The 56,213-nt window shown below is 68.9% G+C and carries 54 protein-coding genes (1 of these 54 running past the window's edge); 29 read left to right on the top strand and 25 right to left on the bottom strand.

Annotated features, from left to right (window positions below):
* Positions 1-494 carry the 3' portion of a flagellar basal body L-ring protein FlgH gene (gene flgH / locus RIC31_RS03330; protein ID WP_350103155.1) on the top strand. 265 nt of this gene lie to the left of the window's left edge, so 494 of the gene's 759 nt are visible here — the last part of the coding sequence; its start codon lies off the left edge, out of view; its stop codon occupies positions 492-494.
* A gap of 144 nt (positions 495-638) precedes the next feature.
* Here the strand turns inward: flgH and dksA are convergent, their stop codons facing one another.
* Together dksA and RIC31_RS03320 are read right to left on the bottom strand one after the other, a co-directional pair.
* Positions 639-1,055, bottom strand: coding sequence for an RNA polymerase-binding protein DksA (gene dksA, locus RIC31_RS03325; RefSeq protein ID WP_350103154.1), 417 nt, complete (start codon positions 1,053-1,055; stop codon positions 639-641).
* A 131-nt stretch (positions 1,056-1,186) separates the two neighbouring features.
* Positions 1,187-1,603, bottom strand: coding sequence for a flagellar assembly protein FliX (locus RIC31_RS03320; RefSeq protein WP_350103153.1), 417 nt, complete (start codon positions 1,601-1,603; stop codon positions 1,187-1,189).
* A gap of 194 nt (positions 1,604-1,797) precedes the next feature.
* On the opposite strand from RIC31_RS03320, the gene RIC31_RS03315 reads away from it, so the two are divergent.
* Genes RIC31_RS03315 through RIC31_RS03305 form a run of 3 tightly spaced genes read left to right on the top strand, consistent with a single transcriptional unit; the run spans position 1,798 to position 3,739 of the window.
* Positions 1,798-2,928, top strand: a complete 1,131-nt coding sequence (locus RIC31_RS03315; protein WP_350103152.1) for a flagellar basal body P-ring protein FlgI — start codon at positions 1,798-1,800, stop codon at positions 2,926-2,928.
* A gap of 14 nt (positions 2,929-2,942) precedes the next feature.
* The gene (locus RIC31_RS03310) at positions 2,943-3,296 is read left to right on the top strand and encodes a rod-binding protein (protein ID WP_350103151.1); all 354 of its coding nucleotides are present in this window, start codon (positions 2,943-2,945) and stop codon (positions 3,294-3,296) included.
* Complete coding sequence (locus RIC31_RS03305) at positions 3,293-3,739, top strand: hypothetical protein (RefSeq protein WP_350103150.1); 447 nt, start codon at positions 3,293-3,295, stop codon at positions 3,737-3,739. Before RIC31_RS03310 ends, RIC31_RS03305 begins: the two co-directional genes overlap by 4 nt.
* 25 nt (positions 3,740-3,764) lie before the next feature.
* On the opposite strand, the gene RIC31_RS03300 is transcribed toward RIC31_RS03305, so the two are convergent.
* The 6 genes from RIC31_RS03300 to RIC31_RS03275 all read right to left on the bottom strand — a co-directional run bounded on the left by RIC31_RS03300 (position 3,765) and on the right by RIC31_RS03275 (position 9,288).
* Positions 3,765-4,730 carry a tetratricopeptide repeat protein gene (locus RIC31_RS03300; protein WP_350103149.1) on the bottom strand — a complete coding sequence of 322 codons (966 nt, stop codon included), beginning with the start codon at positions 4,728-4,730 and terminating at the stop codon, positions 3,765-3,767.
* A gap of 117 nt (positions 4,731-4,847) precedes the next feature.
* Complete coding sequence (locus RIC31_RS03295; RefSeq protein WP_350103148.1) at positions 4,848-5,291, bottom strand: hypothetical protein; 444 nt, start codon at positions 5,289-5,291, stop codon at positions 4,848-4,850.
* A gap of 174 nt (positions 5,292-5,465) precedes the next feature.
* Positions 5,466-6,449, bottom strand: a complete 984-nt coding sequence (locus RIC31_RS03290; RefSeq protein ID WP_350103147.1) for a flagellin — start codon at positions 6,447-6,449, stop codon at positions 5,466-5,468.
* Positions 6,450-6,470: 21 nt separating this feature from the next.
* The gene (gene flgK, locus RIC31_RS03285) at positions 6,471-7,901 is read right to left on the bottom strand and encodes a flagellar hook-associated protein FlgK (RefSeq protein WP_350103146.1); all 1,431 of its coding nucleotides are present in this window, start codon (positions 7,899-7,901) and stop codon (positions 6,471-6,473) included.
* Positions 7,902-8,010: 109 nt separating this feature from the next.
* Positions 8,011-8,385, bottom strand: a complete 375-nt coding sequence (flaF, locus tag RIC31_RS03280; protein WP_350103145.1) for a flagellar biosynthesis regulator FlaF — start codon at positions 8,383-8,385, stop codon at positions 8,011-8,013.
* Between the two features lie 75 nt (positions 8,386-8,460).
* Entirely contained in the window at positions 8,461-9,288 is an 828-nt protein-coding gene (locus tag RIC31_RS03275) for a flagellin (protein ID WP_350103144.1), read from the bottom strand.
* Positions 9,289-9,601: 313 nt separating this feature from the next.
* Here RIC31_RS03275 and RIC31_RS03270 point away from each other — a divergent pair, with 313 nt between their 5' ends.
* The 6 genes from RIC31_RS03270 (at position 9,602) to RIC31_RS03245 (ending at position 16,582) form a co-directional block, all read left to right on the top strand.
* Positions 9,602-11,572 carry a tetratricopeptide repeat protein gene (locus tag RIC31_RS03270; protein ID WP_350103143.1) on the top strand — a complete coding sequence of 657 codons (1,971 nt, stop codon included), beginning with the start codon at positions 9,602-9,604 and terminating at the stop codon, positions 11,570-11,572.
* 190 nt (positions 11,573-11,762) lie between these two features.
* The gene (pseB, locus tag RIC31_RS03265; RefSeq protein ID WP_350103142.1) at positions 11,763-12,785 is read left to right on the top strand and encodes a UDP-N-acetylglucosamine 4,6-dehydratase (inverting); all 1,023 of its coding nucleotides are present in this window, start codon (positions 11,763-11,765) and stop codon (positions 12,783-12,785) included.
* Positions 12,786-12,915: 130 nt separating this feature from the next.
* Positions 12,916-14,292, top strand: coding sequence for an FAD-dependent oxidoreductase (locus RIC31_RS03260; RefSeq protein WP_350103141.1), 1,377 nt, complete (start codon positions 12,916-12,918; stop codon positions 14,290-14,292).
* Between the two features lie 10 nt (positions 14,293-14,302).
* Positions 14,303-15,208, top strand: coding sequence for a class I SAM-dependent methyltransferase (locus RIC31_RS03255; protein WP_350103140.1), 906 nt, complete (start codon positions 14,303-14,305; stop codon positions 15,206-15,208).
* On the top strand, positions 15,205-15,978 hold the full coding sequence (locus RIC31_RS03250) for a WbqC family protein (RefSeq protein WP_350103139.1): 774 nt from the start codon (positions 15,205-15,207) through the stop codon (positions 15,976-15,978). Before RIC31_RS03255 ends, RIC31_RS03250 begins: the two co-directional genes overlap by 4 nt.
* On the top strand, positions 15,953-16,582 hold the full coding sequence (locus tag RIC31_RS03245) for a pseudaminic acid biosynthesis-associated methylase (protein WP_350103138.1): 630 nt from the start codon (positions 15,953-15,955) through the stop codon (positions 16,580-16,582). Before RIC31_RS03250 ends, RIC31_RS03245 begins: the two co-directional genes overlap by 26 nt.
* Before the next feature lie 8 nt (positions 16,583-16,590).
* On the opposite strand, the gene RIC31_RS03240 is transcribed toward RIC31_RS03245, so the two are convergent.
* From RIC31_RS03240 to flbT, 5 genes are read right to left on the bottom strand one after another with little or no spacing between them, the layout of a single operon-like run.
* On the bottom strand, positions 16,591-17,331 hold the full coding sequence (locus tag RIC31_RS03240) for a cytidylyltransferase domain-containing protein (RefSeq protein ID WP_350103137.1): 741 nt from the start codon (positions 17,329-17,331) through the stop codon (positions 16,591-16,593).
* A gap of 49 nt (positions 17,332-17,380) precedes the next feature.
* On the bottom strand, positions 17,381-18,424 hold the full coding sequence (gene pseG / locus RIC31_RS03235; protein WP_350103136.1) for a UDP-2,4-diacetamido-2,4,6-trideoxy-beta-L-altropyranose hydrolase: 1,044 nt from the start codon (positions 18,422-18,424) through the stop codon (positions 17,381-17,383).
* A 37-nt stretch (positions 18,425-18,461) separates the two neighbouring features.
* Entirely contained in the window at positions 18,462-20,402 is a 1,941-nt protein-coding gene (locus RIC31_RS03230) for a tetratricopeptide repeat protein (protein WP_350103135.1), read from the bottom strand.
* A 14-nt stretch (positions 20,403-20,416) separates the two neighbouring features.
* Entirely contained in the window at positions 20,417-20,848 is a 432-nt protein-coding gene (gene flaF / locus RIC31_RS03225) for a flagellar biosynthesis regulator FlaF (RefSeq protein ID WP_350103134.1), read from the bottom strand.
* Positions 20,849-20,855: 7 nt separating this feature from the next.
* Complete coding sequence (flbT, locus tag RIC31_RS03220) at positions 20,856-21,305, bottom strand: flagellar biosynthesis repressor FlbT (RefSeq protein ID WP_350103133.1); 450 nt, start codon at positions 21,303-21,305, stop codon at positions 20,856-20,858.
* 73 nt (positions 21,306-21,378) lie between these two features.
* Between flbT and RIC31_RS03215 the strand changes: the two genes are divergently transcribed.
* Positions 21,379-23,208 (top strand): tetratricopeptide repeat protein, encoded by a 1,830-nt coding sequence (locus RIC31_RS03215; RefSeq protein ID WP_350103130.1) that lies wholly within the window; start codon positions 21,379-21,381, stop codon positions 23,206-23,208.
* Between the two features lie 75 nt (positions 23,209-23,283).
* Here RIC31_RS03215 and RIC31_RS03210 read toward each other — a convergent pair whose 3' ends face one another.
* Both RIC31_RS03210 and RIC31_RS03205 read right to left on the bottom strand, forming a co-directional pair.
* Positions 23,284-24,114 (bottom strand): flagellin, encoded by an 831-nt coding sequence (locus tag RIC31_RS03210; protein WP_350103126.1) that lies wholly within the window; start codon positions 24,112-24,114, stop codon positions 23,284-23,286.
* 280 nt (positions 24,115-24,394) lie between these two features.
* Positions 24,395-25,225 (bottom strand): flagellin, encoded by an 831-nt coding sequence (locus RIC31_RS03205; RefSeq protein WP_350103121.1) that lies wholly within the window; start codon positions 25,223-25,225, stop codon positions 24,395-24,397.
* Between the two features lie 437 nt (positions 25,226-25,662).
* Here RIC31_RS03205 and RIC31_RS03200 point away from each other — a divergent pair, with 437 nt between their 5' ends.
* The 4 genes from RIC31_RS03200 (at position 25,663) to sciP (ending at position 30,274) form a co-directional block, all read left to right on the top strand.
* Complete coding sequence (locus tag RIC31_RS03200; RefSeq protein WP_350103118.1) at positions 25,663-27,711, top strand: flagellar hook-length control protein FliK; 2,049 nt, start codon at positions 25,663-25,665, stop codon at positions 27,709-27,711.
* An 11-nt stretch (positions 27,712-27,722) separates the two neighbouring features.
* Positions 27,723-28,388 carry a flagellar hook assembly protein FlgD gene (locus RIC31_RS03195; RefSeq protein WP_350103114.1) on the top strand — a complete coding sequence of 222 codons (666 nt, stop codon included), beginning with the start codon at positions 27,723-27,725 and terminating at the stop codon, positions 28,386-28,388.
* A gap of 87 nt (positions 28,389-28,475) precedes the next feature.
* Entirely contained in the window at positions 28,476-29,789 is a 1,314-nt protein-coding gene (locus tag RIC31_RS03190; RefSeq protein ID WP_350103108.1) for a flagellar hook protein FlgE, read from the top strand.
* Between the two features lie 161 nt (positions 29,790-29,950).
* A complete protein-coding gene (gene sciP / locus RIC31_RS03185; RefSeq protein ID WP_350103105.1) occupies positions 29,951-30,274 on the top strand; it encodes a CtrA inhibitor SciP in 324 nt (107 codons plus the stop codon).
* A 16-nt stretch (positions 30,275-30,290) separates the two neighbouring features.
* Here the strand turns inward: sciP and RIC31_RS03180 are convergent, their stop codons facing one another.
* Positions 30,291-31,871 (bottom strand): tetratricopeptide repeat protein, encoded by a 1,581-nt coding sequence (locus RIC31_RS03180; protein ID WP_350103103.1) that lies wholly within the window; start codon positions 31,869-31,871, stop codon positions 30,291-30,293.
* Positions 31,872-32,091: 220 nt separating this feature from the next.
* Here RIC31_RS03180 and fliF point away from each other — a divergent pair, with 220 nt between their 5' ends.
* The 10 genes from fliF to RIC31_RS03130 all read left to right on the top strand — a co-directional run bounded on the left by fliF (position 32,092) and on the right by RIC31_RS03130 (position 44,370).
* Positions 32,092-33,768, top strand: coding sequence for a flagellar basal-body MS-ring/collar protein FliF (gene fliF, locus RIC31_RS03175; protein ID WP_350103099.1), 1,677 nt, complete (start codon positions 32,092-32,094; stop codon positions 33,766-33,768).
* A gap of 46 nt (positions 33,769-33,814) precedes the next feature.
* Positions 33,815-34,606 (top strand): FliH/SctL family protein, encoded by a 792-nt coding sequence (locus RIC31_RS03170; RefSeq protein ID WP_350103097.1) that lies wholly within the window; start codon positions 33,815-33,817, stop codon positions 34,604-34,606.
* Positions 34,607-34,620: 14 nt separating this feature from the next.
* On the top strand, positions 34,621-34,986 hold the full coding sequence (gene fliN / locus RIC31_RS03165) for a flagellar motor switch protein FliN (RefSeq protein ID WP_502989885.1): 366 nt from the start codon (positions 34,621-34,623) through the stop codon (positions 34,984-34,986).
* 16 nt (positions 34,987-35,002) lie between these two features.
* The gene (locus RIC31_RS03160) at positions 35,003-35,848 is read left to right on the top strand and encodes a motility protein A (RefSeq protein WP_350103094.1); all 846 of its coding nucleotides are present in this window, start codon (positions 35,003-35,005) and stop codon (positions 35,846-35,848) included.
* Positions 35,849-35,864: 16 nt separating this feature from the next.
* On the top strand, positions 35,865-37,304 hold the full coding sequence (gene flbD / locus RIC31_RS03155; protein ID WP_350103091.1) for a sigma-54-dependent transcriptional regulator FlbD: 1,440 nt from the start codon (positions 35,865-35,867) through the stop codon (positions 37,302-37,304).
* 34 nt (positions 37,305-37,338) lie between these two features.
* Positions 37,339-39,465: a flagellar biosynthesis protein FlhA gene (gene flhA, locus RIC31_RS03150; RefSeq protein ID WP_350103088.1), complete on the top strand. Its 2,127-nt coding sequence runs from the start codon at positions 37,339-37,341 to the stop codon at positions 39,463-39,465.
* Between the two features lie 145 nt (positions 39,466-39,610).
* Positions 39,611-40,570, top strand: a complete 960-nt coding sequence (locus RIC31_RS03145) for a flagellar biosynthesis protein FlhF (protein ID WP_350103085.1) — start codon at positions 39,611-39,613, stop codon at positions 40,568-40,570.
* A gap of 20 nt (positions 40,571-40,590) precedes the next feature.
* Entirely contained in the window at positions 40,591-41,388 is a 798-nt protein-coding gene (locus RIC31_RS03140; RefSeq protein WP_350103082.1) for a MinD/ParA family protein, read from the top strand.
* A gap of 1,301 nt (positions 41,389-42,689) precedes the next feature.
* Entirely contained in the window at positions 42,690-43,613 is a 924-nt protein-coding gene (locus tag RIC31_RS03135; RefSeq protein ID WP_350103080.1) for a hypothetical protein, read from the top strand.
* Between the two features lie 31 nt (positions 43,614-43,644).
* Positions 43,645-44,370 carry an HAD family hydrolase gene (locus tag RIC31_RS03130; protein WP_350103077.1) on the top strand — a complete coding sequence of 242 codons (726 nt, stop codon included), beginning with the start codon at positions 43,645-43,647 and terminating at the stop codon, positions 44,368-44,370.
* A gap of 18 nt (positions 44,371-44,388) precedes the next feature.
* Here RIC31_RS03130 and RIC31_RS03125 read toward each other — a convergent pair whose 3' ends face one another.
* Positions 44,389-45,339 carry a quinone oxidoreductase family protein gene (locus RIC31_RS03125; RefSeq protein ID WP_350103075.1) on the bottom strand — a complete coding sequence of 317 codons (951 nt, stop codon included), beginning with the start codon at positions 45,337-45,339 and terminating at the stop codon, positions 44,389-44,391.
* A gap of 125 nt (positions 45,340-45,464) precedes the next feature.
* Here RIC31_RS03125 and RIC31_RS03120 point away from each other — a divergent pair, with 125 nt between their 5' ends.
* Entirely contained in the window at positions 45,465-46,397 is a 933-nt protein-coding gene (locus RIC31_RS03120; RefSeq protein WP_350103072.1) for an AraC family transcriptional regulator, read from the top strand.
* A gap of 11 nt (positions 46,398-46,408) precedes the next feature.
* On the opposite strand, the gene RIC31_RS03115 is transcribed toward RIC31_RS03120, so the two are convergent.
* Both RIC31_RS03115 and fliI read right to left on the bottom strand, forming a co-directional pair.
* Entirely contained in the window at positions 46,409-46,831 is a 423-nt protein-coding gene (locus tag RIC31_RS03115; protein ID WP_350103068.1) for a flagellar FliJ family protein, read from the bottom strand.
* 10 nt (positions 46,832-46,841) lie between these two features.
* Entirely contained in the window at positions 46,842-48,191 is a 1,350-nt protein-coding gene (gene fliI, locus RIC31_RS03110) for a flagellar protein export ATPase FliI (RefSeq protein WP_350103065.1), read from the bottom strand.
* A 140-nt stretch (positions 48,192-48,331) separates the two neighbouring features.
* On the opposite strand from fliI, the gene ctrA reads away from it, so the two are divergent.
* A complete protein-coding gene (gene ctrA, locus RIC31_RS03105) occupies positions 48,332-49,030 on the top strand; it encodes a response regulator transcription factor CtrA (RefSeq protein WP_350103061.1) in 699 nt (232 codons plus the stop codon).
* Positions 49,031-49,163: 133 nt separating this feature from the next.
* Here ctrA and RIC31_RS03100 read toward each other — a convergent pair whose 3' ends face one another.
* The 6 genes from RIC31_RS03100 to RIC31_RS03075 all read right to left on the bottom strand — a co-directional run bounded on the left by RIC31_RS03100 (position 49,164) and on the right by RIC31_RS03075 (position 55,549).
* Positions 49,164-50,006, bottom strand: a complete 843-nt coding sequence (locus RIC31_RS03100) for a CheR family methyltransferase (RefSeq protein ID WP_350103058.1) — start codon at positions 50,004-50,006, stop codon at positions 49,164-49,166.
* Positions 50,003-51,157 carry a protein-glutamate methylesterase/protein-glutamine glutaminase gene (locus RIC31_RS03095; protein WP_502989939.1) on the bottom strand — a complete coding sequence of 385 codons (1,155 nt, stop codon included), beginning with the start codon at positions 51,155-51,157 and terminating at the stop codon, positions 50,003-50,005. The genes RIC31_RS03100 and RIC31_RS03095 overlap by 4 nt, the downstream gene beginning before the upstream one ends.
* 5 nt (positions 51,158-51,162) lie before the next feature.
* Positions 51,163-51,528 carry a response regulator gene (locus tag RIC31_RS03090; protein WP_350103049.1) on the bottom strand — a complete coding sequence of 122 codons (366 nt, stop codon included), beginning with the start codon at positions 51,526-51,528 and terminating at the stop codon, positions 51,163-51,165.
* A gap of 50 nt (positions 51,529-51,578) precedes the next feature.
* A complete protein-coding gene (locus RIC31_RS03085) occupies positions 51,579-52,070 on the bottom strand; it encodes a chemotaxis protein CheW (protein ID WP_350103047.1) in 492 nt (163 codons plus the stop codon).
* Positions 52,071-52,085: 15 nt separating this feature from the next.
* Positions 52,086-54,803 carry a hybrid sensor histidine kinase/response regulator gene (locus RIC31_RS03080; RefSeq protein ID WP_350103044.1) on the bottom strand — a complete coding sequence of 906 codons (2,718 nt, stop codon included), beginning with the start codon at positions 54,801-54,803 and terminating at the stop codon, positions 52,086-52,088.
* 125 nt (positions 54,804-54,928) lie between these two features.
* Positions 54,929-55,549, bottom strand: a complete 621-nt coding sequence (locus RIC31_RS03075; protein ID WP_350103041.1) for a histidine phosphotransferase family protein — start codon at positions 55,547-55,549, stop codon at positions 54,929-54,931.
* Positions 55,550-55,792: 243 nt separating this feature from the next.
* Between RIC31_RS03075 and RIC31_RS03070 the strand changes: the two genes are divergently transcribed.
* Complete coding sequence (locus tag RIC31_RS03070) at positions 55,793-55,978, top strand: DUF3553 domain-containing protein (protein WP_350103038.1); 186 nt, start codon at positions 55,793-55,795, stop codon at positions 55,976-55,978.
* 52 nt (positions 55,979-56,030) lie between these two features.
* Positions 56,031-56,213: hypothetical protein (locus tag RIC31_RS03065; protein ID WP_350103035.1), on the top strand; the 183-nt coding region annotated here is incomplete at its 3' end.

Here is a 56,213-nt window from a genome sequence, read left to right as displayed (position 1 = left end):
GCGACATCATCACGGTGGTGGTCACGATCGACGACAGCGCCGCGGTCGACAACAGCACTTCGCGCAGCCGGGCCAACACCGACGCCGCCCAGCTCAACGGGCTGTTCGGCTACGAAGGCAGCCTGACCAGCGTGTTCCCGGAGGCGGTGACCGGCGGCAACCTGCTGAACCTCGGCTCCAACACCAGCAATGTCGGGTCCGGCACGGTCGACCGGACCGAGGCCGTCAACCTCCGGGTCGCCGGCGTGATCACGCAGAAATTGCCGAACGGCAACATGGTCGTCTACGGCCGGCAGGAAGTGCGCGTGAACTTCGAGGTTCGCGAGGTCGTGGTCGGCGGCGTGATCCGCGCGGCCGACATCACCTCGTCCAACACCATCAGCTACGACCAGATGGCCGAGGCGCGGATCTCCTACGGCGGCCGCGGTCAGATCACCGACGTGCAGCAGCCGCGCTACGGCAGCCAGGTGCTCGACGTGATCATGCCGTTCTGATCGGAAACGGGTTCGCCGGCCCCCAAATCTCCCGCGTCTCCCCCCGAGAGGGGCCGGAAACGGGAAGGCCGCCCCTAGGGGCGGCCTTCTTCGTATTCAGTCGAAGCTGCCGGGTCGGCAAAATCCGCCGCCCCGGCCCCCCGCTCAATCGTCGCGGTGGGTACGTTCCATCCGCTCGTGCCGCTCCTGCGCCTCAAGGCTCAGAGTGGCGATCGGACGGGCCTCCAGGCGTTTCAGCCCGATCGGCTCGTCGGTCTCCTCGCAATAGCCATAGGTGCCGTCCTCGATTCGCTTGAGAGCGGCGTTGATCTTGCTGATCAGCTTACGCTCCCGGTCCCTGGTCCGGAGTTCGATCGAATGTTCGGTCTCCAGTGAGGCCCGGTCGGCCATATCGGGTTGCTGCAAGTTCTGTTCGGTGAGATTGCTCAGGGTTTCGTTGGCTTCCCGCACCAGCTCGGCCTTCCAGCGGAGCAGCTTCTGCCGGAAATACTCCAACTGCTGCGGGTTCATGAACTCTTCGTCGTCCGACGGCTTATAGTCCGGCGGCAGGGTCACGCTCATCCCCTTCCTCCACGCGGGCTCGACGGCATTCGGCACGGGAGGGACCTGCACCGAACGGGCGCGGAGTGTAGAGAGCATCCAAGACCGCTTCTACGGGATGAAACCCAAGGAGTTCCGCGCCGCGCGACGGGTTACACGCTTCGCTCAAATTTCGCAAGCTCGACCCGTGCCCGGAGCTCGATCTCGTCGAGAATCTCCTTCAGCTGCGGATCGTCGATTGTCTCGCGTTGCTGACGCATCGCGGTCGCAAGCTCTTGCAGGCGGTCGTGCGGGATGGCGCCGATCAGCAGGCCGTGGCGGATGTCCTCGAGCCGGTCGAGCAACAGGTCGGCCCGCTCCCGAGCCCGCCGTCGCCCTCCCTCGCGGTCCCCGACCTCCTGGACGGACAGCACCGAATCGACCGGCTGCACGCCGCTCGGACCGGCCGCCTGGCCGGCCTCGGCGGTCTCGTCCAGCAGCTTCGAGAACTCGGACCCGCCGGTCTTGCCGGATTTTCCGCTCCGGCGGATACCGCCGATCCCGGTACCTTTGGTAGACTCGACCTTCATGGCGATGAGCGACCTCGGTCGGACGGACTTGGGGCTTGAGCGATGCGAACGCGCATCGGTCTCTTATAGCATGCGTCGCTTCCGGATTCGACGCCACCTTGGGAATCCGTCCCGCGCCGCGGCTGGCACGCTTCTCGCATAAGATCCGACGAGACCGGGGCCACCCGGCAACATCGACCGCGGGGACCACGATCATGACGACGGGACGCTGGATGCGAAGACTGGCTACGGCAACGGCCTTTCTGATCGCGCTGGCCTTCGGGGCCGGCACCGCCGGCGCGCAGACCCGGATCAAGGACATCGTCGACTTCGAAGGCGTGCGCGAGAACCTGCTGATCGGATACGGCCTGGTCGTCGGCCTGAACGGCACCGGCGACGACATCGGCAGCGCGATCTTCACCCGAGAGAGCCTGGTCGGCATGCTGGAGCGGCTCGGCGTCAACGCCCGCGACGACGATCTGGAAACCGACAACGTGGCGGCGGTGATGGTAACCGCGATCCTGCCCGCCTTCCCGACCCAGGGCACCCGCATCGACGTTACCGTCTCGGCCATCGGCGACGCCGACAGCCTGCTCGGCGGCCAGTTGCTGGTCACCCCCCTGGTCGGTGCCGACGGCGAGGTGTACGCGGTCGCCCAGGGCCCGGTGGCGGTCAGCGGCTTCTCGGCCCAGGGCGCCGCCGCCAGCGTCACCCGCGGGGTCCCGACCGCCGGACGGATCGCCAACGGCGCCATCGTCGAGCGCGAGATCAACTTCTCGCTGAATCAGATGGAGACCGTGCGGATCGCCCTGCGCAACCCGGACTTCACGACCTCGCGCCGGATCGCCCAGGCGATCAACGCCTTCGTCGGCGGCCCGATCGCCCAGCCGACCGATCCGGGCACCGTGCGCATGCTGGTTCCCGACTCCTACCGCAACAACGCGGTGGCCCTGATCACCGACATCGAGCAGCTGCGCGTCACCCCCGATGCCATCGCCAAGGTCGTCATCGACGAGCAGACCGGGGTGATCGTGATGGGCGAGAACGTCCGCATCAACACCGTGGCGATCGCCCAGGGCAACCTGACGATCCGCATCACCGAGACCCCACAGGTCAGCCAGCCGCAGCCGTTCGCACAGACCGGCGAGACCGTCACGGTTCCGCGCACGCAGATCGAGATCGACGACGACAAGGACAAGAAGCTGACCGTGCTTCCCCGGCAGGTCACGCTGCAGGAACTGGTCAACGGCCTGAACGCCCTCGGCGTCGGACCGCGCGACATGATCTCGATCCTGCAGGCGATCAAGGCGGCCGGGGCCCTGCAGGCCGAACTCGAAGTCCTCTAGGCGGGAGAAGACCGATGACCGAGAACACCTTCGCCTCCCTCCCCGACGTCGGCAATCTGGGCCTGGCCCGCACCGAAGGCCTCGCGCAGCGCCAGAGCGACGCCCTGAAGGCGGCCGCGGCAGCCGGCGACAAGACTGCGGTCCGCCGCAGCGCCGAGAAGTTCGAGGGCCAGTTCCTCTCGCAGATGCTCACGCACATGTTCAAGGGCGTCGACACCGAAGGCATGTTCGGCGGGGGCCAGGCCGAGGGCATGTGGCGCGACTTCTATATCGAGGAAGTCGGCAACGTCATCGCCCGGCGCGGCGGCATCGGCGTCGCCGATGCGATCGAACGCGAACTGCTTCAGCTCCAGGAGGTTTCCGCATGAATCCGCGTGACGTGGTCAAGTTGTTCGTCGAGTCCATGACCCAACTCATGGCGGTCATGCGGCACGAGATCGAACTGGTGAAGGCCCGCGAGTTCGGCCAGCTCGAGGGCGTCCAGCGCCGCAAGCTCCAGCTCGCCAAGACCTACGACGAGCATCAGACCAAGCTCCGCAAGAACCTCTCGGTGCTGGACGCGCTCAGCGCCGAGGAACGCGGCGACCTGCGGAAGCTCTATGCCGCCTTCCGGGAGACCCTGTCCGACAACATGCTGGCGCTGAAGTCGGCCCACGACGCCGCCGACCGCGTCATCAAGATGGTGATCTCCGGAGTCAAGAAGTCGCGCGGCGTCACCGGCCCGGACGTGAATCCGAGCAAGCCGGTGCGCGGATACGCCGCCTACGGCAGCGCCGGCGTCGGCGCGGCGGGGTTCAACCGGACTCTATGACCGCCTCGGCGGGGCGGGTTGGCCGTCAGATGAACAGCCCGTCGAGATAGCGTGCGTTGTCCGGCGCCAGTTCGCGAACCTTCGCGGCCTCGGTCCGGGCGGCGTCGAGGTTCCCCAGGACCCGATGAACCCGGGCCAGCGCATAGTGCCCGTCCACACTCTGGTCGTTGCTCTCGATCGCCCGATCGGCGGTCGCCTTCGCCTGCTCGATGTCGCCCGCCTCGAGCTGCACGAGAGCCAGCCCGCCGAGCAGCGCCGAATCTCCCGGATTGAGAGCGAGCGCGGTGTCGAACGCGGCGCGCGCCTCGTCGAGCCGCCCGAGCTGGGTCAGGACCGAGCCGAGCTTGCCGTGGATGCCGGCGACCTCGGGCGTGACCTCGAGCCCGGTGCGGTAGCATCGCTCGGCATCCTCCAGGGCCCCGAGGACGACGAAGATGTCACCGAGCTGATACATCGCCTCGGTATTCGTCGGATTGAGTTCGACCGCCCGGATCAGCAGATCGGCGGCTTCGTGGGCGGCTCCCCGCTCGTTCGCCAGCACCCCTGCCCATGTCAGGATCCGGTCGTTGTCCGGATCGTATTTCAGGGACGCCGCGAGGGCCTCCGCCGCACCGTCGAGATCGTCGAGGCCACGCAACGCGATCCCGAGATTGAAATACGCCTCGGAATAGGTCGGGTCGATCGCCAGCGCCTTGCGAAACAGCTCGACGGCCCCGGCCAGGTTGTCCTCGCGCAGCAGGACGACGCCCAGATGGTTCGAATAGGCCGGCTTGTCGGGGTCGACCTCCAGGGCCGCGTTCAGGAGTGTCCGCGCACCATCGAGCTCGCCGTGCTGAAGGCACAGGAGGCCGGCGAGATGCAACGCCTGCTCATGCTGCGGATCTTGCTCCAGGATCTTCAGGTAGAGGTCGCGGGCCTGTTCGACCTCGTCGGCCTCCTGATGCTGGATCGCCGCGACCAGCAGGTCGTGAAGCGGATCGCCGGGATTCATCGAACAGGCCTCCGCCAACTCTTGTTAATCACTCGACCGACCCTACCACATATGGGCGGGCCATGTGAATCCGGTTCCCGGCGTGGCAGGAAAGATGGAATCGCTGGGAAACGAGGGTCAAGCGACCAGGTCGACTTGCTCACCGTCCGACGGCGCGCCCGCGCCCGACGCCGCCGCCGAGTTGGCGTCCGGCTGGTCTACGGCGCCCTCGCCCGATCGTGGAAACGGCGCCAGGCCGTCGGTCGCGGCGGCGCCGGGTTCGCCGTCCCCCGCCGCGGATCGCGGTGACAGGACGAACGGCTTTGCGGTGGGATCCTGGCGATAGCGCTCCACCACCGTCTCCGGGGGGAACTGCCGGACCACGTCGCCGGAGCCGCTGTCACGAACCTGGAAGATCACGGTCAGCGACCGCGAATCGAACCGCAGGACAGGGCTGATGTAGAATTCAGTCTCGGACCCGGCTCCTGCCGGCGACGCGGGCGCCGGATCCGGGGCCTCGCCGTCGCGTGCACCAAGCCCCTGAGTGGCCTGGACCGCCGGAAATCGTGTGTCGATCTGCACAACGACCCCCATTCTGGAGATAGAGCTCTACTTCGTAGACTACTCCAACACCAGCCTATGCCGTTTGCCGCGTCACGTCCAGCACAAACGGCCACGCCTGCCCCCGGGGGGCAGCGATGGCCTGGAAGAATCGCGGCCGGAATGGTCGCGAGGCGGATCCCGAGGGCCCGATGCCTATAGGTAGCGGGTCAGGCTCAGGCCGCGAAGCACCGAGGTCGTCTGGAACGACGCCTCGAGCTGTGCCTGCAGGGTCTGGAACGTGCTCACCGCCTCATAGGGGTCGATCTCTTCGATATCCAGGATCTGCGTCTCCAGCAGCGTCAGGCTGTCCTGATGCGCGTCCTTGCGGGAGACCATCTGCGCACCGATGACACCGTTCTGGCCGACCATGTCGTTGATCAGCTCGAAGGCGGCCTCGACCTTGCCGATGCCCCAGTTCACCAATTGCTCGTAGTTGGCGTCGTCGCCGGTCTGGAAGTTCGCATTGGCGAATGCATAGAGAACCTCGAAGACCTCCTCGAACGCGTCGTCGTTCGCCAGTTCGCCGAAGGTGACGTCGACCCCCTCGTCGATCCGCGCCTGCAGCGACCCCGGCGCCGGGGTCGTCACGTTGTTCCAGTTCGTGTCGGTGCCGAAGAAGGTCGTGACCGCCGCGGTGACACCGGCGAAGCCGCCGGACAGTGCCGGCTGGACGTAGGCCGCCTTGGTCGTCGCCGAGTTGATCATCGGCTGGGTATCGGTGTCGGTGCCGTTGAACAGGTATTTCCCGTCGGCGGTCTGGTTCAGCAGGTTGGTGAGCTGGTCGATCGCCGCATTCGCGAAGGTCTGCAGCGCCAGGGCGGAGTTGTCGTACAGACCCTCGACCTGCTCGTAGAGCTTCTTGCGCAGATCCTGCGTGATGTCGGTGAAGGTGACCAGCGACGCGTCGATGGTCTTGGTCTTCACCTGGGTGTTGGTGATGGTGTCGACATAGGAGTCGACGCTGGTCCGCTGCTCCTTGAGGGTGATCAGCAGCCGAACGTCCTGTCCCTTGAAGCCGCTGTAGACCTGCGACAGCTTGCCGGTCGAGATCTGCAGCTGGGCGTCGGCGATCTTCCTCTGGATCGAGGTGATCGAATTGTCGATCCGCAGGTTCTGGGTGATGGTCGAGATACGCATGGCGTCCTGTCCCGTTAAGCCTTACCGAACCACGCTCAGGAGTTCGTCGAGTGCCTGCTGTACCGAGCTGAGAACCCGGGCCGAAGCGGCGAACGCGGCCTCGAGCTGGATCAGGCTGGCGAGTTCCTCGTCGAGGTTCACGCCGCTCTCGTCGTTCAGGCGCTCCTCCAGCAGGCCACGAACCTGGTCCTGGAAGTTGAGCTGGCTGTCGTAGTCGGCGGCCTGATTGGCCTGGTAGCTGATGAACTCGGCGGAGAACTCCTCGAGCGTCGACGAGGTCGTGTTGAGCCCGGTCACCGCGACATAGGCCTGCTTGGTGTCGAACATGTTGATGATGGCCAGCGGCAGCGAAGAGTCGCTCGCCCCCGACGACGTGAAGGTGCCGCCGATGCCGTCGCGCAGATCCGCGCCGACCAGCGTGCTGCGCACCTGGATCACCGCCGAGAATCCGGCCGACGCGCCCGGAATGGCGTCGGCGGCATCGGTGAACAGGTCGAGGTCGGCCGTGTTCGCGCCGACGGTCAGGGCGTCGAACTGCTGCGCCAGCTCGAAGGCCAGCGAGTCGAGCTGGTCCTGGGCGCGCGGCATCAGGGTGTCGCGGATCTCCACCAGGCCGGACAGGGTACCGCCGGAGAACGAGCTGGTGACGGCGAACGGCGTCAGGAACCCGTTGTCCAGCAGCACATCGTTGACCGCCGAGCCGGCCGCCACGACGTTCGACGCCGTGAAGGTCAGCGTCACCGCCTCCTGGTCGAGCAGGAACTGGCTGTCGCCGGTCAGGATCGCGATCCGGCCGTCCGGGCGCTCGAAGCTCTTGATGTCCATCTGCTCCGAGAGCTTCTGGATCCAAACGTCGCGCTGATCCTCGAGATCGGCCGTCGACTCGCCGAGCGTCTTGCGCGCACCGATCTCGTTGTTGAGGGACTCGATGTTCTGCAGCGCCTCGTTGACGATCTCGACCGAGTCGGCGATCCGCTGGTCGGCCTCGGCCCGCAGCGCCTGGATGCTGCTCGACAGGCCGTTGAGGGCGAGCGCCACCTCCTCGGCGGCGCGGATTACGTCGTTCTGGGCGGTCGACTGGTCCGGGTTGGTGGCCAGTGCCTGAAAGGCCTTCTTCAGCTCGGTGATCTTCGAGGAGACCGAGCTGTTGTCTTCCGGGCGCCCGAAGTCCAGCTCCAGGCGCGACAGGAAATCCTCGATGATGGTCAGCTTCTCGACCACCGAGGTCTGCTCGCGCACGTCGCGCTGCAGCTGGGCGTTGACGTTGCGGGTGACCTCCTCGACCTTCACCGCGCCGGCACGGCCGTCGATGACCCGGGTGGAGTTCGTCTGAACCTTGCGGGTGTAGCCCTCGACGCTGGCGTTCGCGATGTTGCGCGATGCGACGTCGATGGCGGACTGCGTCGCGATCAGACCGCTTCGGGCGGAAGAGATGGCGTTGAACAGTGACATCGACGTTCCTCAGTTCCGGCGCCGCGGGTTCCGACAGGGGACTACGGGCCTCCGAAGATTTACATGCAAGAATTCGGCCAACGCCCGGCGCCGACCGGCCCTCCGCATGTCAGCCGGCCATCGCCGCGGGCTCCGGCTTGAGCCCCGCCATGATCTGGCGGTTGATCAGGATCAGGTCGTCCAGCGGCGCGTCGGTGTCGATCACCAGGCGCGTCTCGCGCATCACCCACAGCGCCAGGCTGGCGATGCCGGCCTTCAGCTCGCGCGGCAGACCGTTGTCCGGATGATTGAGATCGGCCAGGAAGACGGTCCAGACCTTCTCGTTCTTCAGGATCGCGTTGAGCTTCTCCTGCAGGCTGACAACCCCGTCGCGCGCCCTGATCAACGCGCCGGTGACCTGGGCAAGCAGCCGGTATTCGAGGTCGCGGCCGTTCTGGACGGCCGTCGCCCCCTGCGCCTTGCGATATGCGTTGTAGCCCTGCATTCAGTCATCCTCCGCTTCCGTCGCCGGCAGCCGTTCCGGATCCCCCGGGGGTCGCCGAAGACGCGTCGCCGGTCCTTACTGGAACAGGCCGAGCAGGATCTGCGGGGACTGGTTGGCAATGCCCAGCACCTGCACGCCGAGCTGCTGCCGGACCTGCAAGGCGGTAAGGCGTGCCGACTCCCGCGCCATGTCGGCGTCGACGATGTTCCCGAGGCCTTCCTCGGTGGCGTCGGTGATTTCCTCGAGGAACGCGGTCTGCAGCTCGAGCGCCCGCGCTTCCGCGCCGAGCGAGCCGAGGGCCGTGTTGACGACCGACTGCAGGTCCGAGAACTGGGTGGCGAGCACCGCCTGGGCGCTGGAGGCGCTGCCGAGCGACACCGCCGCGAGCGAGCCCACCTGGGTGCGCAGGTCCTGCGCCGTCAGGGTCAGCGTGCCGCCGTTGATGTTGGACAGGGTGTTGACGTTGGGGCTGGCGCCCGTGGTGTCCAGCAGGTTGACGCCGTTGAACACCGCGTTGTCGATGAAGTTGGCGGCCTGCGACAGCAGCTGCTGGAAGTCACTCGACAGGATCGCGCGCTGGGTCGTGGTGATGCCCTCGTTCGACAGCTCCGTCAGCTTCTGGCGGACGGTCTGAAGAAGGTCGGAGATGCTGGTGGTACCGGCGATCGCGACCTTGGCGATACCCTTGGCGTTGTTCAGGCCCTGGACCACCGCGCCGAGCGCCTTGATGTCGCCGCGGATGCCCTGGGCAATCGCGAAGTTCGAGGCATCGTCGATGGCGCCGGTTACCTTCAGACCGGTCGACACCCGGTTCTGGGTGGTCGCGAGGGTGCGGTTGGTGCGCTCGAGGTTGCGGAGCGCGATCAGGGCCTCGGGGTTCGTGAGGATTGAGTTGTTCGCCATGATGCCAGTCCTTCGCCAACGTTCTATTGACCTGACCCGGTTTCTTCTACGTCGCCTGCTGTTCGTTCGGTCGACGCCGGTAGAGGTCGCTCGGAGCAGATGACGCAAGCGCCGGGCCAGCTTTCTGAAGTCGTAATAGATTGATTTTAATTATGTATTTTTCGCACCCCCGGAGGTCGGCCGGACGACCGGAGCGGTCGACGGCAGGAATTGCCGGTCTTCGCTGGCAAAATCCGCCTATCCCGCAGGACGGCGCCGGGCACCGGAGGCGGGCCCGGGACCGGATCGACAATCTTCGACCCGGAGGGTTAGATTGGATGAACCCACCTTCGTCCAGACATCGTCGATGAACCTCAACGGCATCGCTGAGATCGCTTTGAAGCGTGGCCTGGGGCTGCAGCGATCGGGCGGAACGTCAGGCGAGGTCCAGGCGTGGTTCCGCCTGGCGGCCTGTGCGGCACCCGACGACGCCCGGGTGACGCCGTTCGCGATCGCCGGGGGACCGAAGGACCAGCTCGCGGCCTGCCGCCGGATCCTCTGCACCGATCCGGCCGCCCCGGCGGTGCTCGAGAGGAGCGGGTCGATCCTGACCCAGGGAGGCGCGCCCGCCGCCGGCGACCGGTATTTCCGGAAGGCGCTGCTGGTCGAGCCCGGGAACACGGTTCAGGCGGCCTTCGCCGTCGCAAACCTGCTGATGCAGCAGGGCCACCCGCGGATCGCCTACCCGTTTGCCTGGCTGGCGGCGCAACATGCACCGGGCAATCTCGGGGTCGTCGTGCTGTTCGCCACGATCGCCTCGGCCTCGGGCCGACACGGAACCGCCGCCACGGCGTTTGCCCAGGCGGCCCGGACGGACCCGGCGAACGTCGCGGCGACGGTCTCCGCCGCCGCGGCCGCATGGCGGGACGGTCGTACCGGCGCAACCGTGCGGTTCGCGAGGCGCGCCCTGCTGCTGACGGCGAGCCACGCCGAGGCCATGGCCCTTCTGGTCGGGGCCAGCGGCGATGCCGGGCCCGGCCCGGACGCGACCGCCTGGTCGTCCCGCCTGGTGGCTGCCGCCCCGGCCGCCGCCGCGTCCTGGGTATCCCGCGCGGAGGCGCGTCTAAGGGCGAGCGACCGAGGAGCCGCGTTCCGGGACGCCATGCGCGGCCTGTTGCTCGAACCGTCGACCCAGTACGCCGCGCGGTTCCTGGTGCAGGCCGGCCTGCCCCTGGCCCGGTTCGGGACCGTCCGGAGGGTCGCCCGGCACGCATTGCTGTCGCACCGTCGCGATCCGGAGCTGTCCTACCATCTGGCCCAGGCCGAGAAGGCCGTGGGGGACCTGGGTCTTGGCTGGGACATCGAGGCCCGGCGCGACAGCTGGCCGCGCTTTCACCGGGTCGCGGGCCTGCCGCCGCGACTGCCCGACGTCGCCCGCCCGGACGCCGCCCTGACGGACGACGGGCTGCTGGTCGCGTCCGAGCAGGGTCTCGGCGACGAGCTGCTATTCCTTTCCTGCCTGCCGGATCTGCTGGCGGAATGCCGCTCGCCGATCGTCGAGGCCGACGCCCGGCTGCATCCCCTCCTGCAGCGGTCGTTTCCAGGCCTGCGCCTGATCGAGCGCCAGGCCCGCCGGCAAGGCGACCGGGTGCTGTTCGACTACACGGAGGTGGTCCGCGCGCTCGCGCCGAAGGCCTATGTCTTTTCCGGCGACCTGGCGGCGCGCTATCGCCGCGACCGCGACCGCCCGGCGCCGCGGGGCGGCTATCTGACGCCGGATCCGCTGAAGCGCGCCGAATGGACCCGGCGCCTCGACCGGGTCCGCGACGGCGCCCGGCTCACCGTCGGGATCTCCTGGAGCAGCATCCACCGGACCAGGGCGCGCGCGCTGTACAACTCCTCCCTCGAGGCGATGCTGGCGCTGTTCGAAGTGCCGGGAACGAAGTTCGTTTGCCTGCAGTACACCGACTGCCGCGAGGAGCTCGCGGCGTTCAGGCAGGCTTACGGCATCGACATCTGGCGGCCGGCGGAGCTCGACCAGCGCGAGGATCTCGACGGGACGGCCGCCCTGATGTCGGCGCTCGACCTGGTGATCAGCACGGATACCAGCGCGTGCATGCTGGCAGCCGCGGTCGGCGCGCCGACCATCCGCCTGGGATCGAGCATCTACCGGATCCTGGACGACCGGGACATGTTCTTCGCCAACCTGAGGCCGATGATCGGGCGGCAGGAGGCGACGAACCTGCCGCTGGCCATCCAGCGGGCGGCCGCCATGCTGCGCGAGACGGTTGCCGGACCCGGATGACCCGGGTCGGGACAAGCACAGAGCGATCGCCCCCTGCGCCGCCCCGAGTGTCCGCCGCCCGCGCACGGTGCGACGTCGGAAACCCCACGCCCCCCCGGGCTTGGCTCGTGTACCATATTCACTGATTCGGATCGGCATTTCGCTGGCCTCGCGGGTCGACGGCCCGGACCGATACCGCAGGAGACCGGGCATGAGGCAGTTCGAGGCCGGATCGATCGACCTGGACGGGAAGAGCATTCTGGTCACCGGCGGGACCGGGTCGTTCGGCAGGCAGTTCGTCCGCACCGTGCTGGAACGCTACAAGCTCCGGCGGTGCATCGTCTTCTCGCGCGACGAGCAGAAGCAGTTCGAGATGGGCCAGGAGTTCGTCCAGGCGCCGTCCCACGAAATCCGGTACTTCATCGGCGATGTCCGCGACGTCGACCGGCTCGAGATGGCCATGCGCGGCGTCGACTTCGTGATCCACGCCGCGGCGATCAAGCATGTCCCCACGGCCGAGTACAACCCGTTCGAGTGCGTGCGGACGAACATCTATGGCGCCCAGAACGTGGTACGGGCGGCGATGCGCGCCGGCGTGCGCAAGGTCGTCGCGCTGTCGACCGACAAGGCCGCCAACCCGATCAACCTGTACGGCGCGAGCAAGCTCGCCTCCGACAAGATCTTCGTCGCCGCCAACAACATGGCGGGCCGCGACGGCTGCCGGTTCTCGGTGGTCCGCTACGGCAACGTCATCGGCTCGCGCGGCAGCGTGATCCCGTTCTTCCGGCAGCTGGTCGCCGGCAATGCCGACCACCTGCCGATCACCGACGAACGCATGACCCGGTTCTGGATCACGTTGCAGCAGGGCGTCGACTTTGTCCTCTCCTCGCTCGGCATGATGCACGGGGCCGAGATCTTCGTGCCGAAGATCCCGTCGATGCGCGTGGTCGACATCGCCCGGCACCTGGCGCCGGGCGTGCCGCTGAAGGTCGTCGGCATCCGCCCCGGCGAGAAGCTGCACGAGGTCATGATCACCGAGGACGACGCCCGCGACACCATCGACATCGGCGACCGCTACGTCCTGCTGCCGACCCTCCTCGACGGGCCCGCGAAGAGCTGGATCAAGCCGGACACCCGCTACGTCGAGAGCGGGTTCTCCTACCGCAGCGACAACAATCCGGAGTTTCTCGACGATGCCGCTCTCGCCGACCTTCTGGCGACGACGCCAATGTGATCGGCCCGCCGGCGATGCTACCATGGCGGCGGTCGTCGACCGTCGCCGTGCCGGGCGGACACGGTTCCGGGCTGTTCCGCGGTCGTGACACGACGGAGTGCCGATGCTCAGAAGCCGTCCCCGATACTAGATGGAAACCGCGGTTGTCGTCGGAGCGGGACTGAAGGCGATCGTCGCCGCGAGAATGCTGGTGGCTCGCGGTCGCCGCGTGATCCTGGTCGACTCCGCGAAGCGGCTCGGCGGTGTGCATACCTCGATTCCCTGGGATGGCTTCCGACTCGATCTGGGCTGCCATCTGTTCGGCAACGAGGACGATGCCAGCACCGAGTTGCTCCTCGACCTGATGGACGGAGCGGCGCAACCGATCACGCCCCGCATCGCATCGGTGTTCCGGGGCGTGCGGACCGACGGGATCGAGTATCCGGACTTCGCCCACGGCGATCGCGGCGAAGCCGCAGCGGCACTCCTGGGGTTGCTGGACTGCGCCGCAGCCCGCGCCGGGGAGGTGCCGGCGACGCCGGATCCCGCGGTCTCCCTGCACGACTACCTGGTGTCCCGCTTCGGAGCCGCCGCGGCGGCCCTGGTCGAGAAGGCTTGCGGCAAGATGCTGCTGGCGCCGGCCGCCGATCTGTCGGCAGCTTCGTTCTCCGCCCTGCCGGCGCGCCGGCTGAAGCTGACCGGCGACGGCACGGCAGAGCTGCTGAAGCGGCTGCCGGCGCTCGACGCCGTGCTGCTTCGGTCGAACGCCGACGATCCGATGCGCTATCTGAAGAGCCGGGCGAGTGGTTTTCCCGCCCGTGCGCTCTATCCGACGGCCGGAGGCATGGGCGGCTTCGCCGAGACCGCGGCCCGCCGGCTTCGGGATCTCGGCGTCGAACTCAGGCTCGGTGTCGACGTGGCCGGTCTGGCGCAGCCCGGCGCGACCGTGCGGATCCGGATCGAAGACGGAACGCAGATCGATGCGGAATTGGTGGTCTGGACCGCCGGGGCCAGCCGGCTGGCCGCAGCCCTGGGGGATGACGCCGATCGGCTGGCGGCGGCGATCCATCCGGTCCCGATGGTGCTGCACTATTTCGACGTCCCGGAGACGGCGGCCGGCCCGTATCACTGGGTTCACGACTTCGACGACGGCGACATGGTCTTCCGGGCCTCCGTGCCTTCCCTGTTCGGCCCGGACACGGCGCCGCCCGGGCGGCACTACGTCTGCGCAGAGATCCCGACCGCCCTCGGATCGGCGGCGTACCGGAACCCCGAGGCCTGTGCCGGCGACGCCTGGACCGAGGTCGTCCGCCTGGGCGTGGCCACCGGCCCCCTGCCGGATCGTCGAAAGTCGATCGCCGTCGGCGCCTCGTACCGGTTTCCGACCACGGCGTTTCCCGCGGCATTCGCCGGCGTGTCGGACCGGCTGGCGAATATGCAGGCGGTCCTGTCATCGGACGAGTTCGAGTTCGGCAAATCGGCTAGTGTCCGAAGCATCGAGCGGTTGCTCGCACGGGCCGGAACCTAGGAACTGTCCAATGACCGAGTACACGACCCGGCCGGACGGACGTTTTGGATATCGCGTCCTGGATCCCATGCCGACCCGCGAGGAACTCGAGACGTTCTACCGCGAGACCTACTACCGCCTGATCGACGAGGGCCGCAGGGCCGCCGACATCGGCCGGTCGCGACGGGGCGGTCCGGAGGCCGACGACCAGGCCCGCTGGCTGGCCGAGACGGTGCATCGCGACATCGCCGACACGATCGCCGCGCACACCCCCGGGCGCCGGGTGGTCGAGGTCGGTTGCGGACTCGGCGACCTGATGGTCAGCCTGCGCGGTGCCGGTTTCGAGCCGACCGGGGTCGATCTGGCGGAATCGGCCGTCGAGGCGGTCCGTGCCAAGGGCCTGACGGTCCATCGCGGCGCCTTCACCGACCTGGTCGACGACGGCATCCTCCCACCCGACAGTGTCGACGCCGTTCTGTTCGTCAACATGCTGGAACAGACCTTCGACCCGGTCGCGAACCTGTTGGCCGCCGAACGCATCCTGGTCCCCGGCGGCGTCGCGATCGTCCGGTCGGGGAACGACTTCAACCCGCTCCAGGAGGCCGCGGTCGCCGGCCTGGACATGAAGCGGTGGTGGATCTCTGGCCCGGAGCACATCAACTACCTGTCGTTCGACGCCGTGGAGGCGATGATGGGCGAAACCGGCCTCGAGCCGGTCGACCGCCTGGGCGATTTCCCGATGGAACTGTTCCTCCTGCTCGGGTTTCCCTACATCGGCGACGGTGCGCTCGGGGCCGAGTGCCATCGCCGGAGGGTCGCGTTCGAGCGGCTCCTGCCGACCGAGGTCCGCCGGAGTCTGTACCGGGCGCTGGCGCAGGCCGGGATGGGGCGATGCCTGCTGGTCACGGGCCGCAAGCCGCCGGTCACGCCGGCATGACGGTTCTCGTCGTCATGCAGCCGACCTTTCTTCCCTGGGCCGGCTTCTTCGACCTGATCGATCAGGCGGCGAACTTCGTTCACCTGGATACCGTCCAGTTCTCGCGGCAGAGCTGGCAGCAGCGCAACCGGATCAAGACCGCGGCCGGGCTGACGTGGTTGAGCCTGCCGGTCGACGCGTCCTGGACCCGGCGAACCAGGATCGTCGATGCCAGGGTCGGGCCGGTCGGCAGGATCAAGAAGTGGCGGGCCACCCTGGCACAGGCCTATGCCGGCGGTGCCGGCATCGAGACCGACCTGCCCTGGATCGACGCCTGGCTCGACTCCCTGCGCGAGGGCGACTCCCTGGCCGACCGGAACATCGAGTTCATCGACCGGGTCTGCGACCGCCTGCAGATCACGACCCCGCGGTTCCGGGCCAGCGACCTCGCCGTCAGCGATGGCCCTCGCGCGACGCGGCTGATCGATCTCTGCCGGGCGTTCTCGGCCAACGTCTACCTCTCGCCGCCCGGCGCCGGCGGGTACCTGCAGGCCCATGTGACCGCCTTCAGGGAGGCCGGGATCGAGCTCGTCTTCCAGCGCTATGCGCATCCCCTGTACCGGCAGCGCCACGGCGAGTTCCGTTCGCATGCGTCGGTTCTCGACCTGCTGCTCAACGAGGGCGACCGCGCTGCGGAGATCTTCCGCTCCGGACGATGCGCGCCGATCCCTGCCGACGAATTTTTCGGGACCGCGAGGACGGACGATGCCGCCGAAGAACCCTCAGATTGAGAGCTGGACCGGAGAGTTCGGCGACGCCTACACCGCCCGCAACGCCGCGAGCGAGGAGCAGGTCCGGATCCGCCTGAAGGCACTGGTCGAGATCTTCCGCCTGATCGACGGCGACCCGCCGCTTCGTATCCTCGAATGCGGCTGCAATATCGGTCTCAACACCCGGGCGATGCGACGCTTCACCGATGCCGAGCTGTTCGCCATCGAGCCCAACGCCACCGCCCGCGCGGTCCTGGGCGACCAGGGCGTGCTCGACGGCGACCACCTCAAGGACGCGGTCGTGCAGTCCCTGCCGTTCCCCGACCGGTCGATGGATCTGGTGTTCACCTCGGGCGTGCTGATCCATGTTCATCCCGACGACCTGCCCGCGGCCCTCGACGAGATGGTCCGGGTGAGTTCGAAATACCTGATGATGATCGAGTATTTCAGCCAGTCCCCGCAGTCGATCCCGTATCGCGGGCGCGACGACCTGCTGTGGAAGCGCGACTTCGGGAGCGACCTGCTGGACCGCCATCCGGGCCTGGTGCCGCTCGGCAGCGGTTTCTTCTGGCGTCGGATCACCGGCTTCGACGATGCGACCTGGTGGCTGTTCCGCAAGCCCTGACGGCCGCGTCAGGGGGCGTGGGGGTTGGGCGTCTGGCGGACGTCGCGATTGATCGACACCCAGTCCGGATGCGCCGCCAGCAAGGCCAGGACGTCGCGCCAGCCGAACGTCGGATCGGCCGGGACCAGGGCTTCCAGGATCCGGCGGAGCAGCTCGTAGTCGGCCGGCTCGTCGAGTGTCCAGCGGTGGTCGGACAGCGCTTCCGGACAGCGGATGTTCCGGATCCGGAAGCGCTCCGGGTGGCGGTAGATGAACGGCGTGACGTGCTCGCGGTCGAACCCGTCGACCGCTTCCGCCGCCGCCAGGCGCAGGGCGCCGATCGTCATGACCTCGACGTCGAGCCCGGCCGGCCAGGTCGGCTCGAGCCCGTTCGAGACGTAGTCCAGGTCAGCCGAGGCCTGCAGGAGCGCGACGGCGTCGTCGATCAGGACCGGGTCGATCAGCGGGCAATCCCCGGTGAGCCGGACCACCAGGCTCGGGGCTACGGTCTCCGCCGCCCGCGCGAACCGGTCGAGGACATCGTCCTCTGCGCCCCGGAACACCGCCACGCCCTCGCGTTCGGCAAGCGCGACGATGCGGTCGTCGGTCGCATTCACGGTCGTGGCCACGCAGATCCGGTCGACCCGGCGCGCCCGGCGGACCCGGTCGATCTGATGCGCCAGCATCTCCCGGCCGGCGGCCTGCAACAGGACCTTGCCCGGCAGTCTCGTCGAGGTCGTCCGGGCCTGGATCAGCGCAGCGACCGTCATGGCCGCACCTGCCGCCCCCCGACATGACGCCTACGCCGCCACGCCATGCTCAGCGTCCGTCCGGGTCGAGCAGGTCGGCCATTCGCGACGCCATGCGGCCGGCCCCGGCACCGTCGACCAGACGCTGCCCGGCCTCGCTCATATGCCGGCGGGTCTCGGCATCGGCCGCGAGCTCGACGATCGTCCGGGTCAGCCTGTCCGGGTCGAGCCCGTCCAACGGCCCCAGGTCGACCGCGGCCCCCTCGACGGCCAGGGCGCTTGCCGTGCCGCGCTCGCCGCGGTTCTGCGATCCCAGGATCATGGGCGTCCCGAGCGCCGCCAGTTCCCAGATCGTGGAGCCGGCGGCCGAGATCGCCAGGTCGGCGGATGACAGGACAGGCGCCATGCTCCGGACGTCGTGCAAGACGGTGGCCGGTACCGGCAGACCGGCCGCCAAGTCGACCAGATCCTGCACGGCCGGGTTGGCGGCCCCCACCACCAGCACGATCTCAATGTCGCCGCCGAGTTGCCGGACGGCCCGGGCCGCCGATTCCAGGGCCATCGCGCTCCGTCCGGTCGGGTCCGCTCCGCCCATGAGAATCAGGATCCGGGCGATGCGGGTCGCCGTGACCCGGGGCGCCGGATCCGCGAACTCCGGGCGCAGCAGGGACCAGCGCGGGCCGAGGCAGAGATCGGCCGAGGTCTTGCCCTCGTACAGCGCCGGGCTGGCATAGGCGTTCTGGTTCAGGATCAGCGCACAGGGATAGCGCGGCCGCCAGCCGTGATCGTCGATCACGACCAGCGGGACGCCCGTCGCCGCCAACTGGTCGAGGTCGGAATCCGGCAGATGCTGACCGTCGAGCACCACGACGTCGGCTCCGGCCGCCATGTCCGGCGCGGACCGGCCGGCCGCCGCCTCCACGGAGACGCCGAGTTCCTCGTATCGTTGCCGGATCGCGCCGGGGATCGCCGCGGAAATCAGGCGTGCCCGACCGCCGGCGCGCTGCCAGGCGTCCGCCAGGGCCAGGCATCGCATGAGGTGTCCGGTGCCGATCTCGCTGTCGCCGTCGGCCCGGATCGCCAGCGTTCGCCCGACGAGGCGCCGGTCTTTCAAGCCGCACTCCGGAAGCATGCCCCGCCGCGCACCGCGCTCATGCCGCCGCGATCCTTTCGCGCAGAAGGCGCGCGGCCGCCTCGGCCGCCGGTCCGGCCTCGAACGGCGCGTCCCGCTTCAGGGTCGGCCAGACGTTCGAGAAGAAGAAGTCGCGGCCGTCGGAGATGCGATTGAAGCTCTGCGCAACGCGGATCGTGGGTGTCCCGACCGCCGCGGCGAAGGCGCAGTTGGCGGTGCGTGCCGCCACCACCACGTCGAACGCCGCGAGCAACGCCAGCAGGTCGTCGATGTCGTTCCAGAGATCGATGCCCGGCAGCCGCTGCACCTCGACGCCCTCGCGCTCGCGCAGCAGGTCGAGTTCGGGCTGAACGTCGCCATGCATCAGGTTGACGAACGCACAGCCCGGAGTCCGGAACACCGGCGCCCAGTCGAGGATGCCGGCGTGATGCCGGGCCCGGTACTTCGTCATCAGGGCGCTGCGCCAGACCACGCCGACCGCGCGGTCCGGCCGGAGCCGCGCCAGCTCCGCCCGCCAGTGCGCCACCCGCTCCGGGTCCGCCTGGAGGTAGCCGCCCTGGGGGGTCGGACGGTCCCGGTCGCGGCGGAAGAACCTCGGCAGGCTGCCGGCGAAGACGGCCTGCCGCAGTCCATGGCGCGCAGTCGCCTCGGCGTAGTCGAAGAATTGCCCGCGCGCGTCCCCCGGCACCAGCTGGCGCGGGATGACGGCGATATCGGGAAAGCTGCGCGACACCGCCGTGACGATCCGCTGATCGACCTCCACCACCAGCGGTACCCGCACCTGCCGCCGGAGGTCGGGAAGGCAGCTCAGGAAGATCAGTTCGTCGCCGACGCCCTGTTCGGAAGCGATCAGCAGCGGACCGGTCTCGGTTCCCGGTCCCTGCCAGAGCGGCGGCAGCGACAGCCGCGGCCGGAACATCGATCGGCCGACCCGGCTCTCATACAGCTCCCAGGCATGCGCAAGGTCGCCGGAGACGAACTCGACCTCGGCCAGGGCATAGGCGATGTCGGCGTTTCCCGGATGGGCGGCGAGCCCGTGCCGGGCGGCGGCGCGCGCCAGAGCCGGCCGGTTGCACTGAAAGGCCGCCGCTGCGAGGGTCTGCAGGCCGGCTTCGAGTGACGGGTCGAGCAGCAGCGCCCGCCTCGCCGCCCTCACGGCGCCGGCCGGCTGCGAATCGCGATAGAGCTCGACGCCGGCATTGGCCCGCAGGCGCGCGGACAGCGGGTTCAACGCCAGCGCGCGCAGCGCCCACGACGCCAGCGCCCCGTCCTCGAACAGCGGCGCGCCGGCGCCGATCAGATTGCCGTAGAGCTCGTAGGCTGCCGGCGTCGCGACGATGCCGGCGCGCACGGCGTCGTAGGCCCGCGCATTGTCGCCGGTGCCGACCAGGGCCAGGGCGAGTTGCAGGCAGACTTCGGGATTGGCCGGCTGCGCCCGCCGCGCCCGCTCGAGATCGCGCGCCGCGTCCTCGAAGCGACCCAGGGCATTGTAGGCGGCACCGCGGCGCACCACGGCATCGAACGAGTTCGGTTGCGCCGCCAGCACACGGCGTGCCCATTCCAGGGCCCGATCCGGCGAGCCTTCGTCCTGCAGCATTGCCGCCAGATTGACGCCCGGCTCGGCGATCCCCGGCTCCGCCAGGGCTGCGCGGCGAAAGCTTCCGACGGCCGAGCGACGGTCGCCCAGCGCCCGCTGCACCGCGCCCAACCGGTTGCGGGTCGCCGCCGACAGCGGCCGCAGGCGGGTCGATGCCGACAGCATCGTCAGCGCAGCCCGGTTGTCGCCGAGCTGGTGGCGGGCGGTTCCATAGTAGTCGAGGACGTCGGGGTGCCTGGGGAGTTGTCGGTGCAGCCGCTCATACAGCTGGATGGCTTCGGTCAGCCGGCCGGCCTGATGCAGCCCGATCGCCGCGTTGAACGTCCTGAGCAGGTCGGCCGCACGATCTCCACCGGCGCCCATCCGGCCCGCCCGCCCTAGGCAGGCTGTTCCGGAACCGCCGTCTGCGGATCCGAGGCGCCCTCTTCCCGACCGGCGAGGTTCGGGTTCAGGCCCCGCATGATTGCCCGGTTGACCGCAATCAGCGCGTCGATGTCGCCCTCACCCGACGACACCATCCCGGTCTCGCGGGTGACCCAGATACCGAGGCTGACGATGGCCGCCCGCAACTCCCGCGGCAGCATGTTGCCCTCGGTGCCGACGTCCTCGACGAAGGCGTCCCAGACCTGGTTGTTCCAGTTCAACGCGTCCATGATCTGCGCCATGCGTCGCGGATCACGGTCGCTCCGCTCCCGGAGGTCCTTGGCCGTCAGAAGCGCCGCGGTCACCTGCGCAAGCAGGCGGTACTCCACGTCGCGAGGCGACGCGGTCTGCCTGATCGTGCGCTTATAGGCGTCATACTGGGACATCGCTCACTCAGCGGTCGTCGTGCGCAGCTACCAGGGCGCTCAGATCGGGGCCGTCGCCGCGCTGCTGGGCGTAGGACAGCACCTCAGATTCATAGTTGATCAATGCTTTACAAGTCTTTAACGCACGATAGTACTTTCCGGCGTTCACATCCTGAACGATATGCAGCAGGGTCTTGCGGACCTCCTTGAAGGTCGTCGCCTCCATGAAGTCCTCGATCAGCTTGATGAAGATCGGATAGTATTGCTTGCGGTCCTGGTCATCGAGATACATCAGGAGAATCGTAAAGTATATGCGTTTGGCCGGAGTATTAGCGTCATCCTCCTGCATGATATCTTTGCCGAGGAGGATGGTAGCTTCATTCTGCAGCACGAGTGAGGCGCCCTTGTTCCCGGCGACCATGACGGCCCCGTTTACGACGAACTTCTCACCCGGCTTGATGTTGACCTTGAGCGGCATAAGCTAAGTGTCGCATGGAGCCCCGCCCTGTCAAGCCACGCCCATCCGGGCGCGCCTGTCGTGAGTGACAGCCGTGACCACGCCTAACGCGCTCCTGGCACGCGCGGTCGCCGCGCATCGGAACGGCCGAATCGGGGAGGCGGCGACCGAGTACCGCAACATCCTGGCGATCGATCCCGGTCACGCAAGGGCCCGGCACCTGCTCGGGTTCGCGCTCCTGCAGCTGGGTTCGCCGGACGAGGCGGAGCCGATGCTGACCGAGGCGCTGCGCCGTTGGCCGAAGGCCCCCGACGCATGGGCCCATCTCGGTCTGGCGCTGAGTCGGCTCGGCCGGGCGGCGGACGCCAGGACCGCCCTGCGACGCTCCCTCCTGCTGGCCCCCGCCCTGCTGGACGGGGCCGAGGGCCTGCTCGACGTCGCGTTCGAAAGCAATGACGGATCGACCGAGAAGCTCGCCGACAGGCTCGTCGTCCTCGCTCCCCGCCGGCCGGCGGGATGGCACCGGCGCGGGCTGTCCCGAATCCGCCGGGCGCCGGACCTCCCGGCGGTCGCCGAAGCCGAGCGGATCCTGCGGCGCGCCGTCCTCCTGGTGCCGGACGACGTTCCGGCACTGACCGATCTCGCCGACACCCTGCGAATGCTGCGCCTGCCTCAGACCGCCTGGCGGGTCGGCATCCGGGCTCTCCGGGCGAGCCCCGGCTCGTCGGCCGCGCGTGTCGTTCTCGCCGCCGCGCTGGTCGATCTGGACCGGGCAGAGGCGGCGGAGAAGACGGCCATGGCCGCGGCCACGCTGTCGCCCGCGGCCACCGGCGGATATGGAAACCTCGCGCAATGCCTCTACGGCGAGGGTCGGTTCGACGGCGCCGTCGCCATGGGGCGCCGGGCCTGCACCCTCGCCCCCCGCGATCCCCAGCTGTTGGCCAACCTCGCCACCTATCATCTGGCGCGGGGCGACCTGGAGCGGGGCTGGCCGCTGTTCCGGCACCGGCCGGCGCGGCGCCTGCTGGCCCGCTCACCGGGATTGCCGGCCGCCGCATGGAACGGCGGGCCGGCCCCCCGGTTGCTCGTGCTTGCCGAGCAGGGACTCGGCGACGAACTGCTGTTCGCGTCCTGCTGGCGCGATCTGGCCGCGATGGTCCGGGACGGCGCGCTCGGCAGCGCCGCGGTAGAGATCGATCCGCGGCTGCGGCCGTTGGCGACGCGCTCGTTTCCCCGCATCGATTGGCTCGACCGCCCGGGCTCTCGCGAGCGCCGCTATCACCAGGTCGAGGCGACCCATTGGGTGGCGGCCGGGGATCTGCCGACGCTGCTGCGACGCCGGATCGCCGACTTCCCGCCGACGGCCGGATACCTGGTTCCCGACCCGGCGCGCGTCGCCGGGTTCCGGGAGTGGCTGGCTGTCGAGGCACCGGACCGGTACTGCGTGGGATTGTGCTGGCGGTCCGGTCTGCAGACCGCCGACCGGGGCCGGTACTACCCGCCGCTCGAAGACTGTCGGCCGTTGCTCGATGTGCCGAGGATCCGGCTGGTCGCCCTGCAGTACGACGATTTCACGGCGGAGATCGCCGCGGCCTGGCCGGCGGACCGCCCTTCGCTGCTGATCCCGCCCGGACTCGACCGCCGCGACGATCTCGACGGCGTTGCGGCACTGATCGCGGCGCTGGACGCGACGGTGACGGCGGATACGGCGGTCCTCGCCCTGGCCGGAGCGGTCGGCGCTTCGACCCTGTCGTTCGGCCGCCGGGCGACCTGGGTGGCACTCGGTCAGACGAGTCCGCCCTGGCACCCGTCGGTCGTCAGCGCCCACCGGGCGCCGGACGAGACCTGGATGGGCCTGATGCGGCGGATCGCCGGCAATCTTCCGGTGCGGCCAAGGGGCGCTGCGAACGGCCGGCCGGTGTAGGGGAGAATCGGCGCCAAATAAAAAGAACCGGGCGGTGGGACCGCCCGGTTCGATGTGTTTCTCGTCGTTCCGGGATTAACGGAACAGGCCGAGCAGGCCCTGCGGCCGCTGGTTGGCGATACCCAGCGTCTGGATCGACAGCTGCTGCTGCACCTGCAGAGCGGTCAGTCGGGCGGACTCGCGGGCCAGATCGGCGTCCACGATGTTGCCCAGGCCTTCCTCGGTCGCATCCGAGATCTGCTCCAGGAACGAGGTCTGGAGATCCAGGGCGCGGACTTCCGCGCCGAGTGCACCCAGGGCGGTGTTCACCACCGACTCGAGCGCCGCGTACTGCGTGGTCAGAACCGCCTGCGCAGACGACGCGCTGCCCGTGGAAACCGCGGCCAGCGAGCCAACCTGGGTCCGAAGGTCCTGCGCGGTCAGCGTCAGGGTGCCGCCGGACAGGTTCGACAGGGTGTTGATGCTGACGCTCGTACCGGCGGTATCGAGCAGGTTCACGCCGTTGAACACGGCGTTGTCGATGAAGTTGGCCGCCTGCGAGAGCAGCTGGTTGAAGTCGTCCGTCAGAATCGCGCGCTGCGCCGTGGTGATGCCCTCGTTCGAGAGCTCGGTCAGCTTGGTGCGGACGTTCTGCAACAGGTCAGAGACCGCGGTGGCGCCCGCGGTGGCGACCTTGCCGATACCCTTGGCGTTGTTCAGGCCCTGCGTGACGGCGCCGATCGCCTTCAGCTCGCCCCGGATACCCTGGGCGATGGAGAAGTTCGAGGCATCGTCGAGCGCACCGGAGACCCGCAGGCCGGTCGAGACACGGTTCTGCGTGACGTCGAGGTCGCGGTTCACGGAGTTCAGGGTCCGAAGCGCGACGAACACACCAGGGTTGGTGTTGATTGAGTTCTGAACAGCCATTTTGGCCTCCTCTTTCTAAGGTTGGGCATTTTGCCCAGAGCGGGGCGAACCCCAGAGCACCATAGAAAATGCACATCACGCACCGCCGAGTCAATCGAATAAAGCTCGATCGACACCATGCGCTGCGGTCAGGCCAGGAGGCGTGTCCAGACAGTGGTTTAAGTCGTAAATGAAAGGTTAAGCTATTGAACAGGCTGTTCGATCAGTTCTCCTTCTCTTGCGTTTCGCGGGATGACGGGGTGAGGCGCCGCCCCACCCCGCGTCCCGTGTGCCTCGCCGGTTAGCCGAACAGACCCAGCAGGGTCTGCGGCCGCTGGTTGGCGATACCCAGCGTCTGGATCGACAGCTGCTGCTGCACCTGGGCGGCCGTCAGCTTGGCCGACTCGCGGGCCAGATCGGCATCCACGATGTTGCCCAAGCCTTCCTCGGTCGCATCCGAGATCTGCTCCAGGAACGAGGTCTGCAGTTCCAGAGCGCGGACTTCCGCACCCAGCGAGCCCAGGGCGGTGTTCACCACCGACTCCAGGTTCGAGTACTGGGTGGCCAGAACTGCCTGCGCAGACGACGCACTGCCCGTGGAAACCGCGGCCAGCGAGCCGACCTGGGTCCGCAGGTCCTGCGCGGTCAGCGTCAGGGTGCCGCCCGCCAGGTTCGACAGGGTATTCACGTTGACGCTCGTACCGGCGGTATCGAGCAGGTTCACGCCGTTGAACACGGCGTTGTCGATGAAGTTGGCCGCCTGCGAGAGCAGCTGGTCGAAGTCGTCCGACAGGATGGAGCGCTGCGCCGTGGTGATGCCCTCGTTCGAGAGCTCGGTCAGCTTCTGGCGGACGGTCTGCATCAGGTCGGAAATCGCGGTGGTGCCCGCGATGGCGACCTTGCCGATGCCCTTGGCGTTATTCAGGCCCTGCGTGACGGCGCCGATCGCCCTCAACTCGCCCCGGATACCCTGGGCGATGGAGAAGTTCGAGGCGTCGTCGAGCGCACCCGCAACCTTCAGGCCGGTCGACACGCGGTTCTGGATCTGATCCAGCCCACGGTTCACGGTGTTGAGGTTACGGAGAGCCACGAAGGAACCCACGTTGGTGTTGATTGAGTTCTGAACAGCCATTGTCTTGATCCTCGTTCTAAGGGTGACGTCGGCGTTTTGCCGACCTGAACGGAACTAGCCCGTCTAATCGCCATGAAACACGAGGTTCGGGAAAGTGTCAAGCATTTAATTTGAATTTTACGCAAATGCTCTTCTTTATAAGACGGGCCCTGCGCGGCGCTCATGCACGAGCCGTACCGGCAGTCGCAAACCGCGGGTCCCGGGACATCCCGAGGTTCGGCCGCCGCCAGCGGCGGCCTGGAGCCGACCGCCCGGCCAAACGCCCCGGCAAGGACTGCGCGCTCCGCCCGGCAGGATTTGCCCCGATCGGCAGAACTTGCCGGGGCGGCATCCGCCCGGACGCGACAAACCGTTGATTTCCCGCCGTTTGTTCGCCGACGCGGATCTGGCCCGCGATTTGCTCCCAACTGGGCGGACACGAATGACCAGGTGACGTCATGGACCTCAACCCGCTGGATCCCAGGGCCGCTCATACCTCCACCGGAGGCGCTCGCCGCGGCAATGCCGGCGACAGCGGGTTCCGGGGCCTGATGGACCTCATGGCCCACCTGTCCGCCGACGCCGCGCCGCGGTCCGAAGAATATCGGCGTCCGGCCGAAGACCGGGAACACCGGGCCGAGCACGCCCAACCGGCCGCGAAGAACTCGAACGACGACCCGCGACCCGCCGCCAGGCCGGCCCGCGACCGCCGGGAGACCGAGGCCGAAGAAGGTACCGGCACGCCGCCGGCCCCTGCCCACGAGACCCGCCCGGCCACGGCATCGACCGGACCGACACCCGGCGGGGACAGCTCGGCGGCGGCGATCGAGCTGGCAGCCGCATCCGATGTGGATGCTGCCCCCTCGGTCCCGGCATCGACCCCGCCTCCCAGCCGGGTCGGCGTTCCTGCAACCGAAATGCCCGCTTCAGCGACGGCCGCCACCCCGGCCGATCCCGCCCGGGCTGCAGCCTCGGGCGGACAGCCGGTGCCGCAGCACGGCAACGTCCAGGCTGCGACCGCCCAGGCGCAGGCCGAACAGGCCCCGGCCTCCCAGGCCCCGGCTTCCCAGGCTGCGGCTTCCCAGGCTCCCGCCGCCGGATCGCCCGCTACACAAGCTACTGGTAGCCAGATCCCCGGTGCGCAGGCGAGCGGTGCCCAGGCCAGCGGTGCCCAGGTCAGTGGGGGGACCCAGGTCAGCGGGGCCCAGCCTGCGGCAATCGACGGTATGGATCTGCAGGCACCGGCCACCCAGCAAGTACAGGTCGCCCAGGCGAAACCGGGTCAGACCGCGCAGGGCCAGGCGGCCCAGGGTCAAGGGCCTGCCCAGCAGCCGGCCGTCGCGGCCCATCCGACCGCTGCCGCGGCTGTCGAGGCGGCACCACGACCGACCGCCCAGGGCAAGCCGACGGCACTTCCGGGCGACGCGAAAGTCTCGGTCGAGCCAGGGACGGTCGTTGCCCGCACCCAGGGTGTCTCGGCAGCCGTCCTGGTCCAGGCCCATATGGCCGCGGTCGGCGACGCGAACGGCCGGTCCGGCGGTCTCGCCGGTCAGGGTCTGGGCGGACAGGGTCTGGTCGGGCAGGGTCTGGTTGGACAAGGGCTTGTAGAGCAGTCCCTGGCCGGCCAGGGGCTCGCCGGTCAGGTCGCCGCCCCGCAATCCGCGCAGCCGCTGCATGTCGGCGGCGGCCAGGCCCTGTTCGTCGGCGCCGATGCCGGCGACGGCCAGGCCGGCGCCCAGGCCGGCGGCGGTCAGAACGGTGACGGCGGTCAGGCGGGCCAGAACGGCGGCCAGCCCCAGAACGGCGGCCAGGCACAGGCCGGCGGCGGCTTCGCCTTCGGCACCGCGACGATCGGCCAGCGCGGCTTCGGCGGCGACGCCGCCCGGGCACAGTTCCAGGAAATTCTGTCGACCCGCACGGCCCGCGCGCCGTTGCAGGGGTCGGGCGCCACCACGCCCGGCGGGACGACACCTCTTGCATTCACGGCCGGGCCAGGCGGACCCCAGAGCACGCTTACCACCGCCATGGCCTCCCGGGCGGAGGCGACCGCCCAGGGTCGACCCGGTGCTTTGGCGAGCACCGCGGTCGGCCAGGTCGCCATGAAGCTCGCCGGCACGGCTGCCGATGGCGGCGGCCGGGTCACCATCCGCCTGAACCCCGAGGAATTGGGCAAGGTCGACGTCAAGCTGGAGTTCAGCCGCGACGGCTCGGTCCGAGCACTGATCAGCGCCGAGCGGCCGGAAACCCTCGACATGCTCCAGCGCGACGCCCGGGTGCTCGACAAGGCGCTGCAGGAGGCCGGGCTGAAGACCGACCAGAACTCGCTGCAGTTCAACCTGCAGGGCGGCAATGGCCAGCCGGCCGGTCGCGACGACCAGCAGACGGCGAAGCTCGACCGCGAGCCGACCGGCGGCCCGGACAACGCACATGATGACGAGGTCGATACTGCCTCCCTGCCCGACGCCGGCGGCGTCAGGGCGGACGGCAGCTACGACCTGGTCGCCTGAGGAGACCAACCATGACCGACGTCAGCGCGATCGCCACCGGCGGCACCAAGTCCAGCGCGTCCTTCGAGAAGCTGTCCGGTGACATGGACATGTTCCTGACGCTGCTGACCACCCAGCTGAGGAACCAGGATCCGCTCGATCCGATGGACAACGCCGAGATGACCAACCAGCTCGTGCAGTTCGCCAACGTGGAACAGCAGATCACCCAGAACCAGAATCTGGAGCAGATGATCACCTTGCTGAACGCGCAATCGGCGGCCAGCGCGGTGGGCTACATCGGCAAGGACGTGCAGTACACCGACAGCACGACGACGTTCTCGGGCGCGCCGGTCACCTTCGGCTACGCGCCGGCCAAGAGCGCCGACATCCTCACCGTCAAGATCGTCGACTCCGACGGCAAGACCGTTCGGACCATCGAGGGCGAGAAGTCCGCGTCGCGTCACACCATCACCTGGGACGGCACCGACGACGACGGTGCCACGGTCCCGGACGGTGCCTACACCTTCGTCGCCACCGCCAAGAACGCGGACGACGAGGTCATCGAGGTCGATACCGACATCACCGGCCGGGTCACCGGCTCGGCCCTCGACTCCACGGGCAGCTACGTCCTGGTCGGCGACCTCGCGGTCGACGTCACCAAGATCGTCGCGGTCAAGGAACCATCGGCGGCGTCATAAGACGCACGTCAGCAACCCGGCAGAACGCCACGGAGCAACCCTCTCAGTCACCCACAGGAACCGGGTGCGTCAACGGAGGCAACAACAATGAGCATTTACGGCGGTATGTTCTCGGGTGTGTCGGCGTTGGCCGCGCAGTCCCAGGCGTTCGGGATCATCTCGGACAACATCGCGAACGTGAATACGGTCGGCTACAAGGACACCACGGCGCGCTTCCAGACCCTGGTGACCGAGTCGATCGCCAACACCCGCTACTCGCCCGGCGGCGTGCTGGCGCGTCCCTTCGTCAACCCGGAGAAGCAGGGCCTGCTGCAGGGTACCACCTCGCAGACCGACCTTGCGCTCGTCGGCGACGGCTTCTTCGTGGTGAACGTCAACGACGATCCGGTCAACAACGGCGGCGACTACCTGCTGACCCGCGCCGGCTCCTTCACCGAGGACGAGGAAGGCAACCTGGTCAACAACGCCGGGTTCTTCCTCCAGGGCTGGCGCACCGACTCCTCCGGCAACATCGTCAATGCCACCACCAAGGACCAGCTCTCCAGCCTGGAGACGGTCAACCTGGCGGGCTTCACCTCGGTCTCGAACCCGACCACCACCGCCAACCTGGCCGCCAACCTGCCGGCCAACGCCACCACCAGCTCGACCCAGACCACCAACCTGACGATCTACGACTCGCTCGGCATCGACCACCTGCTGACCATCAACTGGACCAAGAGCGCGGCGGCCAACGTCTGGGACTACTCGATCGACGTGACCAACAACGCCGGCACCAACACCGCCGGCATCGTGACCGGCACCCTCGGCTTCGACCCGGCCGACGGCACGATCCAGAGCATCGACGGCGCAAGCCCTGCGAACGGCACACTGGCGCAGACAACCGTTGCCATCAACGGCACGACAACTGCACCGGACGAGTTCGTCAGCGGCGCCGACGACTCAAGCATCGTGATCAACTGGGGCACGGTCGGCCAGAGCAACGGCATGAGCCAGCTGTCCGGCCAGTACGAAGCCACACTGCTCAACCAGAACGGCTCGTCGCCCTCCACGCTGATCGCTGTCGAGGTCGACAACGAGGGCATCGTGACGGCCCGGTTCGAGAACGGCGACACCCGCCCGATCTACAAGCTGGCGATCGGCACCGTCCCGGCCTCGACCGAGCTGAGGAGCGAGAACGGCAACGCCTACAGCCTGTCGAGCGGCTCGGGAGACCTGCTGCTGACCGAGGCGGGCTTGCAGGGCGCCGGCCTGATCGAATCCTCCGCCCTGGAGTCGTCGACGGTAGACCTGTCGGACGAGTTCGCCGACCTGATCATCACCCAGCGGGCGTACTCCGCCGCCACCCGGCTGATCACCACCGGCGACGAGCTGCTGAGCGAAATCATCAACGTGAAGCGGTAACACCTAACCCCGCACCCGTTACCGCTCGACCTGACCCCGGCCACGGCCGGGGTCATTTTTTTGCGCGGGCGGAATGAATTGCCGGCAACCACCGACACATTAGTCATTTTTTAACGGGCCTTACCCACACTGACGTCAGGTTCCAACGGGTTCTGACGGACATGAGCGGACAAACGGCAACCAAGACCCCGACCATCGTGAAGCGGCAGGTGACCGGTCCGAACGGCACGCCGATCGGGCTCGACGATCTGCCGCCGCCGGAAACCACCCGCTGGGTGATGCGTCGCAAGGCCGAGGTCGTCTCCGCGGTTCGCGGTGGCCTGCTCACCGTCGAGGAGGCCTGCGCGCGCTGGAACCTGTCGCTCGAGGAGTACGAATCCTGGCAGCGGCTGATCGACCGCTACGGCGTCCGCGGACTGCGGGCGACCCGCCTGCAGCAGTACCGCGGGGCCGACCGCCGAAGCGTGAGCAACGACCGCCGCTAGTGGTCGAAATCGGCCACTAGGCCGAGCCGCCTCCCCGCTCCGCCACCAGTCTCGCGACCGTGCGAAACAGTCGTCCCCAGGGATCCGCCATCCGCTTGCCGACCGGCGTGACCGACGGGAACCAGGGATCATGGCCGTTGACCGGGTAACCCGGCGGCACCGGCCGGCCGTGGAACTCGACGGTCGGCACGCCGACGCCGCCGGCGATGGCGGCGACCGACGTGTTGGCGCTCACGACCATGTCCAGCGCGGCGCTCAGCGCGGCCGAGCCGGCCAGGTCGTCGAACAGGTCAAGGCCGTCGATCACGTGAACCTGGACGCCGAAGCGTTCCCGGATCTCCGCGAGCTCGGCGGCGCAATCGTCATACTGCAGGTTCACGAAGGTCACGCCCGGAACCGCCAGGATCGGCCCGAGTTCGGCCACCTCCGGGTAGAACTCGGCGCGGGTACGCCCGCGGGCCCGGCTGCGCCAGCACAGGCCGACCGTGGGCCCGGGAGCGATCGCGGCGACCCGCCGCCCCAGCTCCGCCACCCGGACCGGGTCCGCCTGCAGCACCTGCCGGCGCTCCGGGAACCGGTCGGCTCCCATGCGGAAGTGCCGGCCGAGGCTGCCGGTCGGCAGGACGATGTCGAAGTCGTCCAGCCCGGCCTCGGACGCCTCGCCCGGTACCGGAAAGGCCCGCACCGTCGCCGTCGGGAACGACCGCTGAAACAGCGGCTGCAGCTTGGCCGCGCATTCCAGGGTCACGGTGGCCCCGCGGCCGAGCAGATCCGGGACCATGGTGGCGAACCGGACCTCGTCGCCGATCCCCTGCTCGCCGAACACCAGGGCCTTGCGGCCATGCAGGTCCTCGGGCAACGGATCCGGCGCCCTGAACAGGGCCGGCGGATGGTGAAAGCCCTGTGTCGCATACCGCCAGTCGTAGGACTGCCAGCCCTCCTGCCACTGCCCGATCCAGTTGAGGTTGACGGCGCCGTTGAACCGCGCGCCGGCGAGCTGCGGGTTGCCGGCCAGGGCCTGGCGGAAGAACCGCGCCGCGGCACCGTACTCGCCGACCCGATACAAGGTGGTAGCGTAACTGGCGGCGACGTCCGGCGAGTTCGGGTTGAGCCGCAGCGCTTCCCGCAGGTGCGGCAGCCCCTCGAACGGACGGTCGGCGAGATTGAGCGCGCTGCCCAGGTTCTGGCGGATGGCGAAATGGTTCGGGTTGAACCGCACGGCCTTCCGGTGGGCCTCGATCGCCTCGTCCCAACGGTCCATCTTCTGCAGCACGTTGCCCAAATTCGACCAGTAGCTGCCGTTCCCGGGATCTATGTCGATGGCCTGGCGGATCAGCGAGGCCGCGGTATCGAACAACTCGACCCGGCTGGCGAACAGGCCCATGCCGAGCAGCGCATCCGGATGCCTGATATTCTCGTCCAGGACCGCCCGGAAGCCGCTGCGGGCGCTTTCGAGGTCGCCCCGTTCCAGGGCCTGCATCGCGGCCCGGACCTCCTCGGCGTGACGCCGCACCACCGGGTCGGCCGGATCGACCCGCGGCGCCCGCGGCGCGGCGGGCGGTCGCCCGGTCTGTCTGCCCCCGCTACGCCGGGCCATTCTCCCTCCCTGTCGGGCCGCGTGGCCGCTCCCACTTCACCCGTACCCGTAATGTACCGCCGTAATTCATTGTTCTTTTTTACAGATAAGCATGATAGCGTTGCTAGGAAAATTTTGCCCAGTGGGGCTATCCAAAGCTAGCAAGATTTTGTATAAAATTTTAGACGTATTTACGTAACGGCCTTCGCCACAGGCGGCGGCCCCGCGGGGAGTGACGGGCATGAACCCCTTCGCCGACCTGATCCGGAACCTGGGCCCGGTGCGGCTCGCTGCGTTGGCCGGCACCGGCATTGCGGTTGTCGGCTTTTTCATCTTCCTGGTCTCGCGCCTGTCGACCGGCAGCATGTCCCTGCTCTACGCCGATCTCGACCCGGCCGACGCCGGGTCGATCGTGCGCGAGCTCGACACCCGCGAGATTCCGTACCAGCTCAAGGCCAACGGCACCCAGGTCTTCGTTCCCTCCGACGATGTCCTTCGGCTGCGCGTCTCGCTCGCCGAGCAGGGCCTGCCCGGCGGCGGATCGGTCGGCTACGAGCTGTTCGACAAGAGCCAGGGCCTCGGCACCACCAGCTTCGTCCAGAACGTCAACCTGGTCAGGGCGCTGGAGGGAGAACTCGGGCGCACCATCTCGTCGATGCGCAACGTCCGCGGCGCCCGTGTCCACCTGGTGCTGCCTCGCCGCGAGCTGTTCTCGCGCGAGCGTCAGAAGCCGAGTGCGTCGGTCGTGCTGCAGCTGCAGGGCGGGCAACGGCCCGGCAAGGAGCAGGTGCTGGCGATCCAGCACCTGATCGCGGCCGCCGTGCCGGAGCTGAACCCCGAAGGCGTGTCGATCCTCGACGACCGCGGCGAGCTCCTGGCCCGCGGCTTCGGCGAGGATTCCCAGACCTCGCTGGCGATGCTGAACGCCGAGGAAATGAAGGCCGCCTACGAGACCCGGATGCGCCGCGCGATCGAGGAGATGGTCGAGCGCACGGTCGGGCTCGGCCGGGTCCGCGCCGAGGTGACCGCCGAGGTCGACTACGGCCGGGTGGTCGAGAACACCGAGCGCTACGATCCGGACAGCCAGGTCGCGCGCTCGACCCAGACCATCGAGGACCGCGCCGAGTCCAACGAGACGGCGCGCGAGGACTCGGTCACCGTCCAGAACAACCTGCCGGAGTCGGCGGTCGACTCCTCGGGCGGCAACGGCACCCAGGCGCAGACCTCCAACAACCGCACCGAGGAGACCGTCAACTACGAGATCTCCAAGACGATCCGGCAGCGGACCAAGGAGTCAGGCGAGGTCCAGCGCCTGTCGGTGGCCGTCCTGGTCGACGGCGCCTACACCCGGAACGACGACGGCCAGCGCGTCTACGTGCCGCGCACGCCGGAGCAGCTCGAGCAGATCGAGACCCTGGTCAAGTCGGCGGTCGGCTTCCGGGCCGATCGTGGCGACACGGTCGAGGTCGTGAACATGGAGTTCGTGAAGCTCGAGCCGACCGACATCGACGACGGCGCCTTCCTGTTCGGCATCTCGAAGGAAGAGTTCCTGCAGCTCGCCGAGGTGCTGGTGCTGGCGGTGGTCGGACTGCTGGTCATCCTGCTGGTGGTGCGCCCGGTGCTCACCAGGCTGTTCGAGAGCATGCCCACCACCCTCGCCTCGCGCGGCGGCGGCATGATCGGCCAGGACGGTCAACTGGCGCAACTCGCCGGGCCCGGCGCGACCGCCGACATGGCGGAGCTGCTGGACGGCGAGGACGAGGCCGAGGAAAGCCTGCTCGACCAGATGATCGACATCAACCAGGTCGAGGGCCGGGTCCGCGCCTCGTCGCTCCGCAAGATCGGCGAGATCGTCGACAAGCACCCGGAAGAGGCGGTCGCCATCATCCGCAACTGGATGTACCAGGAGGCCCAGTGATGCCGTCGGGACCGTCGATCCATAGCCTCCAGGGGACCGTCTGACCATGCCGCGCCCCAGGCCGTTCACCTTCGACTACAGCTTCGACAACGGTGCGGACGACCGCCGCAAGGCGGAGGAGATCGCCAAGCGGCGGGCCGCCGCGGAGGCCGAGGCCAACCGGCCGCCGACCTTCTCGGTCGAGGAGATGGAGCAGGCCCGCGCCGAGGCCCACGCCCTCGGCCGCCAGGAGGGCATGGCGGATGCCATGGCCGGCATCGAGCAGCAGGTCGGGCGCACCCTGGACATCCTGTTCTCGCGGCTTCCCAAGGTCTTCGAGCAGCACGCCGCCTGGACCAGGACGATGGAGGCGGATGCCGCCCGCCTGTCCATGGCGCTGATGCGCAAGCTGGCGCCGCAGCTCTCGCGCGACCGCGAGCTGCAGGAGGTCGAGCGGGTGATCCGCGAGGCCTTCGGGTTCCTGACCGAACAGCCGAAGGTCATGGTCCGTGTCGCGCCGGCCCTCGAGGAAGCGCTGCGCGACAAGGTCACGCTGATGGCGTCGCGGGTCGGCTACGAGGGCCAGGTGGTGCTGGTCGGCGACCCGGAGCTGCCGACCGACGACTGCCGGATCTCCTGGCAGGCCGGCGCCGTCGAGCGGTCGCTCGACGAGACCTGGGACCAGATCGACCAGATCGTCGAGCGCGCGCTGTCCGGCCAGCCCGTGCGCGAGCGCGGCGAGCGCCTGGACGCCGCCACCGTGCCGGACACCGATGAAGCGGTGCCGAATGCCGACGATGCCGAGATTCCCGACCCCGATGACTCCGCTGCGGGCGACGATGCCGAGCAGCCCAGCTGAACCAGGAGGACGCCATGTCCGACGACGATCTCAACCTGACGGACCTCGAAGACGACGACATGGCGGCAGCCATGGCGGCGCAGGACGAACCGGAGGAGGTCTACGCCGACGACGGCAAGGGCCAGATCACCGCCCGCGAGCTCGAGGCGGTCTATGACATTCCGGTCCAGGTCTCGGCGGTGCTCGGCAAGACCAGCATGCAGGTCAGCCAGCTCCTCAAGCTCGGTCGCGGCGCCGTCGTCGAGCTCGACCGCAAGGTCGGTGAGGCGATCGACATCTACGTCAACAACCGCCTGGTCGCGCGTGGCGAAGTGGTGATCGTCGACGAGCGCCTGGGCGTGACCATGACCGAGATCATCAAGGCCGATCGGCCGGCCTGAGCGCGGAGCGGAGACCATGGCCGAGGGAGCCGAGTACGCCGCGTCGCGATCCAGCGGACCGGTCAGCTACGACATACCGCCGAGCGGGACGACGGTGGACGGCGCCCTGGTGGTCGGCCTGATCGCGGCGTTCGTGCTGATCGGCACGGCGATCGTCCTGGGCAACTCCCTGCCCTCGTTCATCGACTTCCCGTCGGTGCTGATCGTGCTGCTCGGGACCTTCGCCGTCACCATGGTGTCGTTCTCGGTCGGCGAGGTGTTCTCGGTGATCCCGCTGCTGCTGCGGACGGTGTTTCCGCCGTCCCGCAATGCCCAGCGGGCCTGTGAGCGGGCGATGAACCTCGCCGAGATCGCGCGACGGAATGGTGTCCTGGCGCTCGACCACGTGCTGCCACAGCTGGCCGCCGAGCCGTTCCTGCAGCGCGCCGTGGCGATGGCCGTCGACGGCGGCGCGCCGGAACGGGTCGAGGCGGTGCTCGGGACCGAGATCGAGGCGACCACGGAACGCATGACCCGGGCCGCCAACGTGCTGCGCCGGGCGGCCGAGGTGGCGCCGGCAATGGGCCTGATCGGCACGCTGATCGGCCTGGTGCAGATGCTGGCCAACCTCAAGGACCCGAACGCCATCGGACCGGCGATGGCGGTGGCGCTGCTGACGACCTTCTACGGGGCGGTGCTGGCCTACATGGTGTTCGCGCCGGTGGCCGCGAAGGTCGATCGCAATGCCGCCGACGAGCGGCAGATCCAGCAGATCTACATGGTCGCGGCGTGTTCGATCGCCCGGCAGGAAAACCCGCGCCAGCTCGAGATGCTGCTGAACACCATCCTGCCGCCCTCGCAGCGGCTGGACTACTACTCGTGACACCGGGAGCCAGACCATGCGCCTGCTGATCATCGGCACACTGGAGGGCCACATCACCACGGCCGGGCAGATCGCCATGCAGCGCGGCGCCAAGGTCAGCCACGTTCCAGACATCGAAGGCGGCCTGAAGATCCTGCGCGACGGCCCCGGTGCCGACCTGGTCATGATCGAGGTTCGCCAGCCGGTCGCCCGGTTCATGAAGCAGATGAAGCAGGAGCGCATGAACACCCCGGTGGTGGCGTGCGGCATCCAGAGCGATCCCGACACCGCGGTCGCGGCGATCCGCGCCGGTGCCAAGGAATATATCCCGCTGCCCCCGAACCCCGAGCTGATCGCCGCCGTGCTGGCCGCGGTCGCCGAGGAGCAGACCGCGGTGGTGTTCCGCGACCCGGTAATGGCCGGAGTACTGAAGCTCGCCGACCAGATCGCGCCGTCGGACGCCAGCGTGCTGGTCACCGGCGAGTCAGGGACCGGCAAGGAGGTGCTGGCGCGCTACCTGCACTCGAAGTCGCGGCGCGCCAACGAGAAGTTCGTCTCGGTGAACTGCGCGGCGATCCCCGACAATCTGCTGGAGTCCGAGCTGTTCGGGCACGAGAAGGGCGCCTTCACCGGTGCGGTCGCCCGCCGCATCGGCAAGTTCGAGGAGGCCGACAAGGGCACCCTGCTGCTCGACGAAATCAGCGAAATGGACATCCGCCTGCAAGCCAAGCTGCTGCGGGCGGTCCAGGAGCGCGAGATCGACCGGGTCGGCGGCAGCAACCCGGTCAAGATCGACATCCGTCTGATCGCCACCTCGAACCGCGATCTCGAGCAGCATGTGCGCGACGGCAAGTTCCGCGAGGACCTGTATTTCCGGCTGAACGTCTTCAACCTGCAGCTGCCGGCGCTGCGCGAGCGGCCGGGCGACATCCGGGCCCTGGCCGATTATTTCGCCAAGAAATACGCCGAGGCCAACGGCGTGCCCGATCGACCGCTGTCGGCGGCGGCGATGCAGCGCCTCGAGGGCCACCACTGGCGCGGCAACGTGCGCGAGTTGGAGAACACCATGCACCGGGCGGTGCTGCTGGCCGCTGCGGGTCCCGAGATCGGCCCCGAGGCCATCGTCCTGACCGGCGAGAACATGGGCCAGGCCGCCCGTCCGGCTGCAGCAGCGGCGACGGAAGCCCCGGCGCCGGCGGCTCCGGGCGCGCCCGCTCCGGCAGCCCCGGCGGCCAGTCCGGCGGCCGCGCCGGGGCCGGACGGCGGGACATCGACGGCGCGGCTGGTTGGGCGGACGGTCGCGGACGTCGAGCGCGACCTGATCATCGACACCCTGTCGCACTGTCTGGGCAACCGGACGCATGCCGCCAACATCCTCGGCATTTCGATCCGGACCTTGCGCAACAAGGTCAAGCAGTTCATGGACGAGGGCTACAACGTCCCGGCGCCGGGCGACGCCGACCGGGCGTCGATCTGAAGCGTTGACCAGCCCTCGAGGAGAGGCCTGAGAGATGGCTGACGCCTCCGGACCGAATGGTGGGCGCGGACCCACCGGCGGCCTGACGCTGCCGAGCTTCGGCAGCATCGGCGAAGCCATGCGTCGGGGCGACATCCTGCTCGCCACCGGCGTGATCGCCATCCTGTCGGTGCTGATCCTGCCGATGCCGACCTGGTTGCTGGACTTCTGTCTGGCGATCTCGCTGCTGTTCTCCGTCCTGATCCTGATGACCGTGATGTTCATCCGGAAGCCGCTCGACTTCAGCGCCTTCCCGATGATCCTGCTGATCGCGACCATGCTGCGGCTGTCGCTGAACCTGGCGTCCACGCGCCTGATCCTCGGCGAGGGCCACACCGGCACGGATGCCGCCGGCCAGGTCATTCAGGCGTTCGGCAACTTCATGATGGCCGGAAACCCGGTGATCGGCGTGATCGTGTTCTCGATCCTGGTGATCGTGAACTTCATCGTCATCACCAAGGGCTCCGGGCGTATTGCGGAGGTCTCGGCACGGTTCAGCCTCGACGCCATGCCGGGCAAGCAGATGGCGATCGACGCCGACCTGTCCTCGGGCCTGATCAACGAGGACGAGGCCCGCAAGCGGCGCGAGGAACTGAGCCAGGAAAGCGGCTTCTTCGGCTCCATGGACGGCGCCTCGAAGTTCGTGCGCGGCGACGCGGTCGCCGGCCTGCTGATCACCGTGATCAACGTGGTCGGCGGCATGATCATCGGCATGGCGCAGAACGGCATGACGTTCGCCGACGCGTCCACGACCTACACGATCCTGACGGTCGGCGACGGCCTGGTCAGCCAGATCCCCGCCCTGATCGTCTCGACCGCCGCCGGTATGCTGGTCACCAAGGGCGGCACCGAGGGCTCGGCCGACGAGTCGGTGTTCGGCCAGCTCGGCGGCTACCCGAAGGCGCTGATGATGAGCTCCGGGCTCATGGTCATCATGTCCATGCTGCCCGGCATCCCGATGGTGCCGTTCCTGCTGATCGCAGGCGTGACGGGCAGCGGTGCCTACTTCCTGTGGCGCAACCGCGAGAATGCCAAGGCAGCCGAGGTCGAGGCCGAGGAGACCGCCGCCGCCGCCCCGCCGCCGGAGGAGCCGATCTCCTCGGCGCTGCAGATCGACCTGATCCGGCTGGAACTCGGCTACGGCCTGCTGCCGCTGATCAACGAGGCGGTCGAGGGCCAGCGCCTGACCGACCAGATCAAGGCGCTGCGCCGCCAGCTCGCGGCCGAGAGCGGGTTCATCATGCCGCAGGTCCGCATCCAGGATAACCTGCAGCTCGGCGCCAACACCTATGTCATCCGGGTCAAGGAGATCGAGGTCGGACGGGGCGAGCTGCGCCCGAACCGGCTGCTGGTCATGGACCCGACCGGCGGCAAGATCGAGCTGCCGGGCACCGACACCAAGGAGCCCACCTTCGGCCTGCCGGCCATGTGGATCTCGCCCGACCTGCGCGAGGAGGCCCTGTTCAAGGGCTATACCGTGGTCGACCCGTCGACCGTGATCACCACGCACCTGACCGAGATGGTGCGCGACAACATGTCGGAGATGCTGTCCTACGGCGAGACCCAGAAGCTGCTCGACGAACTCGGCGACAAGAACCAGAAGCTGGTGGCCGACGTGGTGCCGGCGCAGATCTCGGTCGGCGGCCTGCAGCGCGTGCTGCAGAACCTGCTGACCGAACGCATCTCGATCCGAGACCTGCCGACGATCCTGGAGGGAGTCGCCGAGGCCGCCGGTTACAGCCGCAACGTCGCGACCATCACCGAACACGTCCGCGCCCGCCTGGCCCGCCAGATCAGCGAAGCCTACGCCGACGAGGAGGGCGTGATCCCGCTGGTGTCGCTGTCGCCGGAATGGGAGCAAGCGTTCGCGGAGTCGCTGATCGGCACCGGCGACGACCGCCAGCTCTCGATGGCGCCCAGCCGGCTGCAGCAGTTCATCACCACGGTCCGCCACCAGTTCGACAAATACACCGCGATGGGCGAGCAGCCCTGCCTGCTGACGTCGCCGCTGATCCGGCCGTATGTGCGGTCGATCATCGAGCGATTCCGGCCGCAGACCGTGGTAATGTCGCAGAACGAGATCCATCCGAAGGCAAAGATCCGTACGCTCGGGCAGATATGAGGGGAAACGGGAAGCTGGGGTCCAGGGTCGGCGACGAGTGGGCCGGCCACGAATGGGCCGGGGGACGGCGCCTGACGGCAGCGCGCCCGTCCGTCGGCCGCGTCCGTGCGGCGACCGCGGCAATCCCTCTCCGTAAGGGTCCTGGATGCGCCTGAAGACCTTCACCGCGCCGTCGATGGCCGAGGCCATGCAGCTCGTGAAAGCCCATCTCGGGGCCGACGCGATCATCGTCTCGACCCAGAAGGGCGACGGCGGGCTCGGCATCCGGATCACCGCCGCGATCGAGGCTGTCGAGGACGAGGACCACTACGACCAGTACGACGACGGTGCCGATCCGCTCGACGAGATCGCCGAGGCGCTGGCGCACCACAACGTACCCGGCGAACTGGCCGACAAGCTCACCCGCTCGGCCGGCTCGCTCGACGCCGACGATCCGCTGCTGGCCCTGGCCGGCGCCCTCGACCAGCATTTCAAGTTCCAGCCGCTGCCCACCGGCGGCAAGCGGCCGATGGTGCTGCTCGGCATGCCCGGCGCCGGCAAGACCGTGACCACCGCCAAGCTCGCCACCCGCGCGGTCATGAACCGCCGGCCGGTCAGCGTGATCACCACCGATACCCAGCGGGCCGGCGGCTACGAGCAGTTGCATGCGTTCACGCGGCTGCTGGAGGTCGACCTGCAGCAGGCCGACGGCCCCGCCGCTTTGCAGGACGCGGTCACCGCCGCCCGACCGGGTTCCCTGATCCTGATCGACTGTGCCGGCGGCAACCCGTTCGACGCCGACGACGCGGCCCGGCAGCGCCGGCTGATCGCCGGGATCGAGGCCGAGGTCGTGCTGGTGATGGCTGCCGGCGGCGACGCCCTGGAGGCCGCCGAACTCGCCCAGGCCTACGCCGCAATGGGCGCCCGGCGGCTGCTCGCGACCCGCCTCGACATCGCCCGCCGGCTCGGTGGGCTGCTGAGCGCCGCCAGCGCCGGCCGTCTGGCGTTCTCCGAGGTCGGGATCGGCGCCAGCGTCGCCGACGGGCTGGCCCCGCTGAACCCGGTGTCTCTGGCACGTCTGTTGCTTCCCAAATATGCGGCCGCCCGCGACCAGGCTGCGGAATGATGCGTGTGAAAGGATCCAGCATGGTTCCGTCCGACGATCCGACCCCCGCCGGGGCCCCGCCCAAACTGCTGAAGGGGCGGAACCTGATCGCCGTGGCGTCGGGCAAGGGTGGTGTCGGCAAGACCTGGTTCGCGGTCACGCTGTGCCACGCCCTGTCCCGGGCCGGCGAGAAGGTCCTGCTGTTCGACGCCGATCTCGGGCTCGCCAACGTCGACATCCAGATCGGCCTGATGCCGCAGCGTGACCTCGGCGGCGTGCTGGCCGGACGGCTGTCCCTGGCCCAGGCCCGGGTGCGCTACGAGGAGGGCCGGTTCGACATCATCGCCGGCCGCTCCGGCTCCGGAAACCTCGCGCAGCTGCCGTCCAACCGGCTCGGCGCGCTCGGCACCGAACTGATCGACCTCGGTCGCTCCTACGACAGCGTCGTCATGGACATGGGCGCCGGCCTCGACCGGACCGTCCGCCTGCTGTCGGGCCGCGCCGGCACCGTCCTGGTGGTGGCGACCGCCGAACCGACCTCGCTGACCGACGCCTATGCGTTCATCAAGGTCACGGTCACCAATGACCCGACCGTCGACCTGCGGGTGGTGATCAATGCCGCCGACAGCCGGGGCGAAGGCCAGCGCACCTACGACACCCTGCGCAAGGCCTGCGGCAACTTCCTGAAGGTCGAGCCGCCGCTGGCCGGGATCATCCGCCGCGACCGCAAGGTCATCGAGTCGATCCGCACCCAGACCCCGATCATGATCCGCTATCCTGGGGCCGACGCCGCGCGCGACGTCGAAGCGATCGCCGAGCACCTGCGGGAGACCCGGTGAGCGATATCCCATCGGCGCTGCCGCCGTCGGGAAGCCCCCCGGCTCCCTCCTCCACGTCCCAGCCTCCCGCGCCCCAGGCCCCCGCCCCTTCCGGCCAGAACCCCACTGGCCAGAACCCCACTGGCCAGAACCCCACCGGCCAGAACCCCACCGGCCAGCCCCCCACCGGCCAAGCTGCGAGCGGACAGCCTGCGGCAGGGCAGACCGCCGCGCCGGCCGGCACCACCAGCCCGGCCCAGGCGCAGGCCCTGCCGCCGGATCTCGCCCGCGCCGTCGCCGGGACCACCGTCGAGGGGCAGGTGCGCACCGCCTCGGCCGATGGCGGCGTCACGGTCCGCACCGCACAGGGCGACGTGCGGCTGGAGCTGACCCGCGCCCAGGTCGCCCAGCTGCTCCGGCCCGGCACGCCGGTGACGCTCGAGATCCGCAACCCGACGGCGCAGCCGCCCCTGGTACAGCTGACGGTGCGCCCCGCCCCGACGCCGGGCGCCGCGCCGCCCGCGCAGCCGGTCGTCACCACCGGCTCGGCGGCGCCGGCACCGACCGTGCCGCTGACGGTCGGGCGCATCGTGCAGGCCACGGTGGTCCCGGGCCCGGCACCGGCCGGGCAGCCGGCCGCGCCCGCCGCTGCCCCGCCGGCCGGTGCGCAAATTCCCGCCACGCCGACTCAAGCCACACCGACTGCAGCCACGCCGACTCAAGCCACGCCCACTCAAGCCCCAGCGACTGCAGCCACGCCGAACCCGGCTGCGGCGACCGGCGCCGCTCCGGTATTCCCTGCGACCTCAGCGGCGGCCGCGACCGGCGGTTCCGCGCCGACGCCCGCCCCGGTCGCGACCGGCGGGGGACCGGCGGCCGCTTCCGGCCAGTCGGCACCTTCGGTACCGGGGCAGGCCGTGTCGGTCGGCCGCGCCGCCCCCGCCCCGCCACCGACCCAGGGCCCGCCGATCCAGCGCCCGCCGACCCAGGGCCCGTCAGGCCCCACGGCTTCCGGACCGACCGGCCCCGCAACCGCCGCGTCCGGTCCCACGCCCCCCATCCCGACCGGTTCCGTATCCGGTTCGGCCAGCGGGCCGGCAGCCGCAGTTTCGCCGACCCCGGTCCCGGCGTCTGCCGTCCCGGCGTCTGCCGTCCCGGCGTCCCTCGCATCCACCTCCCCGGCCGCCACAGTCAGCCAGGCCGCCACCGGCAACCAGGCCGCGGCCGGCCAGGCCAGTCCTGCCGCCCCGGCCGCGGAGACCGCCTCGCCAGGGCGCGCGGCGCTGCCGAACGGTGCCGTCCTGACCGTCCGCATCGCCGCGGTGGCGGAGGCCGCCGCGCGCCCGGAGGGTGCCGCCCGCGCGGTGACCGGCCTGGTCAACCAGCCTGGAGCCAGCGCCCCGTCCCGCATCGACGGCCAGATCGCCGGGCTGACCGCCGCCGGCCGCCCGGTCGTGCAGTCGGCCGTCGGCTACCTGGCGCTCGACGCCCGGGCCGATCTCCGGCTCGGCACTCGAATCGCGCTCGACGTGCTGGCGTCGCGCGGCGCCGGATCGGCCGAGCGCGCCGCGCCGCTGCCGGTGCTGGCCCGCGAGTGGCCCGCTCTCGAGGCGGCGCTGCGGGTGCTCGAGGAGCAGCTCGGTCCGGCCGGGGCCCGCCAGGCGCTCGAGGCCATGCCGCGCCCCGGCCCGCAGCTGACCGCCACCATGCTGTTCTTCATGGCCGCCCTGCGCGGCGGCGACGTCCGCGGCTGGCTGGGCCGCAACGCCACGCAGCTCCTGGAAGCCTCGAGCCGCCGGGGCCTGCTCGACTCGCTGTCCGACGACTTCAAGACCCTGCAGCGCGCCTCCGAGCCGTCCGAGACCGGCTGGCGCAGCTACCTGATCCCGGTCGCCTGGGACGAGCGCCGGCCGATCCGCCTGCTCACCCGCAAGGAGCGCCGGGACGGCCGCGACGGCCGCAGCGGCAAGCCCGGCACCGCGTTCCTGGTCGACCTGGACCTCAGCAACATCGGCCCGTTCCGGCTCGACGGACTGGTCCGCAGCGAACTGGTCGACCTGCTGATCCGCACCACCAGGCCGCTGCCGGTGGTAATGCGCAGGGACATCAAGGCGCTGTTCGACGGCACCCTGGAGCGGACCGGCATCATCGGGCATCTGAGCTTCAAGGCTGCGCCGGTCATGCCGCCGCTGCCGGTGGACTTGGAAGCCTCGTCGACGGGCGGTACAACCACCCTGTCCGTCTGACCCGTTCCCGACCGCCATGCCCGAAGGCCCGATGTCACGCACCCCCGCCCTGCCGCCGGCAATCCTGTTCGACCTCGACGACACCCTGATCACCGCCCACCTGCACCCGCGCGAGGCGTGGCATCGGGCGATCGACGGGCTGCCGGAGCGCCCGGAGAGGCTCGACGTGCCGGGCGCCGCCTCGGCGATCCACGAGGCGGCCCGCTGGTTCTGGTCGGACCCGGACCGGCACCGCGAGGGCCGGCTCGACATCCACACCACGCGCCGGCGCATCGTGTCGCGCGGCCTGTCCGCGCTCGGCGTCGAGGACGACGGCTATGTCACCCGGCTGTCGGCGCATTTCTCGGCCATGCGGACCGCCGAGACCGCCCTGTATCCCGACGCGGTCGACACCCTGGTCGCCCTGGCCGGGCGCGGCGTGCGGCTCGGCCTGATCACCAACGGCAGCGCCGCCGAGCAGCGCGCCAAGATCGAGCGCTTCGACCTGGCCCGGCACTTCGTCCATGTGCAGGTCGAGGGCGAGATGGGATTCGGGAAGCCGGAGGAGCAGGCCTACGCCCACGCCCTGTCGGCGCTCGGCACCACGGCCGCCGACACCTGGATCGTCGGCGACAACCTGGACTGGGAGGTTGTGGTCCCCCAGCGCCTCGGCTTCCACGCGATCTGGCGCGATCCGGTCGGCAAGGGCATGCCCGCCGGCCACCCGGCGAAACCCGACCGGATCATCACCCGGCTGGCCGAGCTGCTGGAGGAGTGAGGCCGGGTCGACCGTCGATCAGGCCGGATTCGGGCGGATGACGTATCTGATCTCCGAGCGCCCTTCCCAGGCTTCGGCCAGATGGTCTAGCGGAACGCTGACGAAGGGCGGCTCGAACCCGGCGGCGGGTGCCGCGGCAAGCAACTCCCCGGCCCCGGCCAAGAGCTCCTTGAGCGGTACGCTGCCGATCCCGCTGCCGATCAGTTCCAGCCCGGACCCGCGCAGCATGTCTCCGCGCAACGGGATCTCTGCTCCGGCCGCAGTACCGAGCTGCACATAGCGCAGGCGCGGCTCGCCCGCCCGGGAGCCTCGATTGCCGGCCGCGGCCCGGAGCAGGCGGCTCGCCGGCTCGCCCCAGACGAAGTCCAGCACGATGTCGACTCCGCGGTCGAACTCGGCACGCAGGGAGGGATCCGCATCGGCGTCCAGGACGATGCGCACATCGGCCTCGGCCTCACGGAGCCGGGCGGCGCTGCGCCCGACCGCGACGACCCTGCCCACGCCCAAGTACCGGGCGACCTGCAGGGCCATCCGTCCCGCGGCCCCGGTCGCGCCGTTCACGAGTACGACCTCGTCGGCGCGGAGCTTCGCGCGCCGCGTCAGGGCGACCCAGGAGGCCAATCCTCCCGTCGCGACGGCGGCGGCGCGATCGTCCGGCAGCGCATCGGGCACCGCCACCAGCATGTCGTCCGGAACCAGCGCCTTCTGGGCCATGGAACCGTATGGCGCCTTCGGAAAGAGGAAGTAGACGCGCCGACCCGACGGATCGACACCCACCCCGTCCACGCCGGGGACGAAGCCGGCCGACGAGCCACCGGCATAGTGCCGCCCGGATGCCAGGGCCTTAACGATCGGGCTCAACGGTGCCGCGCCGACCGTGACGACGACTTCGCCGGGGCCGGCACTAGGCTCGCCGAAGTTGCCGACCCGCGGGGTGACGCCGAGCGTCTCGACGATTGCTGCCTTCATGATTTCCGCTCCGCTGAGATCTCGGGCCTGCTCCTCGAGGCCCGGCCCGCCACGATATGCGGGCAATGGATCGGATGATCTATGCTCTACAGTCCGTAATACTTTCGCGATCGTCCGAGGGTGCCATGGATCCGCTGTCACAGGTGCTCGCCCTGCTGAAGCCGCGCAGCTACATCACCGCCGGCTTCGACGCCGGCGGTACATGGTCGCTGACGCTCGACGACCTCGCCGGCCGTATCAAGTGCTACGCGGTCCTCAAGGGCGGGTGCTGGCTGTCGCTCGCCGGTGGTGCCGCGATCCGGTTGAACGAAGGCGACTGCTTCGTGCTGCCCAGCGGCTCCCCGGTCACGATCGCGAGCGATCCGACGGTGCCGTCGCGGCGCGCGAGCGACGTCCTCGACCCGAACCGGAGCGGCGAGGTCGTCACCTACAACGGCGGCGGCGACGTCTTCCTGGTCGGCAGCCGGTTCGAGGTGACCGGCCGCCATGCCGAAGGGATCTTCAGGAGCCTGCCTCCGATCATCCGGGTCGAGGCGACCGGCGATCAGGCGAGACTGCGGTGGTCCCTGGAACTGATGATGGAGGAGCTTCGAGAGGCACAGCCGGGGGCGTCGCTGGTCGCCCAGCACCTCTCGCACATGATCCTGGTTCAGACGCTCCGCCTCTACTTGGCGCAACGTTCGCCAGACGACACCGGCTGGCTCTCCGCCCTGGCCGACCCGCAGCTGAGTGCGGCGATCACGGCGATGCACGCCGATCCATCCCACCCGTGGAGCCTGCGGGAACTGGCGCGCCGGGCTGGCATGTCGCGCTCGACCTTCGCCGAGCGCTTCCGGGAGCGGGTCGGGTCAGCCCCGATCGGCTACCTGACGCGCTGGCGGATGATGCTGGCCGAGGACAGGCTCGTCGAAGGCCGCGACACGATCGCCCAGATCGCCCTCGAGCTCGGCTATTCGTCCGAGCATGCCTTCGGCACCGCGTTCCGGCGGACCGTCGGATGCTCGCCCGGACGCTACGCCCGGGCGCATGCGAGAGGCGCCGGCAGCCCCGGCCGGTAGCGCGACCTCTCCTACAACCGGTCGTCCTTGCGGCGGTGCAGCTGCTGGGCGGTCTCGTCGGCCACCGCCTGGTCCTTGCGGGCCTGCTCGGCTGCGAGCTTGGCGAGCCGGGCGTCGTGGGTGATCTGGTAGCGCTTCAGCTCGGCGAAGGCGGTGCGCACCTCTTCGCGGGCCGCCTCGACCGCCGTCTCGGTGTCGCGGACCAGCTGGTCGGCGGCCTTGCGCCGGGCGATCATCGCCATGGCGTAGGCGCCGTAGGTCCGGGCCCCGTCGATCGACTGGCCGGCAGCCTGCTGCTCCTTCGCCAGTTCCACGTCCAGTGCCGCCCGGCCGGCCCGCGCCACTTCCAGCCCCGACTCCAACTGGGACAGGGCCTTGCGCTTCTCGTCGAGCTGCTGCTCGGAAAGCCGGATCAGGGTATCGAACGGCCGCATCGTTCAGCGGTCACTCGCCAGGGCCGTCGAGCGTCCCGTCGCCGTCCAGAATCTCGCCCAGGCGGACATAGCCGTCGTCGAGCTCGGACTGCTCGTCCTTGTCCTGGGTGAGGAAGGCCTCCAGCGCGTCGTGGTACTTGATCGACTCGTCGACCTGCGGGTCGCTGCCGCGCCGGTAGGCGCCGAGCCGGATCATGTCTGCCATGTCCTCGTAGGTCGCCATCAGGGCCCGGGCCCGCCGCACCAGCGCGTTCTCCTCGGCGGTGTTGCAGCCCGGCATCATTCGCGAGACCGAGCGCAGGATGTTGATCGACGGGTAGCGACCGCGGTCGGCGATCGCCCGCTCCAGGACGATGTGGCCGTCGAGGATGCCGCGCACCGCGTCGGAGATCGGCTCGTTGTGGTCGTCACCCTCGACCAGGACGCTGAACAGCCCGGTGATCGAGCCCTCGGCGACCCCGGGACCGGCCCGCTCCAGCAGCCGCGGCAGCTCGGCGAACACCGTCGGCGTGTAGCCTTTCGAGGCCGGCGGCTCGCCGGTCGCCAGGCCGATCTCGCGCTGGGCCATGGCGAAGCGGGTGACCGAATCCATCATGCAGAGCACCTGCTTGCCCCGGTCGCGGAAATACTCCGCCGTCGCCAGGGTCAGATAGGCGGCCTGGCGGCGCATCAGCGGGCTCTCGTCCGAGGTCGCGACCACCACGACGCTGCGGCGCATGCCCTCCTCGCCGAGATAGTCCTGGATGAATTCCTGGACCTCGCGGCCGCGTTCGCCGATCAGGCCGATGACGAAGACGTCGGCGCTGGCGAACCGGGCCAGCATCGCCATCAGCACCGACTTGCCGACGCCGGAGCCGGCGAAGATGCCCATGCGCTGGCCGCTGCAGATCGAGAGGAACTGGTTGATCGCGCGGACCCCGACGTCGAGCTTGGCCCCGACCCGGTTGCGCTTGTGGGCCGGCGGCGGCGACGCGCGCAGGGAATAGGCGTCGTTGCCCTCGGTCAGAGGACCCTTGCCGTCGATCTCCTCGGCCATCGCGTCGATGACCCGTCCGAGCCAGCCCTCGTCCGGATAGACCACGGGCTCGGCATCCGAGATCTGCGCCCGCGAGCCAATGCCGACCCCCTCCAACGCGGCGAACGGCATGGCCAGGGCCCGGCCGTCGCGGAACCCGACGACCTCGCAGGTTACCATCCGATTCCCGCGCGCCTGCACGTAGCAGCGGTCGCCGATCGACAGCGCGCGCTCCACGCCGCCGATCTCGACCATCATGCCGAGGACCGCGGTCACCCGGCCGTAGAGCCGGAAATCCGCCACTTTCTCGATGTCGCTGGCGAGGTGGCGCAGGAGGGTTGCCACGACGTCCTCCATCCGATCTGCTTCGAAGTGAGACTATCATGCCGAAGAGCGCTTAACGAACGGCAGCTAACGCGTTAACCTTTCTTTTAAAGGATGGGGCATAGGGTGGGGTTAATGAAACTCCTCAGGGGGATTCGGCCATGCGCATCCTGTTGGTAGAGGATGATGCCTCGACCGCCCGGTCTATCGAACTGATGTTGAAGGCTGAGAACTGGATCGTCGACGTGACGGACCAGGGCGAGGACGGCCTCGAGATCGGTCAGCTCTACGATTACGATCTCATTCTCCTCGACATCATGCTTCCGGACATGGACGGATACGAGGTGCTGCGACGGCTCCGCCAGGCGCGCGTCCGCACGCCGATCCTGATCCTCTCCGGGCTCGCCGAGCTCGACGCCAAGATCAAGGGCCTGGGTTTCGGCGCCGACGACTATGTGACCAAGCCTTTCGACCGCCGCGAGCTGGTCGCCCGTATCCAGGCGATCGTACGGCGCTCCAAGGGTCATTCCGACTCGGTCATCCGGACCGGCAAGCTGACGGTCAACCTCGACACCCGATCCGTCGAGGTCGAAGGCCAGCCGATCCACCTGACCGGCAAGGAATACGGGATCCTGGAACTGCTGTCCCTGCGCAAGGGCACCACGCTGACCAAGGAGATGTTCCTGAATCATCTCTACAACGGCATGGACGAGCCGGAGCTGAAGATCATCGACGTCTTCATCTGCAAGCTGCGCAAGAAGCTGTCCTCGGCGACCCAGGGCGACAACTACATCGAGACGGTCTGGGGCCGCGGCTACGTGCTGCGCGATCCGTCGGAGGCCGCCGTCACCGCCGCCTGACGATACCGTCCCGCCCAACGCGAAAGGCCCCGGCGATCAGCCGGGGCCTTTTCGTTTCCGCGTGTCCGGCTCCGTCCGGACCGGTCATTCTCCCCGGTCGCCGGCCCGGTTAGCCCGGGCGCCGGGCTTCGGTTCAGACAGCGGCGCGCATGCTGCCGGCGGTCTTCTGGGTGACCCGATAGAGGCCGCGCTGGGCCGGCACCGGCTCGAAACGATCGGTAATGCCCAGCACGGTCTCGGCACCGCCCAGGAACAGGGCACCATCCGGTGCGAGCTGGTCGGCGACGCCGGCCAGCACCTTGCCCTTGGTCGGCTGGTCGAAATAGATCAGGACGTTGCGGCAGAACACCACGTCGAACTGTCCCAGCGACCGCGGGTGTTCGAGCAGGTTGTACTCGCGGAACGACACCTGGCTCCGGATCGCATCCGACAGCTGCCAGCGGTCGCCCTCCTGCTTGAAATACTTGACCAGCAGGGTGATCGGCAGGCCGCGCTGCACCTCGAACTGCGAATAGGTGCCGGCCTTGGCCTTGGCGACCATCTCGCTGCACAGGTCGGTGGCCAGGATCTCGATCCGCCAGCCCGCCAGCTTGGCCTGCATCTCAGAAAAAAGCATCGCCAGCGAGTACGGCTCCTGCCCGCTCGAGCAGGCGGCGCACCAGATCCGGATGCGCTTGGCCGAGGCCCGCGCGGTCATCAGCTGCGGCAACACGACGTCGCGCATCAGGTCGAACGGCTTGATGTCGCGGAAGAACAGGGATTCGTTCGTGGTCATCGCGTCGACCACGTCCTTGCGCAGCTTGCCGTCGGGACGGGTCCGCAACGCCCCGACCAGCTGGTCGAGGTTTCCGAAGCCCCACTTGCGGGCCACCGGTTGCAACCGGTTCTCGACCAGATAGGCCTTCTCGGGCGTGATCACGAGGCCCGACTGCTCCTTGAGCATCGTCGCCATCATCTGAAAGTCAGCCGTGTTCATGCCGCCCGCCTCATGGTTTGCTTCTGCACCCAGGCCGCGATCTCGCCGAGCGGAAGAACCGCACTGCACAAACCGGCCCGGGCGACCGCCCCCGGCATACCCCACACCACGCTCGACGCCTCGTCCTGGGCGACCACCGTGCCGCCCGCCTCGACCAGCGTCGCGCAGCCCTTCTGGCCGTCATGCCCCATGCCGGTGAGGATCACCGCCAGGGCGCGACCGCCGAAGACCTCCACGATGCTGCGCATCATCGGATCGACGGCCGGCCGGCAGAAGTTCTCCGGCGCGCCCTGGTCGAGCCGCAGGACCGGGCTGGCCGGGGTGCCGGTGACCCGCATGTGGTGGTCGCCGCGCGCCAGGTGGACACGGCCGGTCACCACCGGCATGCCGTCCGTCGCCTCGACACAGTCCCATCCGGTCGACCGCTTGATGTGCTCGGCCAGGATGGTCGTGAAGGTCGGCGGCATGTGCTGCGTCAGCAGGATCGGCAGCCCGAGGGTCTTGGGCAGCGCGCCGAGCAGCTTGAACAGCGCCTGCGGTCCGCCGGTGGAACTGCCGATCGCGAGGACGCGCGGCATCTCCCGGCCGACCGGCCGCACCGTGACTTCGGTCGCAGCGGGCGCCGCGGGCGCCGCGACCGGTGCCGCCGTCGCCCGGCGCTCGGCCGAGAACGCGCGCTTGCCCGGCAGCCGCTCGCCGCGGCGGTTCCGCCGGTGGGTGCCGAACGCCTTGACCTTGGCCGACAGCTCGCGCTTGAAGGCCTCCGCGCTGGTGAGTTCGCGGGTGCTGGACGGCTTCGGAATGTAGTCCTTGGCGCCCAGCGCCAGGGCCCGCAGGGAGATGTCGGCGTTGCGCTCGGTCAGCGTCGAGGCCATGACCACGGCGATGTCGCGGTCGACCTCGATCAGCTTCGGGAGCGCGGTCAGTCCGTCCATGCGCGGCATCTCGATGTCGAGCACCACGACTTCGATCTTGCCGACGTTCTTCTCCAGGGTCGTCACGGCCATCTGCCCGTCGCTGACCGACGCCACGATCTCGATCTCCGGATCGGTTTCGAGCGTGCGCGCGAACAGCCCGCGGATCACGGCCGAATCGTCGACCAGCATGACCCGGAACGGGTCTGCGGAACGATCCGGTTTGGACGGGCTCATCGCCATCAGAGCAATCCGACCTGCTGGAACTTGGTTTCGATGATATCGCTGTCGAACGGCTTCATGATGTACTCGTTCGCTCCTTCGGAGAGCGCGACCTGGATGTGGGCGAGGTCGTTCTCGGTCGTGCAGAACACCACGACCGGTTCCCCGCCTCCCGGCATGCGACGAAGCTCCCGAAGAAACTCAATACCGTTCATGACCGGCATGTTCCAGTCCAACAGGATGGCATCGGGAAGCTTGTGCGTGCACTCCTCCAAGGCCTTGGCGCCGTCCGCCGCCTCGGAAATCTCGAAATCGAGTTTCTCGAGGATGCGTCGCGCGACCATCCGAACGACCTTGGAGTCGTCGACGACAAGACAAGACTTCATCGCAGATCTCCCATCGGAGTCCCTCGGGGTCGCAGTATGGGCAGACGGCACTAGGCCGCTTCGACCCTTACGAAATCAAGCAGGCTAGGCACGTCGAGAACCACCAGCAGGGCGTCCTTGAGACGGTAGATGCCGGTCGAGACCTCGCGGACCCGCGTGCTCATGGTCGGCGGATGGCTCTCGAAGTCACGATCATACAGCGTCAGTACCTCGCCGACACCGTCGACGATCAGGCTGTACAGCTCGCCCTGATGCTCGACCACCACACTCATGGTCTCGGCATCGGCCGGCAGCGGATCCAGCCCGAGGCGACGCCGGACCTGGATCGCGGTCACGATGCGGCCGCGCAGGTTGAGCGAGCCGGCGACTTCCTTCGGGGCCAGCGGGATCCGCGTGATGCGCTGCGGGCCAAGGACGTCGTGCACCAGCAGCACCGGGATCCCGAAGGACTGTTTGCCGATGGTGATCGAGACGAACTGCCGGGCCTCGGTGGTGGCCGGGAGCCTGTTCTTGGTGGTGGCCGGGAGCGTGTTCTTGCTCATGCGAGGTCTCCTCGATCAGGCGCCGACGGTCTGGGCCAGGGTTTCCAGCAGGGCGTCGCGGTCCAGTTTGGCGACGTAGTCCGTGAAGCCGACCCGCCGGCCGCGCTCCAGATCCTCGCTGGTGGTATGCGAGGACAGAGCGACGATCGGCACATCCGCCCAGCGGGCATCGGCCCGCACCGCCTCGGCCAGCTGGAAGCCGTTCATGCCCGGCATCTCGATGTCGCTGATGATGGCATCGAAGCTGTCACCGCGCTCGCACAGCGCCAGCGCCTGCTCGCCGCCCTCGACCGCGGTCACCTCGTAACCGGCCACCGACAGCAGCGGGGTCAGCAGGTTGCGGAAGAACGCGCTGTCGTCGACGACCAGCAGCCGGCGACCGCGGGTCACCGCCAGAGCGTCGTCGTTGCTGTGGTCGAACCAGTCGCCGAAGGCCTTGGTCAGGTAATGACCGGCATCGATCACCTCGGTGGCCTTGCCGGCAATCACCGCGCTGCCCATCAGCGCCGTCGACTCCGGCCGGACCTCGACGTTGATGCGGTCCTCGACGATGTCGACGATCTCGTCGACGACCAGGCCCATCGAACGGGCATTGTCGGTGAACACCAGCACCGGCTGGCGCCCCTCGCGCTTCAGCTGGATCTTCTCGTCCATCGGGATCAGCGGCATCAGCTGGCCGCGATACTGCACCAGCGGATGCCCCTCGGAATACTCGACCGTCGTCAGGTCGATCTCCTCCAGGCGCGCCACCAGGGACAGCGGAACCGCCTTCGGGGTCGGATCGCCGCCGCCGCGGAACAGCAGCAGCGAGACCGTGCTGACGCCGATCGCACGGTGGTCGGCGGCCTCGTCGGCGCCGGTCGCGTCGGTCACGGTGATCTCGCCGGTCGCCTGCGCGATGCCGTTCGGGTCCAGGATCATGATGACGCTGCCGTCGCCGAGGATGGTGTTGCCGGAGAACATGGCGATGTGACGCAGGATCGGCGCCACCGGCTTCACGACGATTTCCTCGGTGTCGAACACCCGGTCGACCAGGATGCCGAAGGTGTAGGTACCGACCTGGGCGACCACGATGAAGGTCTCCTTGCCGGACCGCTCGTCACCCTCGCGGCGCTCCAGGTTGAGCAACCGCTCCAGCGACACCAGCGGCAGCAGCCGGTTGCGCAGGCGAAGCACCGGCGTGCCCTGCACCTCCTCGATGCGATGCTCGCTGTCGGCCGACGCCCGGACCAGCTCGATGACGCTGAGCTGCGGGATCGCGAAGCGCTCGCCGCAGGCCTCGACGATCAGGGCCGAGACGATCGCCAGGGTCAGCGGGATCTTGATGATGAACTTCGAGCCGCGCCCGAGCTTGGACTGCAGCTCGATGGTGCCGCCGATCTTCTCGATGTTGGTGCGCACCACGTCCATGCCGACACCACGCCCGGAGACGCTGGTGACCACCGCCGCAGTGGAGAAGCCGGCGCGGAAGATGAACTGATGGATCTGCTGCTCGGTGAGCGCCTCGGCCTCGAGCTCCGAGACCAGGCCGTTGGTGATGGCCTTGGCCTTGATCTTCGTTTGGTCCAGGCCACGGCCGTCGTCGGCGATCTCGATCAGAATGTGACCGCCCTCGTGATAGGCGTTCAGGGTGATCCTGCCGTTCTCGGACTTGCCGATGGCTGTACGGGCGTCCGGGGTCTCAATGCCGTGGTCGGCCGAGTTGCGGACCATGTGGGTCAGCGGATCCTTGATCAGCTCCAGGACCTGGCGGTCCAGCTCGGTATCGGCACCAAGCATGACGAGGTCGATCTTCTTGCCGAGTTCGTGGGCGAGATCGCGCACGATGCGGGGCAGCTTCGACCAGGCGTTGCCGATCGGCTGCATGCGGGTCTTCATGACCCCTTCCTGCAGCTCGGAGGTCACCTGGCTGAGCCGCTGCAGCGGGACGGTGAACTCGCTGTCCTTCTCGCGCCGGGCGATCTGCAGGAGCTGGTTGCGGGTCAGCACCAGCTCGCTGACCATGGTCATCAGGTTCTCGAGCAGGTCGACGTTGACCCGAATGGTCTGCGCGGCCACCGCGCTCTCGCGCGGTGCGTCCTCGGCCGGAACCCCGGCGTCGGCCGCCACGGAGACCGCCTTCGACGGTGCCGGGGCCTGGGCCGGGGCCTGGGCCGGTGCGGCCACGGGGACCGGCGCGGGCTCAGGCTCCGCGATGTCGCCGGAGTCGACCTCGGTCTCGTTGAAGATCCGCTCGAGTTCGTCCAGCGGAACCTCGCCCGGACGCGTCCCGATGACCTCGGCACCCGGCGGCGGGGCGTCGTCGAGTTCCGGGGCCGCCTCGGGGGCCGGCGCGGCCGCAGCCGCCGGAACGTCGGAGCCCTCGGCGAGCGCGTTCAGACGGGCGATCAGGTCGGCGTCGTCGCCCTCGGGCTCGGCCTCGGTCGCCTCCAGGGCGGCGAGCAGGGCCTTGATGCAGTCCAGCGACTCCAGCACCAGGGTGATCGCGGTCGGCGTCACCTCGAGTTCGCCGTCGCGGACCTTGCCCAGCACGTTCTCGCTGGCGTGGGCGACCGACTCAAGCCGCGGCAATCCGAGGAAGCCGCAGGTGCCCTTGATCGTGTGGACCAGCCTGAAGATGTTGGACAGCAGCGCCTGGTCGTTGGGGTTCTGCTCCAACCGGACCAGCTCGACGTCGAGCGCCGAAAGGCTCTCGGCGGTTTCGGTCAGAAATTCACTGAGAAGCTCGTCCATACTCCACCCCACCAGATTCCGCCCCGTCCGAGGCAAGCCTTATCGGACCGACGGTAGCGACGCGGCTCCTAAAGAACGGTTAATAAGGTTAAAGTCGCACGTCCGCCAGATGAACCGCCAGACGTTCAGGAAGACTCGGAATAAATGATCGAGATCGTCGGCGGCGAGGCGGCGTCCACCGCCAGATTCAGGCCGAAGCGCCGGACGTTGGCGTTGACGGTCGCGGCCAGCACGGTCCGCTCGTCGCTGGCCTCCCGTTGGCCGCTCAGCGCGCTCAGGACCGTCGGCTCGATGACCGCCCCCTCGCCCTCCGCCGCCAGGATCACGGCCCCCTCGCGCACCGCCGCGGAGATCGCGCCGAGCCGCGGCATGGCGTCCGCCATCACCGCGACCGCACCCAGCAAGACCTTGACGGTCCCGGTCTGCGGCGTCGGCGATCCGGCGGTGCCGGAGAACGTCCACTCGATCCGACGGCTCGCAAGATAGCCGCGGGCGATCCGGTCGGCCTCGGAGAAGCCGTGCCCGGCGGAACTCCCGGCGCCGCCGAACGCCATGCGAAAGAAGGTCAGCCGCGCGGTCGCCTGCTCGGTGCTGTCGGCAGCCAGGTCCATCGCATCGGTCCCGACCTCGTCGGCGCCGAACTCCTTGAGCAGTTCCAGCCCGTTGCGGGCCGCGCCGACCGGACTGATCAGGTCGTGGAACAGCCGGGAGAGCAGCAGATCCAGGTGACCGGGCGAAAAATCCAAGGCTGCCGCTCCTCATCTAGCGAGCCGGGCCCCGACCCGAGTCGCCTGCATTCCCATCAATGAAATTTTAGCACGAGCCCGGGCATGGTCGATACCGCGTCCGGCGAACGTCGCAGAATCCGGCGTGCCGGACCCCGGTCGGGGCCACCGGCGCCCGGCCGGCATCGCCGCGACGCGCAGGCGCTGCTACGCTGCCTTCCTGGCCTCGCGGATGGACCGCTGTTCGGATTGCGCGGAGAGGACATGCCCGACTATCTCAGCCCAGGATCCTTCGTCCGATTGGATGGCCGACCGGACTGGGGGGTCGGCCAGGTTCAGACCGTCATCGGCCCGCGGGTGACCGTCAACTTCGAGCATGGCGGGAAGCAGTTGATCAACACCGACCGGGCGAGTTTGACCACCGTCGATAATGAAACATTCGGCCGATAGATTTTCGGTCTAATGGGCGGCGCGACAATGCAGCCGCACGACGGAGGAAATCATGACGGGCACCGGCGCCGCAGACCCGGCGAACCGGACCGATCCGGCGGAGACAGGCGACCGGTTCCAGCGCGGGACCGGCCAGGGCCGCCGCAAGGGCCGTCCGTTCAACAAGGGCCGCCAGGTCGATCCGTCGGCGCTCGAGGAGGTGCGTGCGGTGCTTGGGGCGGCGCCGCGGCGTCGC

The organism is Thalassobaculum sp., assembly GCF_040219615.1.
Classification (GTDB): domain Bacteria; phylum Pseudomonadota; class Alphaproteobacteria; order Thalassobaculales; family Thalassobaculaceae; genus Thalassobaculum_A.
The sequence above is the reverse complement of the archived record's forward strand: the minus strand, read 5'-3'. Positions and strand labels throughout refer to the sequence as shown.

Coding starts and splice junctions, on each gene's coding strand:
- RIC31_RS03070 (WP_350103038.1), top strand. CDS start 55,793: ATGCCCGACTATCTCAGCCCAGGATCCTTCGTCCGATTGGATGGCCGA.
- RIC31_RS03195 (WP_350103114.1), top strand. CDS start 27,723: ATGACCGACGTCAGCGCGATCGCCACCGGCGGCACCAAGTCCAGCGCG.
- RIC31_RS03210 (WP_350103126.1), bottom strand. CDS start 24,114: ATGGCTGTTCAGAACTCAATCAACACCAACCCTGGTGTGTTCGTCGCG.
- flbT (WP_350103133.1), bottom strand. CDS start 21,305: ATGCCGCTCAAGGTCAACATCAAGCCGGGTGAGAAGTTCGTCGTAAAC.
- RIC31_RS03100 (WP_350103058.1), bottom strand. CDS start 50,006: ATGAACACGGCTGACTTTCAGATGATGGCGACGATGCTCAAGGAGCAG.
- RIC31_RS03205 (WP_350103121.1), bottom strand. CDS start 25,225: ATGGCTGTTCAGAACTCAATCAACACCAACGTGGGTTCCTTCGTGGCT.
- RIC31_RS03260 (WP_350103141.1), top strand. CDS start 12,916: ATGGAAACCGCGGTTGTCGTCGGAGCGGGACTGAAGGCGATCGTCGCC.
- RIC31_RS03095 (WP_502989939.1), bottom strand. CDS start 51,157: ATGAGCCCGTCCAAACCGGATCGTTCCGCAGACCCGTTCCGGGTCATG.
- RIC31_RS03240 (WP_350103137.1), bottom strand. CDS start 17,331: ATGACGGTCGCTGCGCTGATCCAGGCCCGGACGACCTCGACGAGACTG.
- flaF (WP_350103134.1), bottom strand. CDS start 20,848: ATGTCCCAGTATGACGCCTATAAGCGCACGATCAGGCAGACCGCGTCG.
- RIC31_RS03310 (WP_350103151.1), top strand. CDS start 2,943: ATGACCGAGAACACCTTCGCCTCCCTCCCCGACGTCGGCAATCTGGGC.
- RIC31_RS03315 (WP_350103152.1), top strand. CDS start 1,798: ATGACGACGGGACGCTGGATGCGAAGACTGGCTACGGCAACGGCCTTT.
- fliF (WP_350103099.1), top strand. CDS start 32,092: ATGAACCCCTTCGCCGACCTGATCCGGAACCTGGGCCCGGTGCGGCTC.
- ctrA (WP_350103061.1), top strand. CDS start 48,332: ATGCGCATCCTGTTGGTAGAGGATGATGCCTCGACCGCCCGGTCTATC.
- RIC31_RS03305 (WP_350103150.1), top strand. CDS start 3,293: ATGAATCCGCGTGACGTGGTCAAGTTGTTCGTCGAGTCCATGACCCAA.
- RIC31_RS03300 (WP_350103149.1), bottom strand. CDS start 4,730: ATGAATCCCGGCGATCCGCTTCACGACCTGCTGGTCGCGGCGATCCAG.
- flbD (WP_350103091.1), top strand. CDS start 35,865: ATGCGCCTGCTGATCATCGGCACACTGGAGGGCCACATCACCACGGCC.
- flhA (WP_350103088.1), top strand. CDS start 37,339: ATGGCTGACGCCTCCGGACCGAATGGTGGGCGCGGACCCACCGGCGGC.
- RIC31_RS03145 (WP_350103085.1), top strand. CDS start 39,611: ATGCGCCTGAAGACCTTCACCGCGCCGTCGATGGCCGAGGCCATGCAG.
- RIC31_RS03115 (WP_350103068.1), bottom strand. CDS start 46,831: ATGCGGCCGTTCGATACCCTGATCCGGCTTTCCGAGCAGCAGCTCGAC.
- sciP (WP_350103105.1), top strand. CDS start 29,951: ATGAGCGGACAAACGGCAACCAAGACCCCGACCATCGTGAAGCGGCAG.
- RIC31_RS03250 (WP_350103139.1), top strand. CDS start 15,205: ATGACGGTTCTCGTCGTCATGCAGCCGACCTTTCTTCCCTGGGCCGGC.
- dksA (WP_350103154.1), bottom strand. CDS start 1,055: ATGAGCGTGACCCTGCCGCCGGACTATAAGCCGTCGGACGACGAAGAG.
- flaF (WP_350103145.1), bottom strand. CDS start 8,385: ATGCAGGGCTACAACGCATATCGCAAGGCGCAGGGGGCGACGGCCGTC.
- fliN (WP_502989885.1), top strand. CDS start 34,621: ATGTCCGACGACGATCTCAACCTGACGGACCTCGAAGACGACGACATG.
- RIC31_RS03140 (WP_350103082.1), top strand. CDS start 40,591: ATGGTTCCGTCCGACGATCCGACCCCCGCCGGGGCCCCGCCCAAACTG.
- RIC31_RS03290 (WP_350103147.1), bottom strand. CDS start 6,449: ATGCGTATCTCGACCATCACCCAGAACCTGCGGATCGACAATTCGATC.
- RIC31_RS03180 (WP_350103103.1), bottom strand. CDS start 31,871: ATGGCCCGGCGTAGCGGGGGCAGACAGACCGGGCGACCGCCCGCCGCG.
- RIC31_RS03320 (WP_350103153.1), bottom strand. CDS start 1,603: ATGAAGGTCGAGTCTACCAAAGGTACCGGGATCGGCGGTATCCGCCGG.
- RIC31_RS03170 (WP_350103097.1), top strand. CDS start 33,815: ATGCCGCGCCCCAGGCCGTTCACCTTCGACTACAGCTTCGACAACGGT.
- RIC31_RS03120 (WP_350103072.1), top strand. CDS start 45,465: ATGGATCCGCTGTCACAGGTGCTCGCCCTGCTGAAGCCGCGCAGCTAC.
- RIC31_RS03200 (WP_350103118.1), top strand. CDS start 25,663: ATGGACCTCAACCCGCTGGATCCCAGGGCCGCTCATACCTCCACCGGA.
- RIC31_RS03080 (WP_350103044.1), bottom strand. CDS start 54,803: ATGGACGAGCTTCTCAGTGAATTTCTGACCGAAACCGCCGAGAGCCTT.
- RIC31_RS03245 (WP_350103138.1), top strand. CDS start 15,953: ATGCCGCCGAAGAACCCTCAGATTGAGAGCTGGACCGGAGAGTTCGGC.
- RIC31_RS03255 (WP_350103140.1), top strand. CDS start 14,303: ATGACCGAGTACACGACCCGGCCGGACGGACGTTTTGGATATCGCGTC.
- RIC31_RS03085 (WP_350103047.1), bottom strand. CDS start 52,070: ATGAGCAAGAACACGCTCCCGGCCACCACCAAGAACAGGCTCCCGGCC.
- RIC31_RS03125 (WP_350103075.1), bottom strand. CDS start 45,339: ATGAAGGCAGCAATCGTCGAGACGCTCGGCGTCACCCCGCGGGTCGGC.
- RIC31_RS03130 (WP_350103077.1), top strand. CDS start 43,645: ATGTCACGCACCCCCGCCCTGCCGCCGGCAATCCTGTTCGACCTCGAC.
- RIC31_RS03190 (WP_350103108.1), top strand. CDS start 28,476: ATGAGCATTTACGGCGGTATGTTCTCGGGTGTGTCGGCGTTGGCCGCG.
- RIC31_RS03090 (WP_350103049.1), bottom strand. CDS start 51,528: ATGAAGTCTTGTCTTGTCGTCGACGACTCCAAGGTCGTTCGGATGGTC.
- RIC31_RS03230 (WP_350103135.1), bottom strand. CDS start 20,402: ATGGGCGCCGGTGGAGATCGTGCGGCCGACCTGCTCAGGACGTTCAAC.
- pseB (WP_350103142.1), top strand. CDS start 11,763: ATGAGGCAGTTCGAGGCCGGATCGATCGACCTGGACGGGAAGAGCATT.
- flgK (WP_350103146.1), bottom strand. CDS start 7,901: ATGTCACTGTTCAACGCCATCTCTTCCGCCCGAAGCGGTCTGATCGCG.
- RIC31_RS03275 (WP_350103144.1), bottom strand. CDS start 9,288: ATGGCGAACAACTCAATCCTCACGAACCCCGAGGCCCTGATCGCGCTC.
- RIC31_RS03160 (WP_350103094.1), top strand. CDS start 35,003: ATGGCCGAGGGAGCCGAGTACGCCGCGTCGCGATCCAGCGGACCGGTC.